This is a genomic window from Acinetobacter pollinis, assembly GCF_015627175.1.
Lineage (GTDB): Bacteria > Pseudomonadota > Gammaproteobacteria > Pseudomonadales > Moraxellaceae > Acinetobacter > Acinetobacter pollinis.
This window is the reverse complement of record NZ_VTDQ01000002.1, coordinates 115,343-166,356: the sequence shown is the minus strand read 5'-3', so window position 1 is coordinate 166,356 and position 51,014 is coordinate 115,343. Positions and strand designations below refer to the sequence as shown.

The following is a 51,014-nucleotide window of genomic DNA, read 5'->3' as shown; positions in this document are numbered from 1 at the left end:
GATTTCGACCTTGCTTGCCTTGTGATTGTGCATACCATTGGGTCTTTGGATCAAACCAAATGGAAATATTGCCTCGGTTAATTAAGGTTCGATTATAGGATGACCAATTGGTTGTACGGTAGATTTTAGGGGTAGGCTTATTCATTTTTAAATTATATTGCTGAATAAGCCTTCAATGATAGGTTTGTGCAACAAAGCCTCCTATTACTAATAGTGATATAGATAAAAAAGATAAAAGAGAATTTTATGAAAAATATTGGATGCTCAAGGTACATAGTTCTTATATAAAAGAATTTTCAGACCCCGAAACGACTAAACTAGTAGATAATTATATCGAGTTACTTAAAAATACAATGGGTGATGACTTTGACAAAATTTGTAATCAATTGGAAAATATAGAAAATACTTGTGATGATCTCCATAAAAAGATTAGCGATGAGAGGCAGAAAATTTTTCTTGAAAATGGTTAGTTTGAGCTCATATGTATAAATAAAGAGAGTTAGTAAATGTCACATATTGTATTTGCTATCAAGTCGTATACTGATCAGTTGCGGGTTCAAGACTATCTAAGTAAAAATCAGGAATCTTCTTTATAAAATAAGACATCTCTCATTGTTAAGGTATAGACTAAACAAGAAGATAGAAGTACAGCGCAAAATAGACTGTATTGGAAATGGCTGAATGAGTGATCTAAGCACATTGGATCGGATAAAGACTCAGAACATTATTTCTTTAACCTTAAGAAGAAGTTTCTCATAGGGATATATAACATGGGTGATGCTGAATTTTATAAAATGTGTCAGGTGATAAAACAGCTTAAAAATAATGAGCAGTAAGAGTATGAAGCAATAGTTAAGTATGTTATTCGTATGACAAGTATAACGAAAGCGATTCAGATGAGTGAGTATTTAAATAGTATTCATGACTTTTGCGTGGTGCAGGGGAAGTATTTAGAAACGCCTTATGATTTGAAGTGGGCTGTAACTTATTAGACTTAAAGTAAAAAATAATACAAAATACCTTTTAATAATTAAAAAGGTTGATGGAAAGTGGTTAATTGTATTCGAAAAGAGCCCTGTTTAAATCCCTATAACTCTTTTATAGATGGATTTACATTTGATAAGAATGGCTTAACTGTTAGTCGTTATTCTGTTCAAATTACTCAGACTGTGCATTTCAAAGATAGCTTATACTTTAATATTATTGATGAAGGGGATGCACTTCAACAGCATGGAGAAGATAAGGATGATGATCCTAATACGGATGTGCGATTAAGATACTGGTTCTATGCTTATGATGATTCAACTTTGATCGATTGGTTTAATGAGCAAACGAATGATATCTACAAGGGTCAATTAAAACACTTTTTCATTTATACCGAAAATGAAATGGTTGAAGTACTTAGTCAATTTGAACCTGAAATAAGTTTTAGTGATTATGCTGATAATGATTTTGAAGTATATAAGGAAGCTCAATGAAACCGTGGATAAAGCTTGAGTCATGTAACAAAAATGATTTACCACAAACTACCCAAGTTATTTCTGATGAAGCAGGGCATACCTTTAAATGTAAGTTTAAAGAATATACGAAAATAGTAAATTTTGAATATCCACGCCTATTAAGAAAAATAACCCACCAAAACTTCGGAGTAAAGATATTGCAGGAGCAAGAACTAGATCAAGAAACTTGGCTTTTCAAGGCCACTGAATCTGACTTAATAGATTGGTTTAATTGGCAATGTTGCGATATTCGCAAAGGTGGATATGATCATTTTATTCTATTGACAGATACTGAGGTGTGGCAAATATTGAGTTTGGAAGATCCAACTATTACGTTACAGCAATAAATCCTATTAGCCACCTTCGGGTAGTTTTTTACACCTAATTTTTGAGAAAACTATGGCGAATCTCACACCTAAAAAAGCAAAAGTTTGTCGATGAGTATCTGATAGATGTGAATGCAGCACAAGCAGCGATTCGAGCAGGGTATAGCGAAAAGATAGCCAATGTTTACTCTGCTAATAACAAGAAATTGATATGCGTGATGAACTACAACAAGAATTGACAGAAGCTTTTAATGATGATTTGGCTGATACCGTAAATATTTTTACCTGTTCAAAAGTTACGTATTCAGGCAAATATAATCCTGTTACTAAGATGAGCAAACCATAACGTATCAAGGGCATGAGGTATTGTTTGGTTTGTATCAAAAAGACTTAGTTAAACTAAGTGATTATCAGGCAGATGATGCAAAGGCTATACTTCTGCAAAATTCAAATAAACGATATTTGGGTAACCAGTAAGGGATATTTTTAAGACCATCAATATTGGTGCTGACCCAACTGACAGTATTTGGAAAGTTCAGTTGAGGAGAGTTTAAAATTTAAGGAAACCATGCTATAGATGATTAACTAGTACATAAAAAACAAATAATAAAGAAGATTTCTAATGAATACGAATAAATTTATTGTACAAGTAGTATTAGTTAATAGTTTTGGTGATTTAGGTCACGATATCAATAAGGGGAGTTTTTTGTGCGTAAATAACCATTGCACAAATAAATGTAATTTTTTTGTATCTGTGACTTCTGGAGCAAATGTAACGGTTTTTGATGATCAAACTTTTCGAGAGTGTCTGCATTGTATTAAGAAAAATTTAGATGCCAAATATGGTACAGGATGGCGATTAAAGCCTCTGACTATTAAGGGTTTACTATCTTGATCTTGATAGGAGGATTACTCTATAGATTTGACATTAGATCCGAGTGAATTCAAAGATAATCGAATCTGATCTCGCTAAAAGACAGCGAGCTACTGCCTTAACTGCTTTGACAGGAATCGTGTACCAATCACCAGTAGATAGAGGTATATTCGTGGTTCTCATAATCTGAATACTGGACAACCTAATTATAACTATAACCTCAATAATGAAGATAAGACTAGACAATCAACCATCAATTAATGCAAGAAAAAAGAAAACTCTTGTGAGTTACCACCAGATGTAAATCATACAGACCGACTTAAAGAGGATAGAATAGCTTTAAGTTATTGTGAGAAATAGTATGGGTTTAAAATTAAAATTTATTCAAGACATATTCCCTCTAAAAGAGTTGGGTAATCATCGTTCATTACTTGAATGTGATTTTTATGATACTCACTATAGGTATTTTGATGAGATAGATGATGAGTATTTGTCTGCAATAAACCTTTCTGCCGAAGATTTAATTTTAGCATATAATATGGATTACCCTGATTTTTATAAAAAAGCTAGTATTACAGCCTGTATTTCACGTAGTAGACCAAGTGAAAATATAACAACATGGGAAAATGTAAGTTACGAGTATTTATATTATTTTGGTGACTCATGCAGTTATTTAGATTCAGAAGGTTTTAAGTTTTTTCTTTCTTCCGCAATCTATTTCGTTTTACTCGAGCCAGAAAAAAATAATACTTTCATAGACCACTTTATTTACAGACTAGAGTTTCGATGGGACATTGACAGCCATATTTTTAATAGGGATCAAAAAAGATTAATTAGATTATTCATAAGTGAATATATCAAGAGAGATTTCTCATGGATTGTTTAAATTAAATGTCCCCTACTTATGTCACTTATCTGACTAGTAGGACTTAGAGATTCTAATAAATTTGGAACCAATGGTTAGATAATTTTATGGATAAAGAAATTTTATTAACTCAAATAAGAAAAGAGTTTAAGGACATCACTTTAGGTAATGACTACACCCTTGTTGAAGAGGATTATTATGATACAAGTCATTGCCATTTTGATGAATCATGGATTTCATATCCTACATCTCAAGAAGAGTGGGATAAAAAAGAAATTGATGAAATGACAAAACATAGTTGGTGGTTACCTGAAGAAATTGAAGAAGCTATTAAAGCTATTAAAGCTATTAAAGCTATTAAAGAAAAAAGGAAAATACTTAATAGATTCCCCAATCCATTAGATATACCCTACGAGTACTTAGAAGCGTATGGAATGGTTTTTTTCTTTTTAAAACCTCAGGCGTATTTATTTTATACACCATCCATGATGCTTCATAAACTATGTAACTCTGAAGGTGTATACAACGGACTTGGTTTTGATCGGTGGTTAGCTGTATTGCAACTTGGAGACGAAGATAACATTAGTTATTTATTAAGTTCTTTTAGTAAAAAACAATTTATTATATTAATTGCTTTTTTGAAGTATTTAATAAGTTTAGATACTATTGATGAGTTTGATAAAGAGGATATTCAAACCACTTTAAATAAAATTCAATCATTCAAACCTGAATAGCTCTATTTAATAATCATATAAGTTAGTTAAGATTTTATTCCTATATTGTGAAATTCCTTTATGATAGATAAGTTTGAAAAAATTATTTCTCAGTTACATGATGCAAGACTGTTTGGTTTTCTTATAGATATAAACCCAAATACAATGGATTCAAATTTAATTCTATATGTGCAAATCTTTTCTGATTACGATTTCAATAGTGAATTATATTCACTTGAAAAAGCACTCGTGGTATTTGAGTGTTCTTCAATCAATAGGTTAAGTATTGATAATGACTTATCCAATGGGCAGTTCTTTATTACTGATATAATTATTGAAAAATTGCTAGATGATAAATTCACATTTAATTTTATATTTAATGATTCATCAATAGAATTAATTTTAGTTGCAGAAAATATTAATCTTATTTCTTCTGGAAAAATAGAAAAGAAAGATTGGCAGTTCTTACCAACAAATTGGCAAAATCTTTTTAACTAAATTAGTTAAAACCAATAAACTCTACTTATGTCATTGATCTGACAGAGTAGGATTTCTCTTTGTCGCCCAAGCCAAATTAAAGATCACCTTCGGGTAGTTTTTACGGGTAAAAACGATGAGTGATAGACAATTCACATTCAAATCTGATTTAGATAGAAACTCAAATACCCAAATCTTTAACGTACTGTCTAATGGGTTTGGTGATGGATATAAACAACATACTACAGTCGGAATCAATAGCTGAAAAGGGTAGTGGAGTTATCAACGAACCACGTTAAAAGATGAAGTCTTAGCGGTTAAGACGCTCTTTGATGACCACAAAGGGGCAGACTAGACTCATTTTTATAGGAGTCATCTTTAGATTGCTGCACTGTCTAAGTTAAAACATATACTAGTTATACACCGACATGCTTAGGCGATAGTGTTTGGCGAATCTCAACCACATTTAAACAGCGGTTTTAAAATAAAATCAATCAATGCACCGAAAGGTGCTTTTTTTATGCCTAAATTTGGGAGTCGATATGGCGAAGAAAACAGTAAATATTGGAGCAAATGCCAATGATGGCTCAGGGAATGCTGCACGTTCAGCATTACAGCATGTACTACAATACAATGTATCTGATCCAACACACGGCAAAGGAGGCTTAATTAAAGATGATCTGAGTGGATCTTAATTAGAAAAATATAAATACTGCATCTAGCAGTTCTTTTATGTCAAAAATTTAAGAAAGTATTCAATCAAGTGCTTTGAAAGTTCTATTTTAGGGAGTTGTGGAGCGTATAGCACAACTTTAATTGATATTTTGATTATAAAAAGGCTGATAGTTTAAATGAGAGAAAATTTCTCTCTATAACTATACCTAAGGGCTTCAAAATGACTAATGAAGTAACATCAGATATTGAAACAAATATCACAGATGCAGCAACTCAAAATCTATTTAATCAAAAAGTGATTACCACGGTAGGGACATTTGCTGATCTAGCAAAATTAGATACATGGGATCTACGATTTGTCTATGTGAGTGATGACGGACAGTATTATTATTCTGCAGCACAAAAAGCATGGTTAAAAGATGAGCCATATACCATATTTGATTTTAAAAATGAACAGCCAGTTCAGTACTATTACAACAAAATTGGTAACTGGGATGATGCTATATATTTAGCGCAAAAGAATATCATTGCTAAGGGTTTTTCGCCAAAGCTAAGATTGCCTACAGGTATTATAGAGCTTTATAGACCAATTTTTGGGGGTGTATCGTTGGGAGATAAGTTAAATAATGATTATCCCGAGTTAGAAATGAAAGATTCGAATGGTGTATTTCTTAAGAGTTTTCCTACACAGATATTTGGTACTGTACAACCTCCTTATCCATATCAAAGCACAACAAAAAATGGTACGAGTATTATATTTAAAGGATGTAAGTCTCAGACAGATTTAACATACATGAATTTCGGAATTATCCATTTTGCGCCCACTAATCCTATTGAGTTTGCTAATGCAACTCAAACAACACAAGATACTTGGGGGTATGCAAATCTTATTGTTAAAGATTTGAGTATTACCACAAAAAATCAAGATGATACTGATTTTGGAACGATTCATGGAATTTTTATGTTTCGCCATCACTGGCATCATATCGAAAATGTGCAGTTAGATGGATTGTATGGAGCGGGTATTCTCGGTAATTGGGTCTTTGATTCCAACTTAGATCGGATTATATATACACGTTGTGGGCGTATGTCACCAAATATTAATGACTATCAGAAGGATGGGAACTTTAGTATTGAATATCAGACATATGCACCACTACACTTAATGTGTACAAACACTGGTGATACCACCAACTTCATTAAATCGTATCGTGGTCATTTTGAAAACAATTATCGTGCTGTTGCTGATGTGATTATTAGTAATGCTACTCCAATTTGGTTTCAAGAACATCATCATGAGTCTGGACCAGGCTTAACAGCAGACTCAAAAGTAGCTTTAGCTACAAACTATGGTGTGCAATATCCATGTCAGGACGGCGAAGCTGTATTCGATTATAAAAACTTTAGTAAAGCTACTGGGTCTTGTGTTGTTATGGCAAATAATATCACTGGCTATACCAAAAACTATGGGTATGCTTGCATTTTAAATAAATATACAACAATGAATGCTAATACTTGGCGTTTTAACTCAGATGTCCTACTACAAGGCGGAAATACAAATTGTGTATTAACAGCAGCACAGTCATTATTTGAAAATATGGATTTATCCGCAACTTTTGCAGATAAATCTTTAAACTTAACGGATTGTGATCTGAGTGGTGATTTAAGCTTAAATTATTTTGGCGCATTAAGCCTTAATAATGTAGATATTGCAGGTGATTTTAAAGTGAATAATATGTACAAAACAGCATCATCAAATTTTAGAAATGTTTCTGCAAACTCATTTAGTGGCGATATGGGAAAAGTAGTTGGAGATATATATCAGACATCAATAAATACTAGCTCAAGTATGCAAGCAAGTTTAGGTATTATTGAGTATACAAATATTGATACCCTTTTTGGAGGAATGTAAATGACTATTGTATTTAGGGGGAAAAAAATCTTACCAAATATCGATTTAAATAAGATCACTATAGATGGAGATTTTTTTATGTCTTCATCAAATACTTATATTAATTCGCCAGTAAGTGGTCGAGATTGTCACTTAGTTGTGAAATCCTTTGATAGAGGAAATCAACAAATTGAGCAAACGCTTACAGAGAGAGCTACAGGGTATGTTTACAAGCGTATTCTCTACAACTCTTATGCTCATGCATTTCCTGCTTCAAACACATCTATTAGTATCCCTTGGTATAGGCTTTATGGTGTAGGTCAGCAATTAAATAGTACAATAATTTTTGATAAATCTGCAACTTACGATATCGGATCATCATTAAATACAATAAATAATCTGTATATGCAGAATGCAGTTACAGTTGTATCTGATGAAAACTATAAAACAGAGATACAAGATATTCCTGATAACGTTTTAGATGCATGGTCTAAAGTTAACTTTCAAATGTATAAACTCAATGCTGCAGTACAAGAAAAGGGTTGTGATGCTCGATTTCATTTTGGTGTTATAGCTCAACGCATCAAAGATGCATTCGATAGTGCTGGTCTAGATTTTAATGACTATGGATTATTGACCTATGACAAATGGGATGCGATTCAAGCTGTCGAATATAAAGAAGCAACATATGACCAAGATGGTAACCAAACATCACCTGAGGTTCAGGCTGTTGAAGAAAGAGAGGCTGGTGAAGTCTATATGGTTCGCTATGATGAATGCATGATTTTGGAAATGGCTTATCAGCGCAAATGTCTTGCAGATATAAAAGCAAAACTTAAATCATAAATAAGATGATAAAAATTGACCCGCTAATTAGGCGGGTTTTTTATTATTAAAAATCATAAATCAAAGGCAAGAATGACATATCGACAACAACCAGTAGATACAGCAAACACCATCTTGATCAATAAACCATGCTCACAGGTGGAATTGCGACAATAGGTGCAAGTCTTGTTTCAGCTATTGCATAACTCGATATTGTGGTAAAGATCGATATCTCAATTACATTATTAAGTCTAGTCTTTACGGTTTTTAGCTTTTTGATGAATTGGCGCTACAAGTACAAAGAGGATTAATAGAAGCAAAACCAAGATTAGAGGGCAGAACAGTGGCATCAACACACTCGATTTTTTAATTTTGTGCTTACTTATGAGCTTGAATCATAAAGACGAAATGATAGAAAAGCAGAAGTAAGAACATAATCCAGATATCTAATTTTCGGTAATAGTTTTTTTAAGGGCTTCAGCAGGCTAAAGGATGACTGTAGGTGACTTATTAATAAGGGTTCGTTCTAAAGCTATTGCAGATTGTGTTACAAGTATAGACAAGAGGTAATAAGGTTTATAATTTTGATATAGCGTAGCTAAGTAGACCTATTAATAAATACCTAACTGTTTGATTTGTTAAATACAAAATAAATATAAATGATATATATAAAATATAGTAGATTGTTTTTGTGACATAAGTCACTTTATTTTGGTTTTTAGAGTTTTTTATGAATTTTTTGAGAAAGAAAATATTATCTTGTTTAGGTGCTTTGACGGTTCTTGGTTTTTTCGCTGTAGCGGGTGCTCATGCAGAATCAGGGTATAGAGTTTGTGCAATTATGAAAGAAGGTAGTGGTGCAAACTTAACGAAAGGCCTTATTACTAAAGTATCTAAAGAAAATGGTGGAGATGCATGCGGTAGAAAAATAAACTTCATGACTCAGTATTATTCAAATGCATACCCTGGCCAGAGCGGTATAACAAATAGTAGTGTATTTAAAATGATACCGTGTGAAGATTTTTCGGGTGCTATTGGCTTAAAGGTAGATATGTGCAAGTCTATGCAAGTAAATAAAATCTATAGATATCATACATCTACAAATGAAAGTAACATATCCAATGGAAATCTAAGTTTTTGGCATAACTAGAAATGAACCACCTTCGGGTGGTTTTTATATGCAAAATTTAAAAAATATTGTGATTAAATCATTCCTAAAATAATAACAAATGATAAGTAGTACAAAATTGATATGAGGTTATTAGAATAAAATTTCACTAGGCATATAAATGTGATATATTTATATAATATATATTATTATGTGAATTATTCTACATATGAAAGGCTTTGCTATTCATAATGCACCGACCGATCATGGTGGTGCTATCCCATCAACACTCTCAAATGTGTTTCAAGAGGGAAATCCCTTTGTAAGGGCTGGAGATGGACACTACTGTCCAAAATGCAAATGTTGGTCTACCGTTGTGAAAAGCCATGACCATATGATTATGTTTGGTCAGCCTGTTGCTTATGAAGGTGATAAATTAACATGCGGAGCAACGATACAGCCTCAACAAACTCATGTTGTTGGGGATATTAAAGATAATAAAGGAAACTCTACGAATCTTTCTAAGACATCATATAAAGAGATACCAACTGAAAAATCTAACAAAAATAATTTAAGTAAAGATTTAACTGGCACTTCAATTTCTAATGATTTTCTACTAAATGGTTATTACTACAATATAGAAACTGGACTATATGAAGGAAAAATTACTACCGGGAAAGGAAGTATAGAAGATGTATATGCTTGTAAAGGTAAGAATTCAGAGACTGACTTTATCGATCCGCAGAGTGCCAATATTACACACCAAAAATTTCAAGAATGCTCTAGAGTTATTTCACATGAGTCTGGAACTGCGACAATAGAGTGTATTTATATTGCTTTTACTGCCCATAACTATGCTATAGGAATAAAGAAAGATTTACACTCTTTACTAATGTCTGGTTATTCTACAATGCCACTAGGTACAAAGACACCTTTGCCAGACAAACCAAACGATGGAAAGCGAGAAAATCCTAAATATGGGCTCGCACGTAAAGGTATTCTGAAAGTTTGTCTTGGAGAGGAAGATCCTACTGATGGCGCAACTCACTGGGATGGAACAGATTTTCTATCATGGGGGTTAACAAGTCCATATAAGAACCCTGATAAATCCTTAAAGCCACATGCTAAATTTAGAGAATATAATAAAATTATAATTCCAAAATCTATATATGATTCTTTTTTAGCAGGTACTCTAAAAGAGTATCCAAAAGGAACAGTGAAATACAATGGAACAACCTATAGTATTCCAGCAACGGTTTTTAAAGATAGTAAAAACTGGGTAAATGATAATTTTGAATATGTTACAGGTGTTAAAAGTAAAAAATCATTAACTGCCAAAGTAACTGCTGGTCATACAATTTTTTGGAAAGCATCATGAAAAATAAAATTCTTCTTATATTAACTCCTTTTTTATATAGTACTGGGTATGCAGAAAATTTTAATACATTAAATAGTAATACTATTGTTTCGCACTATAATGAAAATTTAAACGGAAATTATCCATCATTAAGTGGTAAACAGTTTAAAGATTTAAATAAATCTATTATAGATTTTATTTCTATAAATTTTGATACAAAAGACGAAAATTATCCCACAGAAGTAAATTTTGAGGAAATATTTAAAAATAATGAAATATTAAGTTTTTCATTAAACTATAATATTAGTAATTTGACAGAGCGTTACTTTGTTAAATATTATGTTATTGATTTAAATAATAAAAATGAAATAAATCTTTCTGAATATTTAAAACGAAAAAATATTTCTCAAATTGATATAGTAGGCAGTATCAATAAGTTTATAGCTCTATGTCATGATAATAAGAAAAAATATCCTGATTATTGCTCTGATATGGCATTACAGAGCCTACTCGAAAATACTAAAAGGGTTAACTATTCCAACTTCTCTAGTTTTTTTGTTAAGGGAAATAGTATAGGAATAGCTATTAATTCATCTAAGTTTACAAGTACATTTATTTATAATCAGAAAAGTAAGCATGTAAGTTTAGAATAAATCTTAAACATATTTAAAATATGATTTATTTATATCAATAATTTATTAAGGATATATCGTCTCAATAGCTGGTGTAATTCTAAATTAATTTAAGAATAGTATATGAATTAATTTTTCAAAAAGTGTAATCTTGGTTTTATTAGGTAGATATTTATTCTATACATTTTCATAAATTAATTCATGTAATTGTAATGCAGTAGGTTGAGGAATAGATGTAGATAGTCAATTAGAATTGTGGAGAATATTATTTTTATTCTAACTATAGAAAACTGAATAGTTACTCAGATAATAAGATTTATTATCTTGATATAATTGTAGATGAATAGATATATTTTAAAACAACAATTGGGGTATCAACGGAGAAATATGTCCCTATAAAGGTTTAGGTTAATAATAGTGCCACTACGAGATCGGTAGTTCTCAATTTTATCAAGAAACAGTAAGTACATCTATTAGAAAAAAATTGAAGAAATCGATCCCGTCATTATGCGATTGTTTGTAATAGCACAGTGTGCGAGTTATTAGATATTCGTTGAAAAGGCTCACATATGAACAACAGTATAAAAGTTTTAGGCAAGAAAATAATAAACTTAAAATGCTAGGTTTTTTGATAAACTTGATACTAGTTATGATATCGTTAGCTAACCACAAGAAAGGGCTTTAATCACCTTATTGTCAGCATTAACAAAGTATTTTGTAGGTGGACATTGAAAATTTTAAATTCTAGTAAATAAATAGGGCAAGCTTGTCCTGATAGAGAAAGCATGAAACTTATTAAAAAGATGCGAAAGAATCTTAGCTTTATTGCATCTTTTAAATTTAATTATCATCATAAGTGATATATATGAAAAAGCTGAAATCCCTTTTTTTTAACAATACTTATACTTTTTCTATTATTCTCTTTTGTTGGTTTTGAATATCTACCTGTAGAGAGTGATAGGTATTATGACTCTTTTTTATAAAAAAGCATCCAACAACGTTATCTATTTTTAGAAATCCTGTTTTATGGGGGACGTCAGATTTTATTGAATATGATCTCTTGAATTCGAAAAGTCAAAAAGATTTTAGAAATTTATGCTACTACCGTTATGACCTAACTGGTATTCAACAATGTGAAAATTTATTGAGATATTAAATCTGATTAGAGTATTACTCTTAATGAATGCTGAAATAAATACTCTAATCAAATACATGACATCATTTAAACAAGTTATTTTTTAATTGAATAACTTTCGAGAGTTTTTTCACTTCCGTCATTAAATGTAATAAAAATTTTATCTTCGTAATATTCTGCGAGGAAAATGGCACTTACATCGATACGGTTTGTTTCTAATAAAAGCTCTAAACGTTCTTTGTCAATCTCTTGTTCATCAATAAGGGTATCGAAGAAGACACCCCGAAGGATAATAATTTCAGAGGGTAACACTGGTTTATCTTTAATAGCAGCCAATTGGCCATCGGGTTGTATCTCGGCATAATACACTTCTTGAAATGAGCTAAAACCAAGACATTGAAGTTGAGATAGAATCCTTAACATATCTATTTTTCTACGTTTTTGCTCGATTTTATCAAGTAAAAATTTACCATGCTTAATAACAGGAATAGACTCTCCAATGGTGACTGCTCGAATACGTAAAATATGATGAGAGAGATAATTTAAAAATAACATAAAGCCTACGCTCATAAGCAACATGATCGTGAAGCCCGTAATTTCTAAATCTCCATTGTAAATTGATCCACCTACGACAGCCCCAAAAATAAAGTTTCCAAAAAAATCTACAGCTGTAAACTGTGTGAGCTGAGTTTTTCCGATAAAATTCATGTATGAAATAATAACAGTGAATGAAATAACTATTTTTATTAATAGGAATACATAAAATGATATTGGCATTTTTATTGTCCTAAATTAAAGTTTTACTAATAGTGATTTGTCATTTATTTTTTTTAATAAATGCAACTTATACGACATATTGTATATTTGTTTTTGTCTTGATCTAACTTTGATTTTTAGTAGTTTTGTAGAGATGATAGTAAATTTTAAACCGTATTTTCAATTATTTAAAGTATTTGATAAGCGATTTAAATCAAGTTTTAAAGTCAGAATTAGTGCGAAAACAGATCAGGCAATATTCAGATTTTATTAAAATATATCAATGATTTAGTATGTAGATTTTAAGGATGTATCAAGTAAAAGATACTCATTTTTTATATATAGGTAGAAAAGGAAGCCTTCAATTGAAGACTTCTTATTTTACTTACTGCTGAAATTTTGGAGAGCGAGGGCCAACCAATAGTCCATGTTGTTGATCTTGTGTTGGTGTGAAAAGCTGATTGTTTACATTCATCGATAGAGGATGTGCATGATCATTTAAACTACTTGTGATCTGATTCACGACTGCACTGACAACCATCGCAATTAAGCCACTGTTATTTTCAGAAGTTGCTTTACGTACAGATTCTTGTCCAGTCCATAAGATTGTACCTGTTTTTAAATCTACAAGTTTAGCTTCAACTGAAACGGTGGATACACTGTCTATAACTTTATATTGAGTACCGTACTCTTTAATCTGTGTATATAAACCTGCATCTGCACCAAAGATTTCTTGTAACTTTTGTGTTGGAATAGACTGAGCATCGTTTCCGTTGGTAATTCCATTTTCTTTAAATAATTGATCGACAATAGATAAAGGAAATACGTAATAACCTGCCTCTGCTACAGGAACAGCAACAGTCGACCAATAGCCATAAGTTGCTTTGACATCTGGAGAGTTATTAATTGGTGGAAGTACTAAAATAGATTTGGGCATATGTGATTTATATGCACTTAAATCTTTTGGTGGAGTATGTTGGGTAGTTGCACAGCCAGTCAAAATCAGCGCACTAAAAACTAAAGATAAGAACTTATTCATTTAAGTGCTCCCTGATCTAACTTATTTTTATCACCAAGCATACGATTAATCAGAGTTGTAGATTCTGGATAAACTTGGCGCTCTAAATTAAAGTATTCTTCAGACTTTTGTACATTGCCTTCATTTAAATACATTAGACCTAAATGTGCATATAACCCTGGAGGAACACCCAGTTGAGCTGCTTTAGCTTTTTGTATATCTGCTTGTAACTTTTCAATTTGCTGACTTGCAGTAGCTTTTGCAGGTGCACTATACATGAGGTAAGTTTGATCTGGAAAATTGCCCCAGTAATACAATGGTTTAGGTCCAGCAGCACAACCTGTTAATAGCAATAATGCAAAAAGTGTATATATTGTTTTCATTGATGATAAATCTTCTTAGTTACTCGGTTTCCATTGGTTATTTTGGATGCCATTCACTAAATTGTTTACAGCTTCACGAATTGCTAGATCTAAAACCTTACCATTTAAAGTTGAGTCGTAAGATGCTGTTGAACCAAACCCGAGAATTTCACGTTCACCTAATGCATATTCTCCAGCGCCTTGTGTAGAGTAAACAACTTCTGAGGTAGTTACATCTACAATATTGAGATTAACTTTTGCATAAGCAACTTGTTGTTTTCCACGGCCTAAAATACCAAAGAATTGTTGATCGCCTACTTCTTTACGTCCAAACTCGGTGACATCGCCTGTAACTACGTAACGTGCACCTTTAATAGATTGTGCTTTACCGCTGTAGCCTACTTCTTGTTTTAGTTCTGAAAGATTGTCACGATTAAGTACAGAGAAGTATCTAGATTGCTGTAAATGCGTTTCTAAGATTGTTTTTGCTTGTCCACCTAAACGATCCGTATTATCTGAAAAAATACCTCTCATATAACTCGATCTGTTGTCAAATTTACCAATAGAAACTGATGTTTTAGCTCCATTGTATTGGTTTGTAGATGTGGCAGAAATGACTTGAGCACTTTGAATAGTTCTTGATGTTTCAGTTGCTGCACAACCAAAAAGTGATAATGTCAAAGCAGGTATAAGAATAATTGAAAGCTGATTAATATTCATGCTAAATGTACTTAAAAAGGATAAATATGAAGTTTAATATTATCATAGTGTTACGATACTTTGTTTTTTTGCGAATAAAAACATTTATTTTACAAGTTTTAAAATGAATTTTCACTCAAATCTCTTTTCAAGCACTTAAGTATATCTGCTAAATAATCTTTAAGTTAAACTATGGCCGTATATCGCTATTTTTATTTGAGAATTGATGTATGGATAAAATGAATAAAGAAAGTTTAGCAAAGAGTCTAATGAGTATTGTTGATGCTTTATCTTGTATCGTTGGAAAAAATATTGAAGTAGTTATACATGATTTGACGAATCCGAATCATTCAATTATTAAAATATTAAATGGACATCTTTCTGGAAGAAAGGAAGGAGATAGTGTCTTAAATATTCCAGATCATGATTTGGGGTCAATTGGATTATTGGTTGACCAAAACAAAAATGTCAGTAATCCACAAGTATTTAAAGGCTACGAAACAAAAGTAGCAGGTCGAATTTTCACGAGCTCTACTGTCATATATAAAGATGAGAATCAACAACCAATATTTGCAATGTGCTTTAATGCAGATCAAAAAATATTAGAAACAGCGAAAAACTTATTGTCACAGCTTTTACCTAGAGATGAAAGTTTAGCTGTTGAAGAAAGTGAACATACACTACAAAAGAAAATTGCTGAAATTATCCATTTTGCTCTGCCGCAACACAATCTTTTAAATACAAAAAGATCAAAAGCAGAAAAAATTGAGATTGTAAAAGTGATGCAAACACAAGGTTTGTTTTTAGTAAGAGGTGGTGTGGAAGCAGCGGCAAATGCTTTAGGTGTTACGCGCTACACTATTTATAATTATCTAGAAGAAATAAAGACAAAGCCTATCTAAAGATAGGCAGTTGCTTTAGAGACTAAGAATGTGTTCAGCACTCATGGTCGAGCCTCCACAGACAATAACCAGTATATTGTTATAAGGGTCGAGTATATCTTTATTGCTATAAATACAGGCCAAGCTTGCACCACAAGCAGGTTCTACGACAATGCGATGGTCTGCAAGAAATGCTTTACATGCATGAATGGCTTCTTGGTCAGAAACAAGAATGCTATGTATATGATGCGTTTTTGTGACGTAGAATGCTTGGTCACATATTTGCTTTGCACCTAATGAGGTTGCGATGCTTCTAATTTCTTTTAATGAAGTCGGTTTATTATGTTGAATAGCCAAATGGAGTGAGGCAGTCCCTTCTGTTTCTATCGCAATAATTGGAATATGAGTTAATTTGTTTCGAGTAAGTCCTTCAGCAACACCTGCTAGCAAGCCACCACCACCTACAGATAGCACAATAACATCAGGCTGAATCTCTGCATTTACAATTTCGTCAATAAGAGTAGCGTGTCCTTTCCAAAGTAAAGGATCGTCAAAAGGATGAATAAAAGCATCTGAATCGGTAATTAAAGATAACGCATATTCATTTGCTTCTTGCCAAGAATCTCCTTTAACGATGACCTCAGCATCTTCTAGCTGTAATAAATTTATTGCGGTTATTGATGTAGTTTTTGGCACAACAATAATACTAGGTACATTTAAGATTTTTGCAGATGTTGCAACTGCCAATCCTGCATTTCCTCCTGAAGATGAAATGAAGCGTTTTGCACCTTGCTTTAAGTAAGTTTCACAAGCCAATGCCACACCGCGCATTTTAAATGACCCTGAAGGTTGTAAGGCATCTATCTTTAGCCAAACATTTTTATTTAAAGATTTACTGAGTGCTGATGAACGAATGAGTGGTGTATTAATATGTAATGGCATGGTTTATATCTCAATAATTTTTAGGGCTTGTACTTCAATTTCCACGTCTAAACCGAAAGCAAGTTTACTGCAAACTACACTACGTGCAGGAAAGCCTTGAGAGAAAAAAGTCCTATATGCCTTATTAAATTCTTCAAAGTGTGACATATCTGAAAGCCAAACTGTTACTTTTATAATTTGATTAAGGTCACTTTGAAGCTCAATTAGCGTGTTGGAGATATTGGTCATAATGCGTTGTGTTTGTGTAGATACACTACCATAAATAGGGGTAGCATCTTCTGCCAACGAAACTTGACCTGAAAGGTATAAAATCTGATTAAACTCTGTTGCTTTTGCAAAAGGAAAAGGCAGAGAACTCTGGTGATAAATTAATTGGTGTGCATTCATAGCAGAACGTCAAAATATTGGTGTATTGATATTATCAACAAATTGTTTAATTATCAACAAAATGTTTAAATTTAGCTTTGTAGGAATTTAATTTTTAATAGAATATAGAGTGCGCAAAGTGGTAGGATACTTTTTAAAATTCTAATCGCTTGAAATCAAAGTCATATTGGCTTGGAGTTGAAATGAAAAAACTATTGTTACTTGTCTTAGGTAGTGTTGTATTAACGGGTTGTGGTGGTCATAAACAAGTTTCTCCTCAAGAAGCATGGCAAGGATTCTGTAAATCAATTCCAAGTGCTGCGTTCAATATTATGACAGACCGCCAACAAGGTATTGATAAAAACGCAGCTTTAGAAAATGCCAAAAAAATTCAGGATCAACATGCACGAGATTACTTAGTCAGTCTTGTTGAAGAAGCATACAACGTTCCACTTTATGAACAGATGGCACAAAAGGAAAAGGCAATGGCCGATTTTGGTAAAGGCCGATACGAAAGTTGTGTTGCACAGCAACCATAAATCTATACTAAAGCACTCACATTGAGTGCTTTATTTTTATGATCTTACGGCGTAGTATTTCCGTAGAAAATAATGAGCATCATAAACAAACACCCGAATAACATTAACTTTTGGAATTAACTTTAGTAAAATTTAAACAGTACATTACTTACAGCAATAGGAATAGTAAGTAATTTTTGAGAAAAAAGAGGAAGAATACCGTGCTAAAAGCTTACCGCCAACACGTTGAAGAACGTGCCGCACTTGGAATCCCACCACAACCATTAAACGATGCACAAACCGTTGAACTAGTTGAATTATTAAAGAACCCACCAGCAGGTGAAGAGGCATATTTAGTCGATTTACTAGAAAACCGTATTCCTGCAGGGGTTGACCAAGCTGCTTATGTGAAAGCAGCTTTTCTTGCTGCTGTTGCTAAAGGTGAAACGGAATCACCGCTAGTGACAAAAGAACGTGCAGTTTACTTACTAGGTACAATGTTAGGTGGATATAATGTTGCACCATTGGTCGATTTACTGACTGATTCGCAATTAGGTAAGCTTGCAGCAACAGCACTTAAAAAGACATTACTCGTATTTGATGCATTTCATGACGTTGCAGAGAAGGCCAAAGCGGGTAATGAAAATGCTCAAGCAGTGATGAATTCATGGGCAGAAGCAGAATGGTTTACTAGCCGTAAAGATGTTCCAGAAGAAATTAAAATTACTGTATTTAAAGTCACAGGCGAAACCAATACAGATGATCTTTCACCTGCACAAGATGCTTGGAGTCGTCCAGATATTCCTTTGCATGCAACTGCGATGCTAAAGAATGAACGTGATGGAATTCATCCTGAAAAGCAAGGTGAAGTAGGCCCAATTCAACAAATTAAAGCGCTCTTGGCAAAAGGCAATCAAGTCGCTTATGTGGGTGATGTTGTTGGAACGGGATCATCTCGTAAATCTGCAACCAACTCTGTACTTTGGTATTTTGGGGAAGATATTCCTCACATTCCAAATAAGAAAGATGGCGGTGTCTGCTTAGGTGGTAAAGTTGCGCCTATTTTCTTCAATACTATGGAGGATGCTGGCGCATTACCTGTAGAGATTGATGTTTCTGAAATGAATATGGGTGATGAAATTCTGCTTAAAATTAATAAAGCAGAAGCAAAAGTCACTGCATTTAAAAATGGCGAACAGATTGCAGAGTCTGAATTAAAAACACCTGTATTATTAGATGAAGTTCGCGCAGGTGGACGTATTAATTTAATTATTGGACGTGGATTAACAACGAAGGCAAGAGAAGCACTAGGTTTGCCACCATCTACATTATTCCGTCAACCTAAACATCCGCATGATTCTGGTAAAGGCTTTACACTGGCTCAGAAAATGGTTGGTCGTGCGTGTGGATTACCTGAAGGACAAGGTGTTCGTCCAGATACTTATTGCGAACCACGTATGACGACTGTTGGTTCTCAAGATACCACAGGGCCAATGACTAGAGATGAACTGAAGGATTTGGCATGTTTAGGTTTCTCTGCCGATTTAGTCATGCAGTCTTTTTGCCATACAGCAGCTTATCCAAAACCAGTCGATGTACAAATGCAACACACATTGCCTGATTTTATTATGAACCGTGGTGGAGTTTCATTACGACCGGGTGATGGTATTATCCACTCTTGGTTAAACCGCATGTTGCTTCCAGATACTGTAGGTACAGGTGGAGATTCACATACACGTTTCCCACTAGGTATTTCTTTCCCAGCAGGTTCAGGGCTAGTTGCATTCGCTGCAGCAACGGGTGTAATGCCGTTAGATATGCCTGAGTCTGTTTTAGTTAAATTTAAAGGTAAAATGGGGCCAGGTATTACATTACGTGACCTTGTCCATGCGATTCCATACTATGCGATTCAAGCTGGTGATCTTACCATTGAGAAAAAAGGTAAGAAAAACATTTTTTCAGGTCGTATTTTAGAAATTGATCTGACTGAAATGGAAAATGAACTGACCGTTGAACAAGCATTTGAATTGTCTGATGCATCTGCTGAGCGTTCAGCTGCAGGTTGTGCCATTACGCTTTCGGAAGAGAAAGTAGCAGAGTATTTGCGTTCAAATATTACGATGCTGAAATGGATGATTTCACAAGGCTATGGTGATGCACGTACCATGGCACGCCGTGTAGAAAATATGGAAAAGTGGTTGGCTGAACCAAACTTACTCAAAGCTGATCCTGATGCAGAATACACGAAAGTATATGAAATTGATCTTGCTGATATTAAAGAACCTGTATTGTGCTGTCCAAATGACCCAGATGATGCCAAGTTACTGTCTGATGTTCAGGGTGTAAAAATTGATGAAGTATTCATTGGTTCATGTATGACAAATATTGGTCATTTCCGTGCTGCAGGTAAGTTATTAGATAAAATACCGAGTGGTTCTTTGTCGACACGCTTATGGATTGCTCCTCCAACACGTATGGATGAACATCAGCTTATGGAAGAAGGTTTCTATAATACTTATGGGCGTGCAGGAGCACGTACAGAAATGCCAGGCTGTTCATTATGTATGGGTAACCAAGCACGTGTTGCACCAAACACAACAGTGGTCTCAACCTCGACGCGTAACTTTCCAAACCGTCTAGGTCAGGGTGCAAATGTGTACCTTGCATCGGCTGAGCTTGCCTCTGTTGCTGCTGTACTAGGTAAGCTTCCAACTCCTGAAGAATATAGCGTGTATGCTTCTCAGATTGATAGCATGTCTTCTGATATTTATAGATACATGAATTTTGATCAAATGGGTGAGTATCGAAATGCTGCTGTAAATGTGGATACAAAGAAAATAGCTACAGCACAACTTACTTAATTCAACGTACATGTAAAAAAACCCACATAATGTGGGTTTTTTTATAGCCAATGACTTATAAAGAAAGAAGTTCTACTTTAATGGAAACACGTTTATTTTTAGCACGTACTTCAAAGTCTAAATCGATATGGTTGAGCTCTTGGATATAACGAATTGACTCAATATCAATGATTTTAAAGAACTCACCAAGATTATTAAAGTCGTGGCTTAAATCTTTGAAATCGTTTTTAAATTCTTCGACCAATACATGTTCAAGTGCACATACCAAGGATTTATCTTCAGTGGTATAACTTAATTCTTTCAAATCTTCTGTTTGAGTATCTTTGATTGAACAGTCTACTTTATAGCTAAGTGTTTCACGATCATTTAAAAAGGCAGGATGTAATGTCGACTTATCTGCATCTAAACTAAATTCAATGGCATATGTCCATAAATCAAGTTCACCACGGAACTGTTCCCAATCTTCTAAGAAAGCATCTTTTGCTGTTGCTTGATAGTCTTCCCCAAGTTCCTGTTCTTTCACATTTTTAAAGAATTCAGGTATAAAACCCATAGCTCGGGCACTGTCTTCGCTAATGTCTTTAATTTGCTCGATCCAAACTTTTTCTACTATAAGATGTAAACGAGAAACAAACTGAGGCATAGTTTCTGCAAGTCGCCATGTACCTCTTAATGATGATGGACTACCTTTAGACCCTTTAGAGCCGATACCATCTGCTTGGTACCAGTAGTTATCGTCATCTGTATTTGGGCTCTGACATTCTTCAGGAGAAGCATCATTATAAGACCAGTGTGCAGCCCAGTTTTCTTGAATCCAAATTTGGTCACCAACTTGGAAAGGAATATTTAATTTTTTTGCATCTTCACTATTGTTTGGCTGAGGCTGAACAGGAACGCGCAGTTGTTGTTTTTCTTTTCTAAGAATTGCATTAACTTCACCTGCCATGAGGGGAATTGAGAACGCTTGCATATTGTTTTCCTAATAAATTAAATTTTAAAAATTAAAATGAATACGAATATAGAATAGAAAAATCTTAAACCATTTTCATATTCATCTTGCAATGTAAAATGTAATAAAACATATATTTTAAAGTTACATTTTTATTTATAGTAGCATGCGTATGTATTTTTAGATGAATGAATGTGTGGATATGGTTAAAAATCACCCTTTAACTGGAAGGTAAATAAAAAACCATATTTTTTTTAGGATATTGATTTTAATGGTTTTTATTAAGTTGATATGATCCAATCCAATGTTTGGAAAATTGATAAGCTGCTCTTCCTGAACGTTGTCCTCTCATTTGACACCATCGCAATGCTTCACCTTTTACTTCCTGATTAAATTCTAAGCCACTCTTTGTTAAGTAGTGTTCAACGATTTCTAAATACAGATTCTGATCCATAGGATAAAATGAAAGCCATAGTCCGAAGCGATCCGAGAGCGAAATTTTCTCTTCAATCGCTTCTTGAGGATGTAGCTCTGTATATTGTGGAACGTCGACACGTGTAGCAGGTGTATTTTCATGCATAAATTCAGGAAGCAAATGACGTCTATTACTTGTTGCATAGACAATAAAATTGTTATCGCCTGATTGTAAAGACCCATCCAATACGCTTTTTAAACTACGATAATTCTCGTCTTCTGCATTAAATGCAAGGTCATCACAATAGACAATAAATTTTTCAGGGCGATGCTTAATTTGTGCTTGAATAATAGGTAAGTCTGAAAGATCATCACGTTCAATTTCTATAAGTCTTAAACCTATATCTTGATATTGCGTGAGTAATGCACGAACAATAGAAGATTTACCCGTTCCTCGAGAACCCGTCAGTAGAATATCGTTTGCTGGAAGGCCCTGTAAGAATTGTTCAGTATTTTGAATGATTACTTTCTTTTGGCGTTCAATGCCCTTGAGGTCATCTAGGTGCATGGCTTTGGGAGAGTGTAGGGCAATCAGTTGTTTATTTTGCCATTTATAAGCAGGGGCTGAAAAATCAGTTTCTTGCTTTACTTGAGGAAGAGTATGTTTTAATTGTTGTAGAACCTGAGAAAGCGTGTCTAACAGATCATCTGGAAGTTCAATATGTGCCATAATTTTATATTATCGTTTAATTTCTTACTTTTAAAATATTTAAAAACCATTTACAAGTAAAGCATAAAAGTTGTACTTCACCTCTTTTTATATTTTCTAAAATGTTTTATAGATACCATTATATTGGTTTACTTTTATAATGCGTCTTTTCATGCATGTAAAAAATTAGGATGTAGAATGTTAAAGCTATTATCAAAACATGCGAGCAACTTTCAGCAAACGTATAAAATAAAAAGACTTGAGCAACAGCTTGCACATGCAAATAGCTATGCAGAATGGCAAGAAATAGCACATCAACTTGATCAAACGTCAGGAATACAATTATGGAAAGAAGACAATAGTTCCATTTATTTTGACAGCGAAGTGATTACACATCGTTTATTTTTATTAAAAAAATATAAAAGACAGGGTAGAGTTAAAGATCTTATTTCCATTCTTCACGAAGGATTAACCTACGATATTGCCAATATTTGTCATCCAATGCTATTTGTTGTCTCTTATTTGGGTACAAAGACAATTATTGAAGACTATATTCATACCGTTAATGAGTCTTTGAAATTTATTGCAGATGTATCAGAGGATTTACTTTCCTTAGATGAAAAAATAGCGTTTTTTGAGTTGTGTAAAATAGCTTATGGCCAACCTGCACTGATGTTTTCGGGGGGAGCGACCTTAGGTTTGTTTCATAGTGGCGTATGTAAAGCTCTCAAAGAAAATGACCTTTTACCAAATGTACTTTCTGGGTCGAGTGCAGGAGCTATTATGACAGCGATGCTTGGTACATTAGATAGCGATCGTTTTAATGCTTTGTCGACAGGTGATCAATTTTATAGTCAGGTTTTTCAGTTCAAATCTTTAAAAACATTGCTCAAAGATCCAAGTGGTTTCACAGATGTTAATTATCTAAAGCGTTTTTTACAGGAGCATTTAGGAGATCTTACTTTTGCAGAAGCACATCAAAAATCTGGGTTAGATATTAATATTGCTGTTGCTCCTTATAATGCATCGCAAAACCCTCGTGTATTAAATCGCTATACATCACCAGATTTATTGGTGTGGAGTGCTGTTCTTGCATCTTGTGCCGTACCTATTTTATTTTCTCCGATTGAATTAGTTGCTAAACGTCACGATGGTCAACATGTACCTTTTATGAAACACACGCGTTGGGTAGATGGCAGTGTAAGAAGTGATTTTCCTCAAGAAAAAATTGCACGCCTATATAATGTAAATTATAGCATTGCCAGTCAGGCCAATCCTCATGTTGTTCCCTTTATGCAAAGTGATGTGGAGCGTTACCGCCAAGATTTACTGAGTTGGCCTGAACGTATTGTTAGAAGACAAGGTAAGGTATTTGTAAAAGGTGTTATGGACTTTACGCGTGAACGTGTAGGAGCTGTGCCACAAGTTCGCCGTATACTCGATCATGGGTATGGCATCGTTGATCAATATTATTATGGGGATATTAATATTATTGGTAAGTACAACTTGAGACATTATGGATATTTACTTCAAAATCCAACGCCAGAAATCTTCAAAAAACTCCAAAAAGAAGGTGAGCGAGCAACATGGCCAAAATTGTCTATGATAGAAATTTATGCGCGTATTGGAAAAACACTGACACAAATTTATGATGATTTAATGAATCAAAAAACGAATGTCTCCTAAACTTAAACATATTGAAGTAGTTTCAAAGTCAAGCAGCTTGGTTTATGGGCGTAAAGTCTATCGGTTGATCAATGCTCATCAATACTTTTATTTAAAAACGCAAACTTATACGGGGCATGAAGTATTCATTAAAGGTTTTGAAAATGAAGTATTCTTTTACAAGAAGCATTACAAAGATCATGTCACACTACCTGTGTATGAGGTAAGCCCTAGAATTTTAGATGAATTGAATATTCAAAATGATATGCTTTGTTTAATGTTGCCTGAAGCAGATAAGACTTTGCTCGATATTCAGCCTTTTGATTTAAATTTGCTTGAGATTATAGGTTTTATTCTAAAGTTATCTGTATGTTTAGGGAAAATACATCAACTTGGATATATTCATGGAGATATTAAAAAAGACCACTTTTTAACTTATAACGGTCAAATATTTCTATTGGACTTTGAGCATACTCATTTTGCTTTTGATAATAATAGTGTTTCATTAACCGCAACGCCACGCTATATGGCACCTGAACTCTTTCATGGTGCTTGTAAATCAGTTCAAACAGACTTATACGCTTTAGGTATTGTACTTTATGAGTGGTTAACTCAGCATCGACTGGCTACGCAATCTTATCAAGCATGGGCGCAACTACATTGCCAAGAATATTTTTTTGAATTGCCACAACAATACAATAAATTACAACTGATCATTGAGGGATTATTGGCAAAAAGTTCAGAATTGCGATTTAAAACAACTGCTGAACTGATACAAGTTATCCAATTGATATAAGAAATAAATAGCTAAGCGTATGTTTTGAATGTTATTTGTCCATGTAAAACAAGTTTTAAAAAAAATACTTGTCATGTAAATGACTTCTCTATAATATACACAGCCATCGGGGGCGTGGCGAAATTGGTAGACGCACTGGATTTAGGTTCCAGCGCCGCAAGGTGTAAGAGTTCGAGTCTCTTCGCCCCCACCAATTTTTAATAACATTATGTTGTTAAGAATGTAGAGGATTGATGTAATGGTAGCATGACGGTCTCCAAAACCGTTCGTAAAGGTTCGAGTCCTTTATTCTCTGCCACTTTTAGAAGTTTTTCTAAAATCTGAGTTGAAACTCAAAGGGGATGTGGCGAAATTGGTAGACGCACTGGATTTAGGTTCCAGCGCCGCAAGGTGTAAGAGTTCGAGTCTCTTCATCCCCACCAATATTTAAAAGCAAGATATCTGTCTTGCTTTTTTATTATGTGAGTTTTAATCTAGAGGATTGATGTAATGGTAGCATGATGGTCTCCAAAACCGTTCGTAAAGGTTTGAATCCTTTATTTTCTACCACTTTTAGAAGTTTTTCTAAAATCTGAGTTGAAACTCAAAGGGGATGTGGCGAAATTGGTAGACGCACTGGATTTAGGTTCCAGCGCCGCAAGGTGTAAGAGTTCGAGTCTCTTCATCCCCACCAATATTAAAAAAGCAAGACTAGAGTCTTGCTTTTTTTGTGTCTGCTAGGAGTAGATCCAAGACGACTCATTAGGCTTTTAAGTGATCTTCAAACTCTTCACCAAGTTGCATTGCCAATGAGTTACCCCCCAATTCATTTGTCACAAGACCATACTCTTTTTTAAAGCTAAACGTAAATCCCTTATTGTCTGTTAAGTTCTTTACCGAATACCCCAATTTTTCTAACCAAATTCGAAAAGCAATTAAGTTTTTTGCTTTAACAACTTTTTTCATGGATTCTCTCCTTATTTATACTCTCTTATTTATAAGGTTCTATCCATGATTTTTAAAGGGGTAAAAGATTAATAAATGTGAAAAAATTACGTTTCAAAAAAAAATGTTATAAAATAACAACAGTGGTTACAAATTTTGTTAAAACGTAATTTTTAAGAATTATCTTAAATAATAAATAGCTTTTTAAAGTCAAATACTTAAATTAAACGAAATTTAAAAATATAATTTTAAGGCTTACATTGACACTTTTTGTGATGATGTAACAATATATTTCATTTATGCATTGTCTTTACGTGTTCGCCACTGTGAAAACTGCTCGATAGATTTTGCTCTAATGAACGGGTTGGTTGCTTTTTCTAAAGCAATCGTGGTTGGAAGAGTAGGTTTGTTCAGTAGTCTTAGGTATTCGACATGCTCTGCACGCTCTTCAAGTAAAAAATTATCTGGTTCTAGAGTGACTGCAAATTTTGCATTACTTAAAGTGTATTCATGAGTACAGTAAACCTCGGTGTTGTCTGGCAGAGAGGCAAGCCGTTGTAAGGATTCATACATTTGTTTATGTGTTCCTTCAAATACACGACCACAGCCCATTGCAAATAATGTATCGCCAACAAATACACAGCCAATTTCTGGTATATAAAAGACAATATGACCTAAGGTGTGCCCAGGTGTCGCAATAATATTGACTTCAAAACAATTAAAATGAAATATGTCTGAATCATCTAAAAAATGAGATAAAGTCGGTATTTGTGAAGCTTCTGCTTTGGGGCCATATACAGGAACATTTTTATACTTTTCCAAAAGTTTTGGTATACCTGCAATATGGTCTTTGTGCCAATGTGTCACCCAAATCTGTTTTACTTTTAGATAGTGAGACTCACAATAATCAATCACAATTTGGCTTTCTGTAGGGTCTATAACGACAATATCATGGGTTTTTGTATCTTCCAGAATCCAAATATAATTTTGTAAGCTATTTTGAACATCAATAAGATGGATTTTAAAGCTCGGCATTTTATTTATTCCTACGTATCCATAATACCTAATATAAGATGAACAAAGATATCTTACCAGCCTTGATGTAAGTTGTGAGATCTAAATTGTAGAAAATATTGTTATTAATGTTTGATAAATCAAAACTTTTCGTAAAAATACGTGTTTATTTTAGATAAAAAAATTACACTAATACTTAACGAAAAATGAGAATACATATGCTTTGCTTTAAAAACGGTAAATATGTTGAACACGTTTCTTTATCTGATCGAGCATTTCAGTATGGTGATGGCTGTTTTACGACAGCATGTGTGCAAGATGGACGTATACAGCTTTTATCTAGACACTTAGAGCGCTTAAATAAGGCATCAGCTGCGTTGATGCTTCAGTTTGATCAATCAACTTTGTTGAATATGCTGAATATTTTATTTCAAAAGGAATTTTCTCAAGGTACGTTAAAGGTATTAATTAGCCGTGGAGAGGGACAAAGAGGTTATGGCTTTTCTCCTACAAATATTGCAGATGTTTATGTGTTTTTCTTCCCAAGCGATGCATGTATTGCAAAGTATTCAGTATTACATGAAAGCGATATATTGGAGAATAGAATTGGTTTAACAATGCCTCATCTGGTAGGTGTTAAATCTTTAAATCGGCTTGAGCAAGTCATTTTAAAAGCCGAAGCTACAAAGCGAGGGCTAAATGAAGCACTTGTTTTAGATATTCATGATCGAATTGTTGAAGGCATAAGCAGTAATTGCTTTTTGTTGTTAAATGGGGAATGGGTTGCGCCTGATCTTCGCTATAATGGTGTCCATGGCATAATGCGTGCTGAAATATTAGATCGTATGGTGCAATTTAATATTCTGCATGCAATACGTGATATTGATATGAGCGAGATTAAAGATATAGAAGCTTTATTTTATTGTAATGCACTACATCCGATGCAAGCAGTTCATACATTAAATCGCCAATGTTTGAATATTGAAATAACGAAGCAGTTGTTTAATACGTTGAATTTAGATCAAATGTAATAATGATGAGTAAAATGGAAAAGAAAAGACCTGAAAGTAAGAAAACCAGAAAATTTTTCTGGCTGACTATATTGTGTATCATTATTGCAGGTTGTTGGGGAATTTATGGCGTAAGCCTTGGAAGACAGTATCCGATAGAAGGACAAAAACAGTTTATCTCTATTAATCAGGGCGAAACATATACAGGGCTTATTGACCGGTTGGCACAGCAAAATAAAATAGAATTCCCAACAGTTGTGAAAATTTATCGTAAATTAATGGTTCATGGCACATTAAAAGCTGGTGTGTATGAAGTCGAGAAAGGAATGACAGTCATTGAAGTATTAGACTTGATGTCAAATGCTGAAAATTCACAAATGAATAAAATTATGGTGATTGATGGAACGACATCTAAACAACTTTTAGATCGGTTACGTCAGGATCCTTATGTGACTAAAACCATTGTGAATTTACCGTACGGTGAAATGATGGCTGAATTAGGAATTCCTTATAAAAACTTAGAAGGTTTACTGGCACCAAACACCTACTTTTTCAATAAGGGTGAAACGGATAAAAAGATTTTATTAAATCTCTATCATCGTCAGATGGAGGCTTTAGATCGAGCATGGGAAAATCGTGCACCAAATCTACCTTATAAAAATAAATATGATGCACTAATTATGGCTTCTATTATAAAAAAAGAAACCAGCTTAGATACCGAACTGAATGAGGTGTCGGGTGTATTTGTACGTCGACTTCAACAAAATATGAGATTACAAACTGATCCTACGGTGATTTATGGTCTTGGTGACCAATATACAGGTTCTATCTCTAAGCAAGATTTACGTACACCAACGCCTTATAATACGTATACTATAAATGGTTTACCACCTACACCAATTGCACTGCCAGATACCAAGTCAATTGAGGCTGCGATGCACCCAGATAATTCAAAAAATGTGTATTTTGTTGCAACAGGAAATGGTGGTCATAAGTTTAGTGAAACATTGTCTGAACACAATGCTGCTGTTCAAAATTATTTGTCTGTTTTAAAAGCTAAGAAGAATGGAGCAACACCCTAAATGTTTATTAGTTTTGAAGGTACTGAAGGGGTCGGCAAGAGTACTTTAATTAAGCGTGTACACGACCATTTCTTAGAAAAAAATAAAGAAATTATTCTGACACGAGAACCAGGTGGTACAGCTTTAGCGGAGAAAGTGAGAAATTTACTCTTACAGGTCGATGAGACTGAGACAATGTGTGCAGATACTGAGCTATTGCTTATTTATGCAGCCCGTAGTCAACACTTAAATCAAGTTATTTTACCTGCATTAAAAGAGGGGAAAGTTGTTTTAAGTGATCGATTTACCGATGCAAGTTTTGCTTATCAGGTGAAAGGTCGTGGTTTGAGTCAACAAAAACTTGAGCTGTTAAATGAAACCTTTGTTCCTAAGATGCCAGATATTACATTTTGGTTGGATGCTCCAATCGAAGTCGGAATGTCGCGTGCGCGCGCGCGAGGTGAGCTAGATCGATTTGAGAAAGAAAAGCTTTCTTTCTTTTCTAAAGTTCGTGAAGGGTATGCGTATTTATATGAGAAACATCCAAAACGTATTTATAAAATAGATGCGACATGTTCTGAAGCAGAAGTGTTTCAGCAGGTTTTAGATATATTAAATGCATTTTAAAGTAAACCAACCGTCTTAAATAATGCTCGATATACCTCAGCTTTTTCTTGAATAGGTCTGGGGTAAGCACGAGATGTAGATGGCATTCTATATAAATTTATATTTCTATCCAAAAAATGAACCTGACTAGCTTGTTGAATTGTTGGTGCTACAGAATTCGATGGAAAATGTTGCATGAGTGTTTGAGTTGCTTTTTCACCTGTGGTCATAATTGATTTACATTCAGGAATAGCATTTAACAGATGGGGCAGGTTACTTGGCTCAATAACTTCCAAAAATTTATCTGATGCATTGCCTTTTAAGCGTCTGACCTTATAGGCAGTATCAAATATTGCGATATGATGCGCCGTTAAAAAATCTTTAATCTGACTTAGATGAAAGCTTTTATGTGATGTGTCTAAAAAGTATAAAGGATCTTCATAAAAAATAATTCCCATAATACGCCACATATCATTCTGATAATTAGGGTAATAAAAATTCATTTTCCATTTGCTTTGTGGCGGTGGGAAACTACCAAGCATAAGCAGTTTGGCAGTTTTTGGTAAAAAAGGTAATAAGGGATGTGTTTCTTCGGTAGGTAACATAATAATGAACCATTTACATTTGATAACTATTATTAACTATGCCATAAATTCTTACAATGTTTGTTTTTTATACGACTTTAAATATGCTATAAAAATGATCTGTTCATCACAGTGAGTTTCAAAATGAAAACTTTACTTATTAGAGTTAAAGATCAGTTCGATAAAATTCATGACGCAACAGCTTTTTTAAATCCATTCACGCACCAACATTCAAATGCTAAAAAAAGTTTAGTACAACGTATTCATTTTATTGAAGTAAAAGGTGAAAGAATTCTTCCCTCTATTGAGTTACTTTTTCAAAGTAGTCGAAGTTCAAAAATTTATAAAGTATTAGATTAGTGAGGAATCTTATTTTATTTCTAATCTATTGATTTAAAAACAATCAATTTGAAATTATTCTGTAATATATTTGTATATTGCTCATATTTATTATATAATAATCTTAATTGATAGGGGGTTATCAACCTATCTTTATAGCCACGTTAATACCCCAATTGCGTGGTTTTTTTTATTGTAGAATTCATGTGCAATGCTTTGAAACACTTTATTCGGCACAATATTCCATTTCTATGTTATTTATAACCCACTTTAAAGACTTACATAGGAATTGTGAAGTGATTGTTACACTAGAAAAGATCTTGGACGGCTCAACTTCGAAAGTACATACTCAGGAAATTATTAAAAACAAAAACAATGGGGAACAGACCACAGTTGTTGAGTGGTATGATGAAAATGATCAGAAAATTCAAGAGAGTAATTATCTTCAAGTTTTAGAAAGTCCAGAAATAGGTAGAGAAATAGGTTCTTTATTATTAGAAACTAGATATAAAATCATTGATATACAGCACTAAAAGGTGTTGAGATAAGAGTGCATGATGCACTCTTATTTATTTCACAGACTGGAGTCTCATGTACGAGTATAACTATAGAACAGGGTGGGCAGATGCTAAATACGATTTTAGCGCGGAGCTCAATCGTGAGTTGCAAACTGCTGATGGCCCTATCACACCAGAAGAGGGTATGGAAAGATTAGGTTATATTTGTGATCCTAGCCTTTACTTTAATCCACCGAATTCGCCGAAATATATTACTGTTCTCATAGCACATGATGTTAATCCAGACATGTATCAATATATTGTCATTTTTTCTTTATATGCAGACAATATAGAGTATTTTGGTGTAACAGATACGCCAAGTCTCATTGAATTATTAGGAAAGTTGGTTCCTGTCGTTAATCATTAAATACAAAAAAGCATCAAGGATTAAAAATTAAATAAAGTATATTTATTTGTGATTTAAATCACATTTTTTGAAACATACTTTGAGTAATTTTAAGATGAGAATTTTTTCAGTATTTAATATTTTGACGGTTATATGTTCAGTTGTATTTTCAACAAATACATTTGCTGAGTCTGGTTATAGAACATGTTTTGTTGTAAGTGAACGAGATATACGTCATGGTCTAGTGGCAAAAGTCGCAAATGCGAATGGTGGGGATACTTGTAATAAAAAAGTTGCGTTTATGAAAAACTACTATGCAAATGCATATAGTAATGACACAGGTCCATTTCAAGATGTTGAGATGTTAACATGCGAGAAGTTTTCTCAGATTGTTATGGGAATGGGAGGTAATGCTGATATGTGTAAATCAATGATAGTTAATAAAATTTATAAATATACGGTAAAAGACTCTCCTTCGGGAGCCAGTGTTAAGTTTTGGCATAATTAGTAGGAAGACCATCATTTTTGATGGTCTGATATAAACTTTAAGATTTTATAACTAATAAATTAAATGATAATTATTCTTAATATTGTTTTAAGAAAGTGTATTTATTGTGTAGGCCTTTTTACACTAAATGTATATAAGTATTCTTTCAACTATGAAAAAGACAACATTAATTCTCTCGATTTTATCTTCTATTTCAGCACTTACATATGCCGATACAGTCGATTTACCTAGTATTCAAGTTAAAGCAGAGCAGAAAACTTTAAAAGCAAAGATGACTGAGGCATCGACGGCAACAAAAGGATTAATGCAGTTAAAAGATGTTCCTCAAACAGTGAATGTTATTCCACAAGAAATATTAAAAGAACAAGGAGTTACCTCTATACAAGGTGCTTTACAGAATGTACCTGGTGTTGGTTTTAGTACAGGCGATGGGCAGCGAGATCAGGTTTCAATTCGTGGTTTTAACTCTGTTTACGATAACTATGTTGATGGTTTTCGTGATGATGCAATGTACTATCGAGATCTCTCTAATACTGAACGCATAGAAGTAGTAAAAGGGCCTGCATCTGTACTTTATGGTCGTGGTTCAGCAGGTGGGTTAATCAATCGTGTGACAAAAAAACCAATGCTCGAACCGTTACATGAAATTGATCTTATGGGCAGCACTTTAGGACAAAGAAGAGCGCAATTTGACTTAAATGAACCGATCAGCCAAACAGTAAAGGCAAGATTGACTGGTGCTGTTGAAAATTCAGGTGGATATCGAAATCAGGCATTTCTACAGCGTCAAGCGATTTCACCATCAGTACTATGGGATATTTCGGACAAAACTAAGCTTTTACTACAAGCAGATTATTTACATGATGATCGATTGGCCGACCAAGGGGTTCCTATGGACCCAACTACAAAAAGACCTTTACAGTTAAATGATAAAGTTTTTCTTGGTGCTGCAAATGCTAAACAAGTTGGTGATACTGATATTGAAGTGAAAAGTGCAACAGCAACTTTAGATCATGAGTTTAATAATGCATGGAAGTATCATGGTGTTGTACATGGTTATACATATTCTCTAGATAGACAGTTTTCAAATGCTTCATATAGTAAAGGCGTTATTTCTTTAGTCCAATCTCGTCGTTTTCGTAATGAGAAAGGAGTTTCTACTGAACAAGAAATCTCTGGTAAGTTCAAAACAGGAAACATTGAGCATAATGCTTTAGCTGGTCTTGAAGTAAGTCATCAAAATAAAGATGATCAAATTTTTGCATCTCCTGCTGCATATACAACGTCAATTAATCAAATTGTCTTACCAAACTGGTCACCTATTTCGACAAATACCGCAAAGACAGATAATAAGAATAACAGCACCACAACAGGTATTTATTTACAAGACCTCATAAGCTTTACATCTCAAATTAAAATGTTAATTGGTGCGAGATATGACAATTTAGATCAGAAACGCTCGGGATTGACAGTAAAAACCAATGCTTTAACAACTTATAATCGTACAGATAATAAAGTTTCTCCAAGAGTTGGGTTGGTATATGAACCGATCAAGAATTTATCACTTTACGCATCTTATAATCAGTCATTCCAGCCATTGTCGGATGCACTGACAGTATATAATAATTTATCTAATCTTAAGCCAACTCAAACTAAGAGCTATGAGGTTGGTGCCAAGTGGGATATTACGCCTGATTATAATGTAACGTTATCTGCTTTTGATACGACACAAAATAATATCTTACAACAAGATCCTGCCGATAAAACAGGACAAACTGCTGTAGTGGCAGGTGAGCAAGAAACAAAAGGCATTGAGGTGACTACGGTAGGTAATATTACAGATCAGTGGTCGGTATTGGCAGGTTATGCGTATCTTGATGGGAAAATGACGAAGTCGGCTTTATCTACTGTTCCTGTGGGATCTAAAGCTGCACTCACACCAAAGAACTCTGCAAATCTATGGGTGAAATATAAACTCAATGATCATTGGTATGCCGCATTAGGTGGTAAAGCACAAACTTATCAATATGCTGCACCAGACAATGCGCTTAGATTACCGGGTTATGCAATTATGAATGCAGCTGTAGGTTATACAAGTGACCGTTATGATATTGGTATAAATTTAAACAACGTATTTGACAGACATTATTATATTTCTGCACATGGTTTATCGAGTACGGGTGCTTTAATTGGTGATCCAATTAATGCCCAATTTACATTACGATACCGTTTCTAATTTTATTCTGGTTTAAAAAGCGATTAATTTGATTTTAATCGCTTTTTTTTACTCATAGTTTTTGCTATTAGACTTAGGTATAAGGCAGATTGCTTTGTAACTTCTTGCTTAAGTCATTACTATTTTATTTGACTATGACGGATATATGACAGCTCAGTTATATTTTTATAAATTAATCTTATTTCTAAGGATCTAGAATGAAACTAGGCGCTTTTTTTGTAACAGCATTACTTTTGATGAGTGGTTCAACATTTGCAGATAAATTACCAAATATTGTTATTTTAGCTACTGGTGGAACTATTGCAGGTTCTGCTGCAAGCCATACTCAGACAACAGGTTATAAACCAGGCGCAATTGGTGTGCAAAATTTGATTAATGCTGTACCTGAGGTTAACAAAGTGGCGCATGTTACTGGAGAACAAGTTGCAAATATTGGCAGTGAAAATATGACTAGTGATGTCATTTTGAAGTTGTCAAAACGTGTAAATGAGTTACTTTCACAAAAGGATGTCGATGGTGTAGTGATTACACATGGTACAGATACTTTAGACGAAACTCCATATTTCTTAAACTTAACGGTAAAAAGTGATAAACCTGTTGTCTTTACAGCTGCTATGCGACCTGCAACAGCTATAAGTGCTGATGGTCCAATGAACTTATTAGAAGCTGTTAAAGTGGCTTCCAATGAGCAATCTAAAGGTAGAGGTGTGCTTGTCGTATTAAATGATAAAATTGGAGCAGCTCGTTTTATGACAAAAACGAATGCTAATTCATTAGATACCTTTAAAGCACCTGAAGAAGGTTATTTAGGTACGATTATTGATGGTCATATTGAATATAATAATCGCGTAGAGAAAAAGCATACAACAGATTCGATATTTGATGTTCGCCAGCTTAATGAGTTGCCACCTGTTGTTATTATTTATGGTTATCAAGATGATCCTGAATATATGTATGATGCGGCCATTGCTCACCATGTAAAAGGTATCATTTATGCAGGTACGGGTGCAGGATCTGTTTCAGTACGAAGTGATGCAGGAATTAAAAAAGCAGAAAAAGCAGGCATTGTTGTTGTGAGATCTTCTCGTACTGGAGGAGGAAGTGTACCTGTCGATTCAGCTCAACCAGGTCTTGTTTCAGGTACGTTAAATCCAGCAAAAGCACGTATTTTGCTTATGACAGCTCTGACAAAAACAAATGATCCTGTACAAATCCAACAATTTTTTAATCAATACTAAAACAATGAAAGACGCCTAAGGGAACTTGGGCGTCTTACTTATAATTAATCTTCAGGGTAAGCTGCTTTTTTTAACTCTACAATATTGGCATCAGGTGAGCACAGTGAAATGAACTCATAGCCATATCCACGTAATAAGTGACCTTTACGCACAGCAATCCATGTTGTATTAATATCAAATAATGATGTTTTTACTTGAGATAAATGTACATCTCGTTTTGTATCATAGGCAATACTATTGATAATACCAATGCCCATACCTAACTCTACATAAGTCTTAATTACATCTGTATCTAAAGCAGACATGACGATATCAGCATCAATCCCTGCATCTTTAAAAGCTTGATCTATTTTAGAGCGGCCTGTAAAGCCTTCATGGTAAGTAACAATAGGGTACTTCGCCAATTCCTCTAAGGTCACTTTGTTGACCTGTGTGAGTGGATGGTCAGGTGGTGTAATGACACTATGTTGCCATGTATAGTAAGGTAAGCCCGCTAGATTTTCTTCTGTTGTTAATGATTCTGTGGCTATTCCAATATCGGCTTGTCCTTGAAGAAGCATTTCTACAATTTCAGCAGGACTCGCTTGCTGCAATACCAAATGCACTTTTGGAAATTGTTTCTTAAATAAATTAACAATTGGTGGAAGAACATAACGTGCCTGAGTATGCGTGGTTGCAATTGTCAGTGTACCTTCATCAATTTTATTAAACTCATCTGCGAGACGTTTAATATTGTCGGCATCAATAAGCATACGCTCAACAACACCTAAAAGTGCTTGTCCTGGTTCAGTTAAGCCAAGCAATCTTTTTCCCTTACGAATAAAAAGTTGCACGCCAAGCTCATCTTCTAAATCTTTAATATGTTTACTTACACCAGATTGTGAAGTAAATAATGCTGCTGATGCTTCAGTTAAGTTGAAGTTCTGGCGTACCGTTTCTCTAATAATACGTAGTTGTTGGAAGTTCATTGTTTTTTTACTCTCACTAATCTTTAAGCAGACGTTGCCGTTTTTTCAAAAATATGTAAATTCTGTGCAGATACCCAAACGGTTTGATTTGCTGTTAAGGCTTGTTCGGTGGCTTGCTCAGAGGAAACCAAAACTTCAATTGGATGACCTTGTCGATCTTCTAATTCTGCAATAATTTTCCCCGCAACCCATACATAGCGTAAAAAAGTAGCTTGTATGGCATTTTCTGTAGCCTGTGTATGAATGGTTAACTCATGTGGACGAGCAAATGCGATGAGATGACCACTTTGATGAGTAGATGGCAAAATAAGCTGATCTTCACCTATTGTGAGTTTACCATTTTGTTGAACCCCTTCGAATTTATTGGCTTGGCCTAAGAAGTCAAAAACAAATGATGTTTCAGGCTTTTCGTAAACTTCACGAGGTGAGCCAATTTGCTCGATATTTCCTTTATTCATTACTACAATTTTATCTGCAACCTCTAATGCTTCTTCTTGGTCATGTGTCACAAAGATAGAGGTAATATGTAGCTCATCATGTAAATTGCGTAGCCATCTACGTAACTCTTTTCTTACTTTTGCATCGAGTGCACCAAATGGCTCATCAAGTAGCAATACACGAGGTTCTACTGCAAGTGCACGTGCAAGAGCAATACGCTGTCTTTGGCCACCTGAAAGTTGAGAAGGGTAACGATTAGACAAGAAGTCTAGCTGTACAAGCTCAAGTAACTGGTGAACACGTTTAGATATTTCAGCATCTGATGGACGTTCAGACTTAGGACGAACTTTTAGCCCAAATGCAACGTTATCAAATACAGTCATATGTCTGAATAAAGCATAATGTTGGAATACAAAACCAACTTGTCTTTCTCGGACATGTGTTTTTGTTGCATCTTGTCCTTCTAAAATAACCTGTCCTGAATCTGCTTGCTCAAGTCCGGCAATAATACGTAGTAATGTTGTTTTTCCACACCCTGATGGCCCAAGTAATGCCACAAGCTGACCTTCGGGAAAGTCTAAACTAATATTATTGAGAGCATGAAAATTACCAAAGTTTTTCTCTATGTTTTTAACTTGAATACTCATTATTCATGCCCCTTAGTGTGTCGATGAATTATTTTCTTGGCGAACTTCAACCCAAGTTTTAATAATTAAGGTTAAAATTGCTAAAAATGCGAGGAGTGAAGCCACAGCAAAAGCTGCACTATAGCTATAGTCGTTGTATAAGATTTCTACATGTAATGGTAAGGTGTTTGTTTGACCACGAATATGACCTGAAACAACAGATACCGCACCAAATTCACCCATTGCACGGGCATTACATAAAATAATGCCGTATAGAAGTCCCCATTTAATATTTGGTAGAGTAATTTTCCAAAAAGTTGTCCAACCGGATGCACCTAATAAAATTGCAGCTTCTTCTTCATCATTGCCTTGGGCTTGCATAAGAGGAATAAGCTCTCTAGCTACGAAAGGTACGGTAATGAAGACGGTCGCTAAAATAATTGCGGGGGTTGAATAAAGGATTTGCATGTTGTGGTCTTGAAGCCATTCTCCTAACCAACCTTGTGTACCAAAAATAAGTACAAGCATTAGACCTGCAATAACAGGAGATACCGAAAATGGTGTATCAATTAGCGTCGTAAGTAGGGTTTTGCCCTTGAAATTAAATTTAGCAACTGCCCATGCTGCAGCTACCCCAAAAATAACATTTAGGGGGACAGCAATCAGAGCTGTAATGAGGGTAAGTTTTACTGCTGATCTAGTATCTGAGTCGATGAGCGCATTAAAATAGACGCCAACACCTTGTTTAAATGCTTCTATAAATACTAAACCGAGTGGAAGGATAAGTAGTCCAAGAAATACAATAAAAGCAAGGGTAAGTAACAGATAACGAACCCAAGATGGTTCTCTCGTCGCATCTTTACTTTGGAGTTGTTTAGCAAGTGAGTGAGGATGGCTCATGTTGCATTTCTCCCTGTACGTCGTGTTGCCCAAGATTGAAGAAGATTAATAAGCAATAAAAGTGCAAAAGATAAAAGAAGCATAATGACGGCAATTGTCGTAGCACCTGCATAATCAAATTCTTCAAGACGAGATATAATTAAGAGTGGTGCAATTTCTGTTTTATAGGGCTGGTTTCCTGCAATAAAAATAACGGAACCATATTCACCTACACCACGTGCAAATGCGAGACCAAAACCTGTCATTAACGATGGTAAAATAATAGGGAAAATAACATAGCGAATGGTTTGCCATCGGTTCGCACCTAAAGCAGATGATGCTTCTTCAAGTTCAGTTTCTAGGTCACTAAGAATTGGCTGAACTGTACGTACAACAAATGGAATACCAATAAAAATAAGTGCAAGTGTAATTCCCACAGAGGTATAAGCAACTTTGAACCCATGAGGTTCTAAGAATTGTCCGATCCAACCTGTAGGTGCATATAATGAGGTTAATGCAATGCCAGCAACTGCGGTGGGTAATGCAAATGGCAGGTCAATGAGGGCATCGACAATACGTTTGCCAGGAAAATGATATCTAACCAGACACCAAGCGAGAAGAAGCCCCAAAAATACATTAATCAGCGCTGCAACCAATGCAGTTGTAAAACTTAGCTGTAAGGCTTTTAATATTCTTGTATCTTGAATAATTTCTATGAAACCATCCCAACCAATCCCAATCGATTTAAAAAATACGGCTGAGAGAGGAATAAATACAATAATTGATAGATAGAGAATGGTGTATCCTAAAGATAAACCAAATCCTGGCAAAACTGCTTTATTGTTGCGCATAGATGTCTTGAACTCTTATAAACCTGACTGAGCTAAAAATTGGCGTTGGGTACTTTTTAATAAAAGAGATGAATTTTGTTCAAGCATTCGCTGTTTATAATTAAGTAAAAGATGTGGAATAAGCTCTGGAAAAGCCCCAAAACCAGAGTCGACATTAATATGGCCAACACGGCCTAAATTTACGGTGGCTACATTCCAATGGTTCGCAAAATGTTTTGCATCTGAAAAACTAAGCCAAGGATCATTCTCACTAATGATCATGGTTGTTGGTACAGTAATTTTTAATTGTTCAAAAAATGATGAGTAGGTCTCGACTGAATGATGAGAGAACCCTGTTTTTGCAAAACGACTTGGGTTTGCAGGTGCAACCAAAATAAGTTTTTTTACACGAGAAATAAGTTGTGGATATTTGTTTAAAGCAGCAATACTGGTTAAGCAACCGAAGCTATGTGCAATAACCTGTAAGTCTACATGCTCATCAAGACTTTGAACTGTCTGAATCCACTGTTCAACCCATTCGTCTAAAATAGGCGTATCCCAATTTTGTTGGACACGAGTGCAATTCGATAAGCGACTTTCAATCCAAGATTGCCAGTGTTGTTCGTTACTTCCGCCCACACCTGGAACAATAAGATTATGAACTTTACGCATTAGAGTTGCTCCCATGTCCAATTTTTATTTTATTGATTTGCTTTTACAATTTGGTCAAATATCCCGTTATTGTCAAAATGCACTTTTTGTACTTTTGACCAACCACCAAACTCTTGATCAATCGTTACCAATTTTAATGGTTTAAAAGTTTGACTGTATTTTTTTAGTACTTCTTGATTACGTGGACGATAATAGTTTTTTGCAATAATATTTTGTGCTAGTGGGGAATATAAGAAGTTAACATACCCTTGAGCAACATATTTATTACCATCTTTTTCTACATTTTTGTCAACCACAGCAACAGGTGGTTCGGCAAGAATGGAAAGAGAAGGGGTAATAATTTCAAATTTACCTGGCTGTTCGCGAGTTGCTAAATATGCTTCATTTTCCCATGCAAGCAATACATCGCCAATACCACGTTCTACAAACGTTGTTGTTGCACCACGCGCTCCAGAATCTAATACTTTTGTATTTTTATAGATTTTACGTACAAACTCTTGTGCACTTTGATCTGTACCATTAGGTTGATGTTTTGCCCATGCCCACGCTGCAAGATAATTCCAACGCGCACCACCTGAAGTTTTTGGGTTAGGTGTAATAATGGCAACATCAGAACGTACCAGATCGTTCCAATCTTTAATATGTTTTGGGTTATCCTTGCGCACTAAAAAAACAATAGTAGAAGTATAAGGCGTTGAATTTTGAGGTAACCGTTTTTGCCAGTCTAAAGGAAGTTTTCCTGTTTTTTCTGCAATTGCATCAATATCTGCTGCAAGGGCTAATGTGACAACATCTGCATTTAAACCATCAATCACGGAACGTGCTTGTTTACCAGACCCACCATGAGACTGTTTGAAGTTAATCGCTTCGCCAGTTTTTTGTTTCCAGTAATCACCATAAGCTTTATTAATATCTGTATAAAGCTCACGAGTTGGGTCATACGATACGTTAAGGAAATCTTTTGCAGCAACGCTAAAAGATGAGATTCCAATTAGTGTCGCGAAAACCCCTAGTTTAATTTGATTTAATGGCATTTTCTTTTTCCCAGATGATATGATTTGCAGTTCTGAAAAGAAGAATACAATCGATATCTAAGCATAAAAAATAATAAAAAATAATTTTGATATGAATAAAAAGAATATAGGTTATTATCTTTTTGTTTTATATCGTTTTTATAGATTTGATCATTTAAATTTAATATAAATGATCAAACTCTGAATGTCATATGATTGATTTAATGAGTATTGTTCTTTTTTGCAAAATGATTTGCCAAAATACCACACGTAATGAGCTGAATTTGGTGAAAAAGCATTAATGGCAATAAAATTAAGCCAAAGGGTTGGCCAGCGAATAGAATTTTAGCCATGGGAACACCACTAGCAAGGGTCTTCTTAGAACCACAAAATAATATGGTAATTTGATCTGCTTCATTAAAACCAAGTTTTCGACTACCGATACGAATGAGTATCATGGCAATTGCTAACAAGCCTGCACATATTATGAGTAAATAAATTAAAGTAGAAACAGAAACCTGATGCCAAATTCCCTCGCTTACTGCTGCGCTAAATGCAGAGTAAACCACCATTAGAATAGAACCTTGATCCACCATTTTTACACTAGATTTATATTTTGTGAGGAAGGGAATCATTTTATTACGGCATAATTGTCCAAGAATAAAAGGAACAAAAAGCAATAAAATAATATTTAAAGCAGAACCTAAGTTTGACCCATGCTCCCCAGAGTTGTGTTGTGTAATGAATAAGCCGACCAAAAATGGAGTGATGAACATTCCCAAAATATTGGAAGCAGATGCGCTACATAATGCTGCTGGAACATTTCCTTTAGCAATAGATGTAAAAGCAATAGACGATTGAACAGTTGAAGGTAATAAGCATAAATATAGTATGCCAAGATAGAGTTGCTGACCAAGTAACGGTTCAATAAGGGGTTTTAGAGCAAAGCCAAGAATAGGGAATAAGGCAAACGTTGCTGCAAAAATGACAAGATGTAAACGCCAATGTGTAATACCTTCTATGACAGCTTCTCTAGAAAGTTTAGCACCGTGAAGAAAGAATAAAAGCGCAATTGCACAATCTGTGAGATGACTAAAGATTTGAGCGGCTTGTCCATGTATGGGTAAAAATGTTGCAAGCAAAAGCATGCCTACAATCATTAGGCTAAAATTATCAGGTAAAAACTTAGGTCTTGCCATAATTTGCACATATTCCTTTATTTATATTTCATATAAATAATATGATGATTCTCAAGATGTTGCATTAAGTCTATATTAATCTTGCTTATAAAGTTGTGAATTTATAAAAAGCATCCATGCTGAGCTACAAAAAATATGCCAATACGAGCGTATTACAATGCTTTTTTTAGAAGTTTTTTATAGTGTCTGACTGATCTGGCGTATTTTTTCCCTTTATGCCTTGTCCAGAAACTTGACTGATAACCTGCTGGACCTACATTGTAATATGCAGATGCTTTAAACCAGCTTCCTGCTAGGCCGTAATAGGTTGACAATATATAGGCATTACACTGAATATTGGTATAGTCATTATTTAAGTCACCAGGACAACGATGTGCCCAGTAGCTTGGAATAATTTGAGTAAGACCAACAGCCCCCCCACCAGACCTTAAGCCACTTCGATATCCTGACTCTTGTCGAATAGTGGCAGCAATGAGTTCAGGTGGTACATTATAGCGATCTGCACTTTGAATAATTACAGGAGAAAGTCTGTCTGCTGTATAAGAAGGTACTGCATAGGCGTTTTGGATTGCGTGGGAAAGGCGAATAGATCGTGTTTCGACGGAGCCACTGTGTGGACCTAGACCGCTGCATCCCGTTAATAGCGCAATAAAAACTAAAATAAACGGCTGAAACCAAGTAGAACTCAGATCTTTTCTAAATATTATTGTCTTCTTCATGAGGCAGTAGCGAGTAGTATTGATACAGGGAAATTTGAATACTAATGTTCACTATGATGAGCGTCAACGAATCATCACCAATGAAGTACAAAATACTGAATTTAAAATAATTAAAAAAATAATAAATAACTAGTTGACATGGTGGGCTTATGTGAATATTATTGTGACATAGTTTACATATTTTGTTTTATATGTCCTATTTTTTGGACAGCCACGTTTTCCTAGACGTGGCTTTTTTTTGTCTTTTTCAAGCTTCATCAATATAAAACGGTACTCTGGCAGTTACACCGCACATGAGTTCATACCCAAGTGTATTTGACTTTTCAGCGACCTCATCAATAGAAAGCAAAGCACCACAGCTAGACTGACCCCATAACACAACCTCACTACCAATATCTGCATTTTCTATATGGGTGAGATCGACAGCCAGCATATCCATGCTTACGCGTCCAATAAGTTGAGTTCTTTTTCCATTGACTAAAATAGGCGTACCTGATGGAGAGACTCTTTGATATCCATCGGCATAGCCACATGCAACGACACCAATTTTCATAAATTCCTTGGCAATATACTGAGAGCCATAACCAACACTATCATTTTCTTGGATCTCTTGAATCGCAATAATCTCCGTACGCAGGCTCATACCAGGCTTCAGCTGCCAATCTTTTGCACTATGTTTAGGGTAGTCTGGCGAGCTGCCATAAAGTAAAATGCCTGCACGTATGTAGTCTGAAGTCACATCGTGTTGATGGCGTAGTAAGGCTGCGCTGTTACTTAAAGAACATTTTCCTGGAAGATCTTTAATAACTTCCTGAAATAAATTCATTTGATATGTTGTACCATCCTGACCCAATCGTTCTCCATCGGCATCAGAAAAATGCATCATATGTGTAATGCTTTGAATATGAGGGAGCTTTGATAGAGCGTACCATGCTTCTTGGTATGCTTTAGGTTTAAAACCTAACCGATTCATTCCGCTATTCATTTTTAAAAAGATATTAAATTGAGCTGGTCCAGAATAAGCGGTTAACCATGCCAGTTGATGATCACTATGAACAGTAAACTTTAAATTATGATTGATGCATTGTACTAAATCATCTTCTGTAAATAGACCTTCTAGCAGAAGAATATCTTTTTCCCAACCCAATTCTCTTAATCGAATAGCTTCATCAATATCAAGCAAAGCAAATCCGTCTGCTGTTTTAAAAGCAGGATACACATTCTCTATACCATGACCGTAGGCATTTGCTTTGACCACAGCAAATAATTGGCTGTCAGAAGCAATCGTTTTTCTAGCAAGTGCCAGATTATGTTGAAGTGAATAATGGTGAATAATGGCCTGTATTGGGCGAGGCATGATAAGTTTCCTTCCAAATCAGATCAAGCAATATGTTGATAACGTTGTAATGATAACCCTTCTGTAGAGATATCGGTGGTTTGATTGAGCACAATATCGCTAATTAGTTTTCCTGAACCACATGCCATTGTCCAACCCAGTGTGCCGTGACCAGTATTGAGAAATAAATTATTATATTTAGTTGCCCCAATAATTGGTGTGCCATCTGGCGTCATTGGTCTGAGACCTGTCCAAAAGGTAGACTGTTTTAGGTCTCCAGCAGGGAAAAGATCTTGAGTCACCATTTCAAGCGTGCTTTTACGTTCTTGACGAAGTTTCATGTCAAAACCATGGAGCTCAGCCATCCCACCTACACGAATGCGTTGATCGAAGCGAGTAATGGCAATTTTGTAACTCTCGTCAAGTACTGTAGATTGTGGTGCAAGTTTCTCATCTGTAATAGGAAGTGTAAGTGAATATCCTTTGACAGGGTAAACAGGTAAGTCTAAGTCTAAGGGTTTTAAAAAACGTCTTGAGTAACTACCAAATGCTAAAATGTATTTATCGGCTTGATATTGTTGCCCATCGACCACAACACCTGTGATTCGGTCACCTTCAAATGTAAGCGCTTCAACATTCTGATTAAACTTAAATGTTACACCACTTTCTATAGCAAGCTTTGCTAATGCATTGGTAAATAAGTAGCAATCTCCTGTCTCATCATTAGGAAGATGTAATCCACCAACTAGCTTATCTTGTGCGAACTGTAGAGCAGGTTCAATACTTGCGAGTTGTTCTCGATTAAGTAATTGATGTTCAACACCACAGGCTTTGAGTACCTCAATGTCTCGCTCTACTGCATCTAATTGTGCCATTTTACGAAAGACTTGGAGTGTGCCTTTAGAACGATGCTCATAATGAATGTTTGTTTGATGACGTAAGTCTCTTAGACAGTCTCGACTATATTCTGCAACACGAGTCATACGTTCTTTATTGATTGCATAGCTGTTAGCATTACAATTATTCAGCATTTTATACATCCACTGTAATTGCCATGCACTACCATCTAAGCTTAATGCCAATGGTGCATGTTTTTGAAACATCCATTTTAATGCTTTTAAAGGAATACCTGGTGCCGCCCAAGGGGTCGAATAACCTGGTGAAATTTGTCCTGCATTGGCAAAACTTGTTTCTTTTGCTGGCCCTGGCTGGCGGTCAAATACAGTAACTTTTACACCTTGTTGTGCAAGGTAATATGCACTTGCAACACCAATGACACCACTACCTAAAATGATGACATGCATATTGATTCCTTATAGTTCATTATTCGTGATTTTTTCTAGTATATTGACTATTGTCTAGTTTATTTCACTATTTTTATACCTATAATTCAGTGCATTCCATAAATTTTTAATACAAAAATTGTAATATAAGGAAAAAAATATGCGTAAGCTTGACCGTACTGATTATATGATTCTTGATATTTTACAAAAAGATGGCCGAATTGCTATTAGTGAGCTTGCATCTAAAGTAAATTTGTCGACGACGCCATGTTCTGAGCGAGTAAAACGTTTAGAGCGTGATGGTGTGATTACGGGATATTATGCAAGATTAAATCCAAGTTATGTCGAACGTAATTTACTTGTATTTTTAGAAATTAAACTATCTGCGAAATCGGGTGATGTATTTGACAATGTAGCTGTTAATTTGGCTGATATTCCTGAAGTATTGGAATGCCACCTCATTTCTGGTGAGTTTGATTATTTGGTTAAAGCTCGTTTGAAAGAAATGGGTGCGTATCGCCGTTTATTGGCAGATATACTAAAGAAGCTACCTGCTTCAGCGTCTTCGCATAGTTATATTGTGATGGAAGAAATTAAAGAAACACTATATTTAGATTTAAAAAGAAAGATTTGAATAAAATATAAGCTACTGAAAATAAATCAAACAGAAATAAACAAACATTAATGTTGATTATAAGTTTGCGCTGTTAGGATGGCTGGGTTTATTGTTGCAATGGTTTGAAGTTGGTATGAAAAAAGCTGTATTTGTTATTTTGACATCTCTAATTAGTATTTCTCATGCGGAAACGGTGGTGCCTAAATCAAGTTGTAGTCATCTCGTAAATGCTGCTGAAGGTGTAATGAAACTACGTCAAAATGGTACACAATACGACCAGCTTAAACAGCAAGTTAGTCATATCGATGATTCAAAGCAAAAAGATTTATTTATTAAGTTGGTTGATGATGCATTTGCTACGCCATTGGTGAACGAAGAACAACAAAAGAAGGTAAGTATTCAAAATTTTGCTTCGAAATATAAAGGAATGTGTTCAGAAAACTAAAAGTTGTATCTTCTGAAATAAAAATCTAGTTATGTTATTTTTGTTGTATAGAGCACGATTTTATACAAAATGATGATCACATAGAGGGAAGTGAAATGAGTCAACGCAAGATTGCTTTTATTGGTGGTGGGAATATGGCATCTGCCATTATTTCTGGATTAATTGCTTCGGGATACGACAAATCCAATATTACAGTTTCGGTACCCAGTGAAACCAGTAAAAAACGTTTAAGTGAACAATTTGGTATTCAAGCAACTTCAGATAATATTCTAGCTACTAAAAATGCAGATGTAATTATTCTTGCTGTTAAACCACAGCTTATGAAAGAAGTTTGTGCACCGATCCAAGAACATGTAGATGTTGCAGATAAGCTATTTTTAACGATTGCAGCTGGCACACAAGTTCAATTTTATAAAAAAATATTCAAATTAGACGGCCTCAAAATTATTCGCGTTATGCCAAATACACCTTCTTTGGTTGGTCAAGGGGTAAGTGGTCTATTTGCAGAGAGTGATGTTTCTAAAGAAGATAAAGACTTTGCTGAAAACTTGATGGGTGCTGTTGGAAAAACGGTCTGGGTAGAAAAAGAAGAACAGATTAACAACATTATTGCTATTGCTGGAAGCGCACCGGGCTATTTCTTTTTATTCTTAGATGCAATGCAAAGAAAAGCAGAAGCTTTAGGATTTGAGCCAGAACAAGCAAGGGCATTAATCTTACAAACAGCAAAAGGTGTGGTGTCTTTGGCTGAACATGAAAAAGATTTGGCATTTTTACAGTTAAGAAATAATGTAACTTCTAAGGGAGGTACAACCATTGAAGCTGTAAACGTATTTGAAAAAAATGGAATTTATGAGACTGTAGATGAAGCGATGCAAGCTGCGATTGATCGTGCTGGTGTTATGGAAAAAGACTTCTTAAAAGATTAAGCAATAGAGGAGAGTATGTTTGCTCTCCTCTTTTTATACGCTCAATCGAGATTTTATTATCATTTATTTAATTATTGTATGCGTTGTTATCTATTTAATTAAATTTCTACTATAATCGTTATGAAAATATAATAATGTGCATTGCGATGAAAACTTGCCACTTTAATAAATTGCCTAAAGCGTATTTAAGCTACCCAGATGTTTTAAAAGCATCGTTAAAAAGAAAAGAGCAGCATTCAAAAATACAAAAAGTGAAATATGTTGTCGACCATTTTTATATTGATGCTAAGAATTTAGTGGCTTATAAAAAAATATGTGGGTTTGAAAATAACAGTATTATTCCAGCGATTTATTTTTCGGTGTTATCACAGAATTTACAACTTCATATGATGATAAATGAAGCACTTCCTATCCCTATTTTAGGTTTGATTCACATCGAAAATGAGATTAAACAATACTGTACTTTATTTGCTAATCGACAGTATAAGCTTTCTTGCACTTTAAGCGAGGTATACGGTCATGCTAGAGGGACTGTCTTAGAGTTTTCTACAGTTGTTGAATGTGAAGGTAAAGAAGTTGTGACGTGTAGTAGTCGATATTTATCTAGAAAATTTATAGCTATAGAAAAACTACCACAGTTAAATAAATCGATTACTTTAGATGAGTGTGAATTGAGACCTGTAAAAGAGTGGTACGTTAAACATAATACAGGAATTAAATATGCATTTAGTTCCGGAGATTTTAACCCAATTCATTTACATCGATGGGGAGCAAAGGCCTTTGGATTTCCAAGTACAATTGCACATGGGATGTGGTCAAAAGCTAAAGTACTTGCAAACTTAGATTTGCCTGAAGCCTATGAAGTGTTTGTCCAGTTTAAAAAGCCTTTATATTTATCTTCTTTTGTTGAATTGAAAAATGCTCAAATCTCTAATGGCGTACACTTTGCTTTGCAATCGATATCAGATCAAAAAACGCATTTAATTGGTGAATTAAAAGTTTCGTAATCTATATGGCTGTGAGTGAAATACAAAAAATGCACTAAATGATTGAATTTAGTTTAATCAAATAAGCATCGCATTCACTATTTTATAAAAAAACAGTATGCTTATGGGGTAAAAGGGGAGCATACATGTATCAGGTTCTAGCAAGAAAATATCGTCCACGTAACTTTAATGAGTTGGTCGGGCAAAACCATGTCTCTAGAGCTTTAACCAGTGCTTTAGAGCGTGGCCGTTTGCACCATGCTTATTTGTTTACAGGTACACGAGGCGTTGGAAAAACGACTATTGCAAGAATCTTAGCAAAATGTTTGAACTGTGAAACAGGTGTTACATCTACCCCTTGTGAAGTTTGCCCTACATGTCGTGCGGTGAATGAAGGACGTTTCATCGACCTTATAGAAATAGATGCGGCCTCTCGAACGCGTGTAGAAGATACAAGAGAATTATTGGACAATGTTCCTTATGCACCCACACAAGGGCGTTTTAAAGTTTACTTAATCGATGAAGTACATATGTTGTCTACGCATTCATTCAATGCGTTATTAAAAACATTAGAAGAACCACCTGAACATGTCAAATTTCTATTTGCGACAACAGATCCACAGAAATTACCGATTACAGTAGTATCCCGTTGTCTCCAGTTTACATTACGTCCTTTAGATATCACAGAAATTAGTGGGCATCTAACAGAAATATTAAATAAAGAAGATGTCGAATATGAATCTGAAGCATTATGGCAAATTGCGGAGGCTGCACAAGGTTCATTAAGGGATTCTCTTTCGTTGACCGATCAGGCAATCGCATATGGTCAAGGTAAGATTATCCATGACGATGTAAAAGACATGCTTGGTTTAATTGATCGATCTATCATTTACGATTTAATTGAAGCCATTCATCAAAATCATCAGAAACAAGTTTCACTGTTGTTATTACAATTTAGAAAGCAAGCACTGGATGTTGCCTTAGTTTTAGATCAGTTGGTTTCTACTTTACATGAGTTGGCACTCATTCAGTATTTGCCAGATTTAGGTTTAAAGTATAGTCATGAGATTAATCAGAAAATTAAGCGACTCTCACAATTAATTTCTGCACAAGATTTGCAGCTCTATTATCAGATTGCAACGAAAGGTCGTGCTGAAATTACATGGGCTGTTACACAAGAGCAAGGCTTTGAAATGTGTGTGCTCCGTATGCTCGCGTTTAGACCGCTATCTTCTCATGAAAGACCAGTGATTGCTGAGCCAATACCAGTGGTTAATGATGATGAACATTTTGAACCAGAAGTCGCACTTGAAAGTAGCACAGAAGAAACACTGGCATCTATTCCCTCTAAAGAGGTAGATGATGCCTCCATTGTTGCATTTGATGCGGCGGCTGAAGATCATCTTATTGAGGTGTCTGTACCTTCTCACTCACAATACATTGGATCAAGTGTAGACTATGATAAGGATGATGAAGAAGTCTTCCCATTTTCACTAGATGGGGAAAGTACACAATTCACATCATTTGAAGTAGATCGTAATGATGAGGTTGAGAGGAATACTCAGCCTGTTAATAAAGAAAAGAGAGTTGAGGAAACATCAACGCAGCTGATGCCTCAAGAGATTTTATCACTACCTGAGCAGGAGTTATCTGGAGCATGGACTGTAGAAAAATGGGAATATTGGTTTAGAAATAGTGATTTATCTCCTGCGGTACAAGAGTTAGCACAATATGGCATTATGTCTGGCGAAATTAATGCGACTTGTCAATTTTATATTCCTCAAAAATATGAAAAGCTTTTAAATCAGCAACAACATAATTTAGAAGAAGCTTTAAAGCAACAATGGAGTAACACAGTACTCTCTATAAGCTATGAGGAAGTTTCTGAAGTAACCCCATATATGTTGCAAATAGCGCGTAAAGAACGAGCATACGAACGTGCAGTGACATTAATTAAAGAAGAGCCGAGTGTGAAAGCTTTAATTGATACGTTTGATGCAGAAATTCATAATATTCAGCTAAAAACTTAAAAAATTTGAGGTGATTATGTCTGATAATGGGCCATACCGTATTTTATGTGTTTGTTTAGGAAATATTTGTCGTTCGCCAACTGCTGAGGTAGTACTTCGTCATATTGTTGAGGCAAGTAAACTCAATATTATGGTCGATTCAGCAGGTACAAGTAATTATCATATTGGGGAAGCACCAGATGAGCGTAGTCAGCGCTATGCACAAAAGAGAGGTTACGAACTGTCATCATTACGTGGTAGACAATTGATTACGCGTGATTTTATAAAGTTTGATTTAATTTTGGCGATGGATGCTCAAAACTTAGAACA

55 protein-coding genes, 5 tRNA genes and 3 pseudogenes (1 of these 63 cut by a window edge) are annotated in these 51,014 nt (G+C 34.7%); 41 read left to right on the top strand and 22 right to left on the bottom strand.

The genetic code is table 11. The features are described 5' to 3' along the window. A pseudogene (locus I2F23_RS01755) lies at positions 1-145 on the bottom strand (IS5/IS1182 family transposase); the annotation flags it as partial. Between the two features lie 724 nt (positions 146-869). On the opposite strand from I2F23_RS01755, the gene I2F23_RS13985 reads away from it, so the two are divergent. The 16 genes and pseudogenes from I2F23_RS13985 to I2F23_RS01680 all read left to right on the top strand — a co-directional run bounded on the left by I2F23_RS13985 (position 870) and on the right by I2F23_RS01680 (position 11,263). Beyond that, positions 870-992 (top strand): hypothetical protein, encoded by a 123-nt coding sequence (locus tag I2F23_RS13985; RefSeq protein WP_266096404.1) that lies wholly within the window; start codon positions 870-872, stop codon positions 990-992. Positions 993-1,049: 57 nt separating this feature from the next. Continuing rightward, complete coding sequence (locus tag I2F23_RS01750) at positions 1,050-1,478, top strand: hypothetical protein (protein ID WP_195770866.1); 429 nt, start codon at positions 1,050-1,052, stop codon at positions 1,476-1,478. Beyond that, complete coding sequence (locus I2F23_RS01745) at positions 1,475-1,846, top strand: hypothetical protein (protein ID WP_195770865.1); 372 nt, start codon at positions 1,475-1,477, stop codon at positions 1,844-1,846. The genes I2F23_RS01750 and I2F23_RS01745 overlap by 4 nt, the downstream gene beginning before the upstream one ends. 52 nt (positions 1,847-1,898) lie before the next feature. Beyond that, a pseudogene (locus I2F23_RS13870) lies at positions 1,899-2,025 on the top strand (terminase small subunit); the annotation flags it as partial. Positions 2,026-2,036: 11 nt separating this feature from the next. Then, positions 2,037-2,171: a hypothetical protein gene (locus tag I2F23_RS13980; RefSeq protein ID WP_266096405.1), complete on the top strand. Its 135-nt coding sequence runs from the start codon at positions 2,037-2,039 to the stop codon at positions 2,169-2,171. Between the two features lie 276 nt (positions 2,172-2,447). After that, positions 2,448-2,720 carry a hypothetical protein gene (locus tag I2F23_RS01730; protein WP_195770864.1) on the top strand — a complete coding sequence of 91 codons (273 nt, stop codon included), beginning with the start codon at positions 2,448-2,450 and terminating at the stop codon, positions 2,718-2,720. Positions 2,721-3,060: 340 nt separating this feature from the next. Continuing rightward, positions 3,061-3,585: a hypothetical protein gene (locus I2F23_RS01725; RefSeq protein WP_195770863.1), complete on the top strand. Its 525-nt coding sequence runs from the start codon at positions 3,061-3,063 to the stop codon at positions 3,583-3,585. 86 nt (positions 3,586-3,671) lie between these two features. Continuing rightward, a complete protein-coding gene (locus I2F23_RS01720) occupies positions 3,672-4,298 on the top strand; it encodes a hypothetical protein (RefSeq protein ID WP_195770862.1) in 627 nt (208 codons plus the stop codon). Between the two features lie 60 nt (positions 4,299-4,358). Beyond that, entirely contained in the window at positions 4,359-4,775 is a 417-nt protein-coding gene (locus tag I2F23_RS01715; protein ID WP_195770861.1) for a hypothetical protein, read from the top strand. Positions 4,776-4,890: 115 nt separating this feature from the next. After that, positions 4,891-5,019 (top strand): hypothetical protein, encoded by a 129-nt coding sequence (locus I2F23_RS14065; RefSeq protein WP_407647984.1) that lies wholly within the window; start codon positions 4,891-4,893, stop codon positions 5,017-5,019. A 277-nt stretch (positions 5,020-5,296) separates the two neighbouring features. Beyond that, positions 5,297-5,449 carry a hypothetical protein gene (locus tag I2F23_RS01705; protein ID WP_195770860.1) on the top strand — a complete coding sequence of 51 codons (153 nt, stop codon included), beginning with the start codon at positions 5,297-5,299 and terminating at the stop codon, positions 5,447-5,449. A gap of 200 nt (positions 5,450-5,649) precedes the next feature. Beyond that, entirely contained in the window at positions 5,650-7,341 is a 1,692-nt protein-coding gene (locus I2F23_RS01700; RefSeq protein ID WP_195770859.1) for a hypothetical protein, read from the top strand. Beyond that, positions 7,342-8,166 (top strand): tail fiber domain-containing protein, encoded by an 825-nt coding sequence (locus I2F23_RS01695; protein ID WP_195770858.1) that lies wholly within the window; start codon positions 7,342-7,344, stop codon positions 8,164-8,166. A gap of 709 nt (positions 8,167-8,875) precedes the next feature. Continuing rightward, complete coding sequence (locus tag I2F23_RS01690; protein ID WP_195770857.1) at positions 8,876-9,295, top strand: hypothetical protein; 420 nt, start codon at positions 8,876-8,878, stop codon at positions 9,293-9,295. 187 nt (positions 9,296-9,482) lie between these two features. Further along, positions 9,483-9,741, top strand: a pseudogene (locus I2F23_RS01685) (PAAR domain-containing protein); the annotation flags it as partial. An 886-nt stretch (positions 9,742-10,627) separates the two neighbouring features. Beyond that, on the top strand, positions 10,628-11,263 hold the full coding sequence (locus tag I2F23_RS01680) for a hypothetical protein (protein ID WP_195770856.1): 636 nt from the start codon (positions 10,628-10,630) through the stop codon (positions 11,261-11,263). Positions 11,264-12,473: 1,210 nt separating this feature from the next. Here the strand turns inward: I2F23_RS01680 and I2F23_RS01675 are convergent. From I2F23_RS01675 to I2F23_RS01660, 4 genes are all read right to left on the bottom strand, one after another. Beyond that, positions 12,474-13,154, bottom strand: coding sequence for a YetF domain-containing protein (locus I2F23_RS01675; protein ID WP_323127185.1), 681 nt, complete (start codon positions 13,152-13,154; stop codon positions 12,474-12,476). A gap of 364 nt (positions 13,155-13,518) precedes the next feature. After that, positions 13,519-14,172: a DUF799 domain-containing protein gene (locus I2F23_RS01670; protein WP_195770854.1), complete on the bottom strand. Its 654-nt coding sequence runs from the start codon at positions 14,170-14,172 to the stop codon at positions 13,519-13,521. Continuing rightward, entirely contained in the window at positions 14,169-14,534 is a 366-nt protein-coding gene (locus I2F23_RS01665) for a DUF4810 domain-containing protein (RefSeq protein WP_195770853.1), read from the bottom strand. The genes I2F23_RS01670 and I2F23_RS01665 overlap by 4 nt, the downstream gene beginning before the upstream one ends. Before the next feature lie 15 nt (positions 14,535-14,549). Next, positions 14,550-15,233, bottom strand: a complete 684-nt coding sequence (locus tag I2F23_RS01660) for a CsgG/HfaB family protein (RefSeq protein WP_195770852.1) — start codon at positions 15,231-15,233, stop codon at positions 14,550-14,552. Between the two features lie 209 nt (positions 15,234-15,442). On the opposite strand from I2F23_RS01660, the gene I2F23_RS01655 reads away from it, so the two are divergent. Then, positions 15,443-16,114, top strand: coding sequence for a helix-turn-helix transcriptional regulator (locus tag I2F23_RS01655; RefSeq protein ID WP_195770851.1), 672 nt, complete (start codon positions 15,443-15,445; stop codon positions 16,112-16,114). Positions 16,115-16,129: 15 nt separating this feature from the next. Here the strand turns inward: I2F23_RS01655 and I2F23_RS01650 are convergent, their stop codons facing one another. Both I2F23_RS01650 and I2F23_RS01645 read right to left on the bottom strand, forming a co-directional pair. Continuing rightward, a complete protein-coding gene (locus I2F23_RS01650) occupies positions 16,130-17,035 on the bottom strand; it encodes a pyridoxal-phosphate dependent enzyme (protein ID WP_195770850.1) in 906 nt (301 codons plus the stop codon). Positions 17,036-17,038: 3 nt separating this feature from the next. Continuing rightward, on the bottom strand, positions 17,039-17,422 hold the full coding sequence (locus I2F23_RS01645; protein ID WP_195770849.1) for a RidA family protein: 384 nt from the start codon (positions 17,420-17,422) through the stop codon (positions 17,039-17,041). Between the two features lie 182 nt (positions 17,423-17,604). Here I2F23_RS01645 and I2F23_RS01640 point away from each other — a divergent pair, with 182 nt between their 5' ends. Both I2F23_RS01640 and I2F23_RS01635 read left to right on the top strand, forming a co-directional pair. Continuing rightward, positions 17,605-17,940, top strand: coding sequence for a hypothetical protein (locus I2F23_RS01640; RefSeq protein WP_195770848.1), 336 nt, complete (start codon positions 17,605-17,607; stop codon positions 17,938-17,940). Between the two features lie 200 nt (positions 17,941-18,140). Then, positions 18,141-20,780 carry a bifunctional aconitate hydratase 2/2-methylisocitrate dehydratase gene (locus I2F23_RS01635; RefSeq protein WP_195770847.1) on the top strand — a complete coding sequence of 880 codons (2,640 nt, stop codon included), beginning with the start codon at positions 18,141-18,143 and terminating at the stop codon, positions 20,778-20,780. Between the two features lie 55 nt (positions 20,781-20,835). On the opposite strand, the gene I2F23_RS01630 is transcribed toward I2F23_RS01635, so the two are convergent. Together I2F23_RS01630 and I2F23_RS01625 are read right to left on the bottom strand one after the other, a co-directional pair. Further along, complete coding sequence (locus I2F23_RS01630; RefSeq protein WP_195770846.1) at positions 20,836-21,750, bottom strand: hypothetical protein; 915 nt, start codon at positions 21,748-21,750, stop codon at positions 20,836-20,838. Between the two features lie 247 nt (positions 21,751-21,997). Then, the gene (locus I2F23_RS01625; protein WP_195770845.1) at positions 21,998-22,873 is read right to left on the bottom strand and encodes an ATP-binding protein; all 876 of its coding nucleotides are present in this window, start codon (positions 22,871-22,873) and stop codon (positions 21,998-22,000) included. Between the two features lie 177 nt (positions 22,874-23,050). Between I2F23_RS01625 and I2F23_RS01620 the strand changes: the two genes are divergently transcribed. From I2F23_RS01620 to I2F23_RS01590, 7 genes are all read left to right on the top strand, one after another. Then, complete coding sequence (locus tag I2F23_RS01620) at positions 23,051-24,538, top strand: DUF3336 domain-containing protein (protein WP_195770844.1); 1,488 nt, start codon at positions 23,051-23,053, stop codon at positions 24,536-24,538. Then, positions 24,528-25,313: a protein kinase domain-containing protein gene (locus tag I2F23_RS01615; RefSeq protein WP_195770843.1), complete on the top strand. Its 786-nt coding sequence runs from the start codon at positions 24,528-24,530 to the stop codon at positions 25,311-25,313. Before I2F23_RS01620 ends, I2F23_RS01615 begins: the two co-directional genes overlap by 11 nt. 108 nt (positions 25,314-25,421) lie before the next feature. Continuing rightward, a tRNA-Leu gene (locus I2F23_RS01610) sits at positions 25,422-25,506 on the top strand. Between the two features lie 31 nt (positions 25,507-25,537). Continuing rightward, a tRNA-Trp gene (locus I2F23_RS01605) sits at positions 25,538-25,611 on the top strand. 39 nt (positions 25,612-25,650) lie between these two features. After that, a tRNA-Leu gene (locus tag I2F23_RS01600) sits at positions 25,651-25,735 on the top strand. 53 nt (positions 25,736-25,788) lie between these two features. Next, positions 25,789-25,862: transfer RNA gene (locus I2F23_RS01595), tRNA-Trp, on the top strand. Positions 25,863-25,901: 39 nt separating this feature from the next. Continuing rightward, a tRNA-Leu gene (locus tag I2F23_RS01590) sits at positions 25,902-25,986 on the top strand. 68 nt (positions 25,987-26,054) lie between these two features. Here I2F23_RS01590 and I2F23_RS01585 read toward each other — a convergent pair. Both I2F23_RS01585 and gloB read right to left on the bottom strand, forming a co-directional pair. Beyond that, positions 26,055-26,258 carry a hypothetical protein gene (locus I2F23_RS01585; protein ID WP_195770842.1) on the bottom strand — a complete coding sequence of 68 codons (204 nt, stop codon included), beginning with the start codon at positions 26,256-26,258 and terminating at the stop codon, positions 26,055-26,057. A 276-nt stretch (positions 26,259-26,534) separates the two neighbouring features. Next, the gene (gene gloB, locus I2F23_RS01580; RefSeq protein WP_195770841.1) at positions 26,535-27,272 is read right to left on the bottom strand and encodes a hydroxyacylglutathione hydrolase; all 738 of its coding nucleotides are present in this window, start codon (positions 27,270-27,272) and stop codon (positions 26,535-26,537) included. A gap of 197 nt (positions 27,273-27,469) precedes the next feature. Here gloB and pabC point away from each other — a divergent pair, with 197 nt between their 5' ends. From pabC to tmk, 3 genes are read left to right on the top strand one after another with little or no spacing between them, the layout of a single operon-like run. Continuing rightward, complete coding sequence (gene pabC, locus I2F23_RS01575) at positions 27,470-28,282, top strand: aminodeoxychorismate lyase (RefSeq protein ID WP_195770840.1); 813 nt, start codon at positions 27,470-27,472, stop codon at positions 28,280-28,282. Between the two features lie 5 nt (positions 28,283-28,287). Continuing rightward, positions 28,288-29,343 carry an endolytic transglycosylase MltG gene (gene mltG / locus I2F23_RS01570; protein WP_195770839.1) on the top strand — a complete coding sequence of 352 codons (1,056 nt, stop codon included), beginning with the start codon at positions 28,288-28,290 and terminating at the stop codon, positions 29,341-29,343. After that, positions 29,344-29,949, top strand: coding sequence for a dTMP kinase (tmk, locus tag I2F23_RS01565; protein WP_195770838.1), 606 nt, complete (start codon positions 29,344-29,346; stop codon positions 29,947-29,949). Here the strand turns inward: tmk and I2F23_RS01560 are convergent. Further along, positions 29,946-30,533, bottom strand: coding sequence for a uracil-DNA glycosylase family protein (locus tag I2F23_RS01560; protein ID WP_195770837.1), 588 nt, complete (start codon positions 30,531-30,533; stop codon positions 29,946-29,948). The two genes, tmk and I2F23_RS01560, sit on opposite strands and share 4 nt — an antisense overlap. 123 nt (positions 30,534-30,656) lie before the next feature. On the opposite strand from I2F23_RS01560, the gene I2F23_RS01555 reads away from it, so the two are divergent. The 6 genes from I2F23_RS01555 (at position 30,657) to I2F23_RS01530 (ending at position 35,736) form a co-directional block, all read left to right on the top strand. After that, positions 30,657-30,872 (top strand): hypothetical protein, encoded by a 216-nt coding sequence (locus I2F23_RS01555; RefSeq protein WP_195770836.1) that lies wholly within the window; start codon positions 30,657-30,659, stop codon positions 30,870-30,872. 275 nt (positions 30,873-31,147) lie between these two features. Then, entirely contained in the window at positions 31,148-31,384 is a 237-nt protein-coding gene (locus I2F23_RS01550; protein ID WP_195770835.1) for a hypothetical protein, read from the top strand. Positions 31,385-31,442: 58 nt separating this feature from the next. Then, entirely contained in the window at positions 31,443-31,775 is a 333-nt protein-coding gene (locus tag I2F23_RS01545) for a hypothetical protein (RefSeq protein WP_195770834.1), read from the top strand. Between the two features lie 94 nt (positions 31,776-31,869). Further along, entirely contained in the window at positions 31,870-32,262 is a 393-nt protein-coding gene (locus I2F23_RS01540; RefSeq protein WP_195770833.1) for a hypothetical protein, read from the top strand. Between the two features lie 151 nt (positions 32,263-32,413). After that, positions 32,414-34,498 carry a TonB-dependent receptor gene (locus tag I2F23_RS01535; RefSeq protein WP_195770832.1) on the top strand — a complete coding sequence of 695 codons (2,085 nt, stop codon included), beginning with the start codon at positions 32,414-32,416 and terminating at the stop codon, positions 34,496-34,498. A 197-nt stretch (positions 34,499-34,695) separates the two neighbouring features. Next, complete coding sequence (locus I2F23_RS01530) at positions 34,696-35,736, top strand: type II asparaginase (protein WP_195770831.1); 1,041 nt, start codon at positions 34,696-34,698, stop codon at positions 35,734-35,736. A 44-nt stretch (positions 35,737-35,780) separates the two neighbouring features. Here I2F23_RS01530 and I2F23_RS01525 read toward each other — a convergent pair whose 3' ends face one another. The 10 genes from I2F23_RS01525 to I2F23_RS01480 all read right to left on the bottom strand — a co-directional run bounded on the left by I2F23_RS01525 (position 35,781) and on the right by I2F23_RS01480 (position 45,720). Beyond that, positions 35,781-36,704, bottom strand: a complete 924-nt coding sequence (locus I2F23_RS01525) for a CysB family HTH-type transcriptional regulator (RefSeq protein WP_195770830.1) — start codon at positions 36,702-36,704, stop codon at positions 35,781-35,783. A 23-nt stretch (positions 36,705-36,727) separates the two neighbouring features. Continuing rightward, entirely contained in the window at positions 36,728-37,789 is a 1,062-nt protein-coding gene (locus tag I2F23_RS01520) for a sulfate/molybdate ABC transporter ATP-binding protein (RefSeq protein WP_195770829.1), read from the bottom strand. A gap of 12 nt (positions 37,790-37,801) precedes the next feature. Continuing rightward, a complete protein-coding gene (gene cysW, locus I2F23_RS01515; protein ID WP_195770828.1) occupies positions 37,802-38,668 on the bottom strand; it encodes a sulfate ABC transporter permease subunit CysW in 867 nt (288 codons plus the stop codon). Next, on the bottom strand, positions 38,665-39,498 hold the full coding sequence (gene cysT, locus I2F23_RS01510) for a sulfate ABC transporter permease subunit CysT (protein WP_195770827.1): 834 nt from the start codon (positions 39,496-39,498) through the stop codon (positions 38,665-38,667). Before cysT ends, cysW begins: the two co-directional genes overlap by 4 nt. A gap of 15 nt (positions 39,499-39,513) precedes the next feature. Next, on the bottom strand, positions 39,514-40,149 hold the full coding sequence (locus I2F23_RS01505) for an RBBP9/YdeN family alpha/beta hydrolase (protein WP_195770826.1): 636 nt from the start codon (positions 40,147-40,149) through the stop codon (positions 39,514-39,516). A gap of 29 nt (positions 40,150-40,178) precedes the next feature. Then, positions 40,179-41,183, bottom strand: a complete 1,005-nt coding sequence (locus I2F23_RS01500) for a sulfate ABC transporter substrate-binding protein (protein WP_195770825.1) — start codon at positions 41,181-41,183, stop codon at positions 40,179-40,181. Between the two features lie 200 nt (positions 41,184-41,383). Beyond that, positions 41,384-42,361, bottom strand: coding sequence for a bile acid:sodium symporter family protein (locus I2F23_RS01495; RefSeq protein WP_195770824.1), 978 nt, complete (start codon positions 42,359-42,361; stop codon positions 41,384-41,386). Positions 42,362-42,513: 152 nt separating this feature from the next. After that, a complete protein-coding gene (locus I2F23_RS01490; RefSeq protein ID WP_195770823.1) occupies positions 42,514-43,080 on the bottom strand; it encodes a lytic transglycosylase domain-containing protein in 567 nt (188 codons plus the stop codon). 247 nt (positions 43,081-43,327) lie between these two features. Continuing rightward, positions 43,328-44,437, bottom strand: coding sequence for an alanine racemase (alr, locus tag I2F23_RS01485; RefSeq protein WP_195770822.1), 1,110 nt, complete (start codon positions 44,435-44,437; stop codon positions 43,328-43,330). A 23-nt stretch (positions 44,438-44,460) separates the two neighbouring features. Further along, positions 44,461-45,720, bottom strand: coding sequence for a D-amino acid dehydrogenase (locus I2F23_RS01480; RefSeq protein WP_195770821.1), 1,260 nt, complete (start codon positions 45,718-45,720; stop codon positions 44,461-44,463). A 139-nt stretch (positions 45,721-45,859) separates the two neighbouring features. Here I2F23_RS01480 and I2F23_RS01475 point away from each other — a divergent pair, with 139 nt between their 5' ends. From I2F23_RS01475 to I2F23_RS01450, 6 genes are all read left to right on the top strand, one after another. After that, positions 45,860-46,333 (top strand): Lrp/AsnC ligand binding domain-containing protein, encoded by a 474-nt coding sequence (locus tag I2F23_RS01475; protein ID WP_195770820.1) that lies wholly within the window; start codon positions 45,860-45,862, stop codon positions 46,331-46,333. A gap of 91 nt (positions 46,334-46,424) precedes the next feature. Continuing rightward, on the top strand, positions 46,425-46,760 hold the full coding sequence (locus tag I2F23_RS01470; protein ID WP_195773996.1) for a hypothetical protein: 336 nt from the start codon (positions 46,425-46,427) through the stop codon (positions 46,758-46,760). A gap of 95 nt (positions 46,761-46,855) precedes the next feature. Further along, positions 46,856-47,689 (top strand): pyrroline-5-carboxylate reductase, encoded by an 834-nt coding sequence (proC, locus tag I2F23_RS01465; RefSeq protein ID WP_195770818.1) that lies wholly within the window; start codon positions 46,856-46,858, stop codon positions 47,687-47,689. A gap of 146 nt (positions 47,690-47,835) precedes the next feature. Continuing rightward, the gene (locus I2F23_RS01460; protein WP_195770817.1) at positions 47,836-48,696 is read left to right on the top strand and encodes a MaoC/PaaZ C-terminal domain-containing protein; all 861 of its coding nucleotides are present in this window, start codon (positions 47,836-47,838) and stop codon (positions 48,694-48,696) included. 125 nt (positions 48,697-48,821) lie between these two features. Beyond that, positions 48,822-50,705, top strand: a complete 1,884-nt coding sequence (gene dnaX, locus I2F23_RS01455; protein WP_195770816.1) for a DNA polymerase III subunit gamma/tau — start codon at positions 48,822-48,824, stop codon at positions 50,703-50,705. A gap of 16 nt (positions 50,706-50,721) precedes the next feature. Then, on the top strand, positions 50,722-51,014 hold the 5' portion of the coding sequence (locus I2F23_RS01450; protein WP_195770815.1) for a low molecular weight protein-tyrosine-phosphatase. The gene runs 217 nt beyond the window's last position; only the first 293 of its 510 coding nucleotides appear in the window; it begins with the start codon at positions 50,722-50,724; its stop codon lies off the right edge, out of view.

What these genes read in the sequence shown, in the direction of transcription:
- I2F23_RS01620 (WP_195770844.1), top strand. Translation starts at nt 23,051, where the DNA reads ATGTTAAAGCTATTATCAAAACATGCGAGCAACTTTCAGCAAACGTAT.
- I2F23_RS01630 (WP_195770846.1), bottom strand. Translation starts at nt 21,750, where the DNA reads ATGCAAGCGTTCTCAATTCCCCTCATGGCAGGTGAAGTTAATGCAATT.
- I2F23_RS01690 (WP_195770857.1), top strand. Translation starts at nt 8,876, where the DNA reads ATGAATTTTTTGAGAAAGAAAATATTATCTTGTTTAGGTGCTTTGACG.
- dnaX (WP_195770816.1), top strand. Translation starts at nt 48,822, where the DNA reads ATGTATCAGGTTCTAGCAAGAAAATATCGTCCACGTAACTTTAATGAG.
- cysT (WP_195770827.1), bottom strand. Translation starts at nt 39,498, where the DNA reads ATGCGCAACAATAAAGCAGTTTTGCCAGGATTTGGTTTATCTTTAGGA.
- I2F23_RS01535 (WP_195770832.1), top strand. Translation starts at nt 32,414, where the DNA reads ATGAAAAAGACAACATTAATTCTCTCGATTTTATCTTCTATTTCAGCA.
- I2F23_RS14065 (WP_407647984.1), top strand. Translation starts at nt 4,891, where the DNA reads ATGAGTGATAGACAATTCACATTCAAATCTGATTTAGATAGAAACTCA.
- I2F23_RS01460 (WP_195770817.1), top strand. Translation starts at nt 47,836, where the DNA reads ATGAAAACTTGCCACTTTAATAAATTGCCTAAAGCGTATTTAAGCTAC.
- I2F23_RS01475 (WP_195770820.1), top strand. Translation starts at nt 45,860, where the DNA reads ATGCGTAAGCTTGACCGTACTGATTATATGATTCTTGATATTTTACAA.
- I2F23_RS01725 (WP_195770863.1), top strand. Translation starts at nt 3,061, where the DNA reads ATGGGTTTAAAATTAAAATTTATTCAAGACATATTCCCTCTAAAAGAG.
- I2F23_RS01645 (WP_195770849.1), bottom strand. Translation starts at nt 17,422, where the DNA reads ATGAATGCACACCAATTAATTTATCACCAGAGTTCTCTGCCTTTTCCT.
- I2F23_RS01615 (WP_195770843.1), top strand. Translation starts at nt 24,528, where the DNA reads ATGTCTCCTAAACTTAAACATATTGAAGTAGTTTCAAAGTCAAGCAGC.
- I2F23_RS01500 (WP_195770825.1), bottom strand. Translation starts at nt 41,183, where the DNA reads ATGCCATTAAATCAAATTAAACTAGGGGTTTTCGCGACACTAATTGGA.
- I2F23_RS01555 (WP_195770836.1), top strand. Translation starts at nt 30,657, where the DNA reads ATGAAAACTTTACTTATTAGAGTTAAAGATCAGTTCGATAAAATTCAT.
- mltG (WP_195770839.1), top strand. Translation starts at nt 28,288, where the DNA reads ATGAGTAAAATGGAAAAGAAAAGACCTGAAAGTAAGAAAACCAGAAAA.
- I2F23_RS01700 (WP_195770859.1), top strand. Translation starts at nt 5,650, where the DNA reads ATGACTAATGAAGTAACATCAGATATTGAAACAAATATCACAGATGCA.
- I2F23_RS01525 (WP_195770830.1), bottom strand. Translation starts at nt 36,704, where the DNA reads ATGAACTTCCAACAACTACGTATTATTAGAGAAACGGTACGCCAGAAC.
- I2F23_RS01480 (WP_195770821.1), bottom strand. Translation starts at nt 45,720, where the DNA reads ATGCATGTCATCATTTTAGGTAGTGGTGTCATTGGTGTTGCAAGTGCA.
- tmk (WP_195770838.1), top strand. Translation starts at nt 29,344, where the DNA reads ATGTTTATTAGTTTTGAAGGTACTGAAGGGGTCGGCAAGAGTACTTTA.
- gloB (WP_195770841.1), bottom strand. Translation starts at nt 27,272, where the DNA reads ATGCCGAGCTTTAAAATCCATCTTATTGATGTTCAAAATAGCTTACAA.
- pabC (WP_195770840.1), top strand. Translation starts at nt 27,470, where the DNA reads ATGCTTTGCTTTAAAAACGGTAAATATGTTGAACACGTTTCTTTATCT.
- I2F23_RS13985 (WP_266096404.1), top strand. Translation starts at nt 870, where the DNA reads ATGACAAGTATAACGAAAGCGATTCAGATGAGTGAGTATTTAAATAGT.
- I2F23_RS01715 (WP_195770861.1), top strand. Translation starts at nt 4,359, where the DNA reads ATGATAGATAAGTTTGAAAAAATTATTTCTCAGTTACATGATGCAAGA.
- I2F23_RS01705 (WP_195770860.1), top strand. Translation starts at nt 5,297, where the DNA reads ATGGCGAAGAAAACAGTAAATATTGGAGCAAATGCCAATGATGGCTCA.
- I2F23_RS01745 (WP_195770865.1), top strand. Translation starts at nt 1,475, where the DNA reads ATGAAACCGTGGATAAAGCTTGAGTCATGTAACAAAAATGATTTACCA.
- proC (WP_195770818.1), top strand. Translation starts at nt 46,856, where the DNA reads ATGAGTCAACGCAAGATTGCTTTTATTGGTGGTGGGAATATGGCATCT.
- I2F23_RS01640 (WP_195770848.1), top strand. Translation starts at nt 17,605, where the DNA reads ATGAAAAAACTATTGTTACTTGTCTTAGGTAGTGTTGTATTAACGGGT.
- I2F23_RS01520 (WP_195770829.1), bottom strand. Translation starts at nt 37,789, where the DNA reads ATGAGTATTCAAGTTAAAAACATAGAGAAAAACTTTGGTAATTTTCAT.
- I2F23_RS01730 (WP_195770864.1), top strand. Translation starts at nt 2,448, where the DNA reads ATGAATACGAATAAATTTATTGTACAAGTAGTATTAGTTAATAGTTTT.
- cysW (WP_195770828.1), bottom strand. Translation starts at nt 38,668, where the DNA reads ATGAGCCATCCTCACTCACTTGCTAAACAACTCCAAAGTAAAGATGCG.
- I2F23_RS01545 (WP_195770834.1), top strand. Translation starts at nt 31,443, where the DNA reads ATGTACGAGTATAACTATAGAACAGGGTGGGCAGATGCTAAATACGAT.
- I2F23_RS01495 (WP_195770824.1), bottom strand. Translation starts at nt 42,361, where the DNA reads ATGGCAAGACCTAAGTTTTTACCTGATAATTTTAGCCTAATGATTGTA.
- I2F23_RS01625 (WP_195770845.1), bottom strand. Translation starts at nt 22,873, where the DNA reads ATGGCACATATTGAACTTCCAGATGATCTGTTAGACACGCTTTCTCAG.
- alr (WP_195770822.1), bottom strand. Translation starts at nt 44,437, where the DNA reads ATGCCTCGCCCAATACAGGCCATTATTCACCATTATTCACTTCAACAT.
- I2F23_RS01720 (WP_195770862.1), top strand. Translation starts at nt 3,672, where the DNA reads ATGGATAAAGAAATTTTATTAACTCAAATAAGAAAAGAGTTTAAGGAC.
- I2F23_RS01490 (WP_195770823.1), bottom strand. Translation starts at nt 43,080, where the DNA reads ATGAAGAAGACAATAATATTTAGAAAAGATCTGAGTTCTACTTGGTTT.
- I2F23_RS01505 (WP_195770826.1), bottom strand. Translation starts at nt 40,149, where the DNA reads ATGCGTAAAGTTCATAATCTTATTGTTCCAGGTGTGGGCGGAAGTAAC.
- I2F23_RS01660 (WP_195770852.1), bottom strand. Translation starts at nt 15,233, where the DNA reads ATGAATATTAATCAGCTTTCAATTATTCTTATACCTGCTTTGACATTA.
- I2F23_RS01585 (WP_195770842.1), bottom strand. Translation starts at nt 26,258, where the DNA reads ATGAAAAAAGTTGTTAAAGCAAAAAACTTAATTGCTTTTCGAATTTGG.
- I2F23_RS01540 (WP_195770833.1), top strand. Translation starts at nt 31,870, where the DNA reads ATGAGAATTTTTTCAGTATTTAATATTTTGACGGTTATATGTTCAGTT.
- I2F23_RS01650 (WP_195770850.1), bottom strand. Translation starts at nt 17,035, where the DNA reads ATGCCATTACATATTAATACACCACTCATTCGTTCATCAGCACTCAGT.
- I2F23_RS01670 (WP_195770854.1), bottom strand. Translation starts at nt 14,172, where the DNA reads ATGAATAAGTTCTTATCTTTAGTTTTTAGTGCGCTGATTTTGACTGGC.
- I2F23_RS01675 (WP_323127185.1), bottom strand. Translation starts at nt 13,154, where the DNA reads ATGCCAATATCATTTTATGTATTCCTATTAATAAAAATAGTTATTTCA.
- I2F23_RS01560 (WP_195770837.1), bottom strand. Translation starts at nt 30,533, where the DNA reads ATGTTACCTACCGAAGAAACACATCCCTTATTACCTTTTTTACCAAAA.
- I2F23_RS01530 (WP_195770831.1), top strand. Translation starts at nt 34,696, where the DNA reads ATGAAACTAGGCGCTTTTTTTGTAACAGCATTACTTTTGATGAGTGGT.
- I2F23_RS01665 (WP_195770853.1), bottom strand. Translation starts at nt 14,534, where the DNA reads ATGAAAACAATATATACACTTTTTGCATTATTGCTATTAACAGGTTGT.
- I2F23_RS01655 (WP_195770851.1), top strand. Translation starts at nt 15,443, where the DNA reads ATGGATAAAATGAATAAAGAAAGTTTAGCAAAGAGTCTAATGAGTATT.
- I2F23_RS01695 (WP_195770858.1), top strand. Translation starts at nt 7,342, where the DNA reads ATGACTATTGTATTTAGGGGGAAAAAAATCTTACCAAATATCGATTTA.
- I2F23_RS13980 (WP_266096405.1), top strand. Translation starts at nt 2,037, where the DNA reads ATGCGTGATGAACTACAACAAGAATTGACAGAAGCTTTTAATGATGAT.
- I2F23_RS01680 (WP_195770856.1), top strand. Translation starts at nt 10,628, where the DNA reads ATGAAAAATAAAATTCTTCTTATATTAACTCCTTTTTTATATAGTACT.